Source organism: Paenibacillus macquariensis, from assembly GCF_900156375.1.
GTDB lineage: Bacteria > Bacillota > Bacilli > Paenibacillales > Paenibacillaceae > Paenibacillus_AQ > Paenibacillus_AQ macquariensis.
Window position 1 is genome coordinate 173,014 of record NZ_FTNK01000006.1, and the last position, 57,671, is coordinate 230,684.

Annotated in this window: 61 protein-coding genes (2 of these 61 only partly in view); all 61 read right to left on the reverse strand. The window is 40.3% G+C overall.

What is annotated here, in order from left to right:
* Window positions 1-1,071 carry the 5' portion of a polyribonucleotide nucleotidyltransferase gene (gene pnp, locus BW961_RS13215; protein ID WP_068580314.1) on the reverse strand. Its footprint begins 1,014 nt before the window's first position, so the window shows 1,071 of its 2,085 coding nt (coding positions 1-1,071); its start codon is at window positions 1,069-1,071; its stop codon lies off the left edge, out of view.
* A gap of 276 nt (window positions 1,072-1,347) precedes the next feature.
* On the reverse strand, window positions 1,348-1,617 hold the full coding sequence (rpsO, locus tag BW961_RS13220; protein ID WP_068534675.1) for a 30S ribosomal protein S15: 270 nt from the start codon (window positions 1,615-1,617) through the stop codon (window positions 1,348-1,350).
* A gap of 155 nt (window positions 1,618-1,772) precedes the next feature.
* Window positions 1,773-2,720 (reverse strand): bifunctional riboflavin kinase/FAD synthetase, encoded by a 948-nt coding sequence (locus BW961_RS13225; RefSeq protein ID WP_068580316.1) that lies wholly within the window; start codon window positions 2,718-2,720, stop codon window positions 1,773-1,775.
* Window positions 2,721-2,766: 46 nt separating this feature from the next.
* On the reverse strand, window positions 2,767-3,684 hold the full coding sequence (truB, locus tag BW961_RS13230) for a tRNA pseudouridine(55) synthase TruB (protein WP_068580318.1): 918 nt from the start codon (window positions 3,682-3,684) through the stop codon (window positions 2,767-2,769).
* Complete coding sequence (locus BW961_RS13235; RefSeq protein WP_068580319.1) at window positions 3,681-4,658, reverse strand: DHH family phosphoesterase; 978 nt, start codon at window positions 4,656-4,658, stop codon at window positions 3,681-3,683. The genes truB and BW961_RS13235 overlap by 4 nt, the downstream gene beginning before the upstream one ends.
* Window positions 4,659-4,689: 31 nt before the next feature.
* Window positions 4,690-5,037: a 30S ribosome-binding factor RbfA gene (rbfA, locus tag BW961_RS13240; RefSeq protein WP_068580322.1), complete on the reverse strand. Its 348-nt coding sequence runs from the start codon at window positions 5,035-5,037 to the stop codon at window positions 4,690-4,692.
* 14 nt (window positions 5,038-5,051) lie between these two features.
* Window positions 5,052-7,625, reverse strand: a complete 2,574-nt coding sequence (infB, locus tag BW961_RS13245) for a translation initiation factor IF-2 (protein WP_068580324.1) — start codon at window positions 7,623-7,625, stop codon at window positions 5,052-5,054.
* Window positions 7,618-7,941, reverse strand: a complete 324-nt coding sequence (locus BW961_RS13250) for a YlxQ family RNA-binding protein (RefSeq protein WP_068580577.1) — start codon at window positions 7,939-7,941, stop codon at window positions 7,618-7,620. The genes infB and BW961_RS13250 overlap by 8 nt, the downstream gene beginning before the upstream one ends.
* The gene (rnpM, locus tag BW961_RS13255; RefSeq protein ID WP_068580326.1) at window positions 7,934-8,242 is read right to left on the reverse strand and encodes an RNase P modulator RnpM; all 309 of its coding nucleotides are present in this window, start codon (window positions 8,240-8,242) and stop codon (window positions 7,934-7,936) included. The genes BW961_RS13250 and rnpM overlap by 8 nt, the downstream gene beginning before the upstream one ends.
* 28 nt (window positions 8,243-8,270) lie before the next feature.
* A complete protein-coding gene (nusA, locus tag BW961_RS13260) occupies window positions 8,271-9,368 on the reverse strand; it encodes a transcription termination factor NusA (protein WP_068580327.1) in 1,098 nt (365 codons plus the stop codon).
* A gap of 36 nt (window positions 9,369-9,404) precedes the next feature.
* Window positions 9,405-9,872 carry a ribosome maturation factor RimP gene (gene rimP / locus BW961_RS13265; RefSeq protein WP_068580329.1) on the reverse strand — a complete coding sequence of 156 codons (468 nt, stop codon included), beginning with the start codon at window positions 9,870-9,872 and terminating at the stop codon, window positions 9,405-9,407.
* 201 nt (window positions 9,873-10,073) lie between these two features.
* The gene (locus tag BW961_RS13270; protein ID WP_068580331.1) at window positions 10,074-14,387 is read right to left on the reverse strand and encodes a PolC-type DNA polymerase III; all 4,314 of its coding nucleotides are present in this window, start codon (window positions 14,385-14,387) and stop codon (window positions 10,074-10,076) included.
* 141 nt (window positions 14,388-14,528) lie between these two features.
* Window positions 14,529-15,977, reverse strand: a complete 1,449-nt coding sequence (gene proS, locus BW961_RS13275; protein ID WP_068580333.1) for a proline--tRNA ligase — start codon at window positions 15,975-15,977, stop codon at window positions 14,529-14,531.
* 294 nt (window positions 15,978-16,271) lie between these two features.
* The gene (rseP, locus tag BW961_RS13280; RefSeq protein ID WP_068580335.1) at window positions 16,272-17,543 is read right to left on the reverse strand and encodes an RIP metalloprotease RseP; all 1,272 of its coding nucleotides are present in this window, start codon (window positions 17,541-17,543) and stop codon (window positions 16,272-16,274) included.
* 133 nt (window positions 17,544-17,676) lie between these two features.
* Entirely contained in the window at window positions 17,677-18,816 is a 1,140-nt protein-coding gene (locus BW961_RS13285) for a 1-deoxy-D-xylulose-5-phosphate reductoisomerase (RefSeq protein WP_068580337.1), read from the reverse strand.
* A gap of 18 nt (window positions 18,817-18,834) precedes the next feature.
* Window positions 18,835-19,632 (reverse strand): phosphatidate cytidylyltransferase, encoded by a 798-nt coding sequence (locus tag BW961_RS13290; protein ID WP_068580339.1) that lies wholly within the window; start codon window positions 19,630-19,632, stop codon window positions 18,835-18,837.
* 22 nt (window positions 19,633-19,654) lie between these two features.
* Entirely contained in the window at window positions 19,655-20,422 is a 768-nt protein-coding gene (locus BW961_RS13295) for an undecaprenyl pyrophosphate synthase (protein ID WP_068580341.1), read from the reverse strand.
* 99 nt (window positions 20,423-20,521) lie between these two features.
* Entirely contained in the window at window positions 20,522-21,076 is a 555-nt protein-coding gene (frr, locus tag BW961_RS13300) for a ribosome recycling factor (protein ID WP_068534628.1), read from the reverse strand.
* Complete coding sequence (gene pyrH, locus BW961_RS13305; RefSeq protein ID WP_068534625.1) at window positions 21,076-21,804, reverse strand: UMP kinase; 729 nt, start codon at window positions 21,802-21,804, stop codon at window positions 21,076-21,078. Before pyrH ends, frr begins: the two co-directional genes overlap by 1 nt.
* Before the next feature lie 166 nt (window positions 21,805-21,970).
* Window positions 21,971-22,621 (reverse strand): translation elongation factor Ts, encoded by a 651-nt coding sequence (tsf, locus tag BW961_RS13310; protein ID WP_068580343.1) that lies wholly within the window; start codon window positions 22,619-22,621, stop codon window positions 21,971-21,973.
* Between the two features lie 228 nt (window positions 22,622-22,849).
* Window positions 22,850-23,548: a 30S ribosomal protein S2 gene (rpsB, locus tag BW961_RS13315; RefSeq protein ID WP_068534617.1), complete on the reverse strand. Its 699-nt coding sequence runs from the start codon at window positions 23,546-23,548 to the stop codon at window positions 22,850-22,852.
* A 236-nt stretch (window positions 23,549-23,784) separates the two neighbouring features.
* The gene (locus BW961_RS13320) at window positions 23,785-24,423 is read right to left on the reverse strand and encodes a hypothetical protein (protein ID WP_068580345.1); all 639 of its coding nucleotides are present in this window, start codon (window positions 24,421-24,423) and stop codon (window positions 23,785-23,787) included.
* Window positions 24,423-24,983 (reverse strand): hypothetical protein, encoded by a 561-nt coding sequence (locus tag BW961_RS13325; RefSeq protein WP_082867322.1) that lies wholly within the window; start codon window positions 24,981-24,983, stop codon window positions 24,423-24,425. The genes BW961_RS13320 and BW961_RS13325 overlap by 1 nt, the downstream gene beginning before the upstream one ends.
* Before the next feature lie 37 nt (window positions 24,984-25,020).
* On the reverse strand, window positions 25,021-25,341 hold the full coding sequence (locus tag BW961_RS13330) for a hypothetical protein (protein ID WP_244555956.1): 321 nt from the start codon (window positions 25,339-25,341) through the stop codon (window positions 25,021-25,023).
* Window positions 25,342-25,392: 51 nt separating this feature from the next.
* On the reverse strand, window positions 25,393-26,802 hold the full coding sequence (locus tag BW961_RS13335) for a flagellar assembly protein A (RefSeq protein ID WP_068580349.1): 1,410 nt from the start codon (window positions 26,800-26,802) through the stop codon (window positions 25,393-25,395).
* A gap of 53 nt (window positions 26,803-26,855) precedes the next feature.
* On the reverse strand, window positions 26,856-27,644 hold the full coding sequence (locus tag BW961_RS13340) for a FliA/WhiG family RNA polymerase sigma factor (protein ID WP_068580351.1): 789 nt from the start codon (window positions 27,642-27,644) through the stop codon (window positions 26,856-26,858).
* 15 nt (window positions 27,645-27,659) lie between these two features.
* Entirely contained in the window at window positions 27,660-27,908 is a 249-nt protein-coding gene (locus BW961_RS31210) for a hypothetical protein (RefSeq protein ID WP_244555949.1), read from the reverse strand.
* A 170-nt stretch (window positions 27,909-28,078) separates the two neighbouring features.
* Window positions 28,079-28,573: a chemotaxis protein CheD gene (locus BW961_RS13350; protein ID WP_068580354.1), complete on the reverse strand. Its 495-nt coding sequence runs from the start codon at window positions 28,571-28,573 to the stop codon at window positions 28,079-28,081.
* Complete coding sequence (locus tag BW961_RS13355) at window positions 28,566-29,192, reverse strand: chemotaxis protein CheC (RefSeq protein ID WP_068580356.1); 627 nt, start codon at window positions 29,190-29,192, stop codon at window positions 28,566-28,568. Before BW961_RS13355 ends, BW961_RS13350 begins: the two co-directional genes overlap by 8 nt.
* Window positions 29,193-29,195: 3 nt before the next feature.
* Window positions 29,196-29,657, reverse strand: coding sequence for a chemotaxis protein CheW (locus BW961_RS13360; RefSeq protein ID WP_068580358.1), 462 nt, complete (start codon window positions 29,655-29,657; stop codon window positions 29,196-29,198).
* A gap of 63 nt (window positions 29,658-29,720) precedes the next feature.
* Complete coding sequence (locus BW961_RS13365; RefSeq protein WP_068580360.1) at window positions 29,721-31,796, reverse strand: chemotaxis protein CheA; 2,076 nt, start codon at window positions 31,794-31,796, stop codon at window positions 29,721-29,723.
* 32 nt (window positions 31,797-31,828) lie between these two features.
* Window positions 31,829-33,139: a protein-glutamate methylesterase/protein-glutamine glutaminase gene (locus BW961_RS13370; protein ID WP_068580362.1), complete on the reverse strand. Its 1,311-nt coding sequence runs from the start codon at window positions 33,137-33,139 to the stop codon at window positions 31,829-31,831.
* A gap of 37 nt (window positions 33,140-33,176) precedes the next feature.
* Window positions 33,177-34,076 carry a MinD/ParA family protein gene (locus tag BW961_RS13375; protein WP_068580364.1) on the reverse strand — a complete coding sequence of 300 codons (900 nt, stop codon included), beginning with the start codon at window positions 34,074-34,076 and terminating at the stop codon, window positions 33,177-33,179.
* Window positions 34,073-35,458: a flagellar biosynthesis GTPase FlhF gene (flhF, locus tag BW961_RS13380; protein ID WP_068580366.1), complete on the reverse strand. Its 1,386-nt coding sequence runs from the start codon at window positions 35,456-35,458 to the stop codon at window positions 34,073-34,075. The genes BW961_RS13375 and flhF overlap by 4 nt, the downstream gene beginning before the upstream one ends.
* Window positions 35,455-37,488 (reverse strand): flagellar biosynthesis protein FlhA, encoded by a 2,034-nt coding sequence (gene flhA / locus BW961_RS13385; protein ID WP_068580369.1) that lies wholly within the window; start codon window positions 37,486-37,488, stop codon window positions 35,455-35,457. The genes flhF and flhA overlap by 4 nt, the downstream gene beginning before the upstream one ends.
* A 26-nt stretch (window positions 37,489-37,514) precedes the next feature.
* Window positions 37,515-38,597: a flagellar biosynthesis protein FlhB gene (flhB, locus tag BW961_RS13390; protein ID WP_244555950.1), complete on the reverse strand. Its 1,083-nt coding sequence runs from the start codon at window positions 38,595-38,597 to the stop codon at window positions 37,515-37,517.
* Window positions 38,598-38,617: 20 nt separating this feature from the next.
* The gene (gene fliR, locus BW961_RS13395) at window positions 38,618-39,406 is read right to left on the reverse strand and encodes a flagellar biosynthetic protein FliR (protein ID WP_068580373.1); all 789 of its coding nucleotides are present in this window, start codon (window positions 39,404-39,406) and stop codon (window positions 38,618-38,620) included.
* Window positions 39,407-39,417: 11 nt separating this feature from the next.
* The gene (gene fliQ, locus BW961_RS13400) at window positions 39,418-39,687 is read right to left on the reverse strand and encodes a flagellar biosynthesis protein FliQ (RefSeq protein ID WP_068580376.1); all 270 of its coding nucleotides are present in this window, start codon (window positions 39,685-39,687) and stop codon (window positions 39,418-39,420) included.
* 38 nt (window positions 39,688-39,725) lie between these two features.
* Window positions 39,726-40,481 (reverse strand): flagellar type III secretion system pore protein FliP, encoded by a 756-nt coding sequence (gene fliP / locus BW961_RS13405; protein WP_068580378.1) that lies wholly within the window; start codon window positions 40,479-40,481, stop codon window positions 39,726-39,728.
* Window positions 40,478-40,984, reverse strand: a complete 507-nt coding sequence (locus BW961_RS13410) for a flagellar biosynthetic protein FliO (protein WP_068580379.1) — start codon at window positions 40,982-40,984, stop codon at window positions 40,478-40,480. The genes fliP and BW961_RS13410 overlap by 4 nt, the downstream gene beginning before the upstream one ends.
* 9 nt (window positions 40,985-40,993) lie before the next feature.
* A complete protein-coding gene (locus BW961_RS13415) occupies window positions 40,994-41,359 on the reverse strand; it encodes a response regulator (RefSeq protein WP_068580381.1) in 366 nt (121 codons plus the stop codon).
* Window positions 41,360-41,385: 26 nt separating this feature from the next.
* Window positions 41,386-42,609: a flagellar motor switch phosphatase FliY gene (gene fliY / locus BW961_RS13420; RefSeq protein WP_068580383.1), complete on the reverse strand. Its 1,224-nt coding sequence runs from the start codon at window positions 42,607-42,609 to the stop codon at window positions 41,386-41,388.
* Complete coding sequence (fliM, locus tag BW961_RS13425) at window positions 42,599-43,597, reverse strand: flagellar motor switch protein FliM (RefSeq protein ID WP_068580385.1); 999 nt, start codon at window positions 43,595-43,597, stop codon at window positions 42,599-42,601. The genes fliY and fliM overlap by 11 nt, the downstream gene beginning before the upstream one ends.
* Window positions 43,598-43,639: 42 nt before the next feature.
* Window positions 43,640-44,101 carry a flagellar basal body-associated FliL family protein gene (locus BW961_RS13430; protein ID WP_068580387.1) on the reverse strand — a complete coding sequence of 154 codons (462 nt, stop codon included), beginning with the start codon at window positions 44,099-44,101 and terminating at the stop codon, window positions 43,640-43,642.
* Window positions 44,098-44,322 carry a flagellar FlbD family protein gene (locus BW961_RS13435; protein ID WP_068580388.1) on the reverse strand — a complete coding sequence of 75 codons (225 nt, stop codon included), beginning with the start codon at window positions 44,320-44,322 and terminating at the stop codon, window positions 44,098-44,100. The genes BW961_RS13430 and BW961_RS13435 overlap by 4 nt, the downstream gene beginning before the upstream one ends.
* 58 nt (window positions 44,323-44,380) lie before the next feature.
* The gene (gene flgG / locus BW961_RS13440; protein WP_068580389.1) at window positions 44,381-45,199 is read right to left on the reverse strand and encodes a flagellar basal body rod protein FlgG; all 819 of its coding nucleotides are present in this window, start codon (window positions 45,197-45,199) and stop codon (window positions 44,381-44,383) included.
* 80 nt (window positions 45,200-45,279) lie between these two features.
* On the reverse strand, window positions 45,280-45,669 hold the full coding sequence (locus BW961_RS13445; RefSeq protein ID WP_068580391.1) for a TIGR02530 family flagellar biosynthesis protein: 390 nt from the start codon (window positions 45,667-45,669) through the stop codon (window positions 45,280-45,282).
* A complete protein-coding gene (locus BW961_RS13450) occupies window positions 45,666-46,199 on the reverse strand; it encodes a flagellar hook capping FlgD N-terminal domain-containing protein (RefSeq protein WP_068580392.1) in 534 nt (177 codons plus the stop codon). The genes BW961_RS13445 and BW961_RS13450 overlap by 4 nt, the downstream gene beginning before the upstream one ends.
* A 17-nt stretch (window positions 46,200-46,216) precedes the next feature.
* Window positions 46,217-47,659: a flagellar hook-length control protein FliK gene (locus BW961_RS13455; RefSeq protein WP_068580394.1), complete on the reverse strand. Its 1,443-nt coding sequence runs from the start codon at window positions 47,657-47,659 to the stop codon at window positions 46,217-46,219.
* 47 nt (window positions 47,660-47,706) lie between these two features.
* Complete coding sequence (locus BW961_RS13460) at window positions 47,707-48,636, reverse strand: MotE family protein (RefSeq protein WP_068580397.1); 930 nt, start codon at window positions 48,634-48,636, stop codon at window positions 47,707-47,709.
* Window positions 48,637-48,689: 53 nt separating this feature from the next.
* Window positions 48,690-49,133 (reverse strand): flagellar export protein FliJ, encoded by a 444-nt coding sequence (fliJ, locus tag BW961_RS13465; RefSeq protein ID WP_068580399.1) that lies wholly within the window; start codon window positions 49,131-49,133, stop codon window positions 48,690-48,692.
* A gap of 10 nt (window positions 49,134-49,143) precedes the next feature.
* The gene (fliI, locus tag BW961_RS13470; protein WP_068580401.1) at window positions 49,144-50,463 is read right to left on the reverse strand and encodes a flagellar protein export ATPase FliI; all 1,320 of its coding nucleotides are present in this window, start codon (window positions 50,461-50,463) and stop codon (window positions 49,144-49,146) included.
* Complete coding sequence (locus BW961_RS13475; RefSeq protein WP_076576866.1) at window positions 50,450-51,301, reverse strand: FliH/SctL family protein; 852 nt, start codon at window positions 51,299-51,301, stop codon at window positions 50,450-50,452. Before BW961_RS13475 ends, fliI begins: the two co-directional genes overlap by 14 nt.
* Window positions 51,294-52,343: a flagellar motor switch protein FliG gene (gene fliG, locus BW961_RS13480; RefSeq protein WP_139331639.1), complete on the reverse strand. Its 1,050-nt coding sequence runs from the start codon at window positions 52,341-52,343 to the stop codon at window positions 51,294-51,296. Before fliG ends, BW961_RS13475 begins: the two co-directional genes overlap by 8 nt.
* A complete protein-coding gene (fliF, locus tag BW961_RS13485) occupies window positions 52,325-53,902 on the reverse strand; it encodes a flagellar basal-body MS-ring/collar protein FliF (RefSeq protein ID WP_068580406.1) in 1,578 nt (525 codons plus the stop codon). Before fliF ends, fliG begins: the two co-directional genes overlap by 19 nt.
* Window positions 53,903-53,936: 34 nt before the next feature.
* Window positions 53,937-54,248, reverse strand: coding sequence for a flagellar hook-basal body complex protein FliE (fliE, locus tag BW961_RS13490; RefSeq protein ID WP_068580408.1), 312 nt, complete (start codon window positions 54,246-54,248; stop codon window positions 53,937-53,939).
* Between the two features lie 44 nt (window positions 54,249-54,292).
* The gene (flgC, locus tag BW961_RS13495) at window positions 54,293-54,751 is read right to left on the reverse strand and encodes a flagellar basal body rod protein FlgC (RefSeq protein ID WP_068580410.1); all 459 of its coding nucleotides are present in this window, start codon (window positions 54,749-54,751) and stop codon (window positions 54,293-54,295) included.
* 6 nt (window positions 54,752-54,757) lie between these two features.
* Window positions 54,758-55,165, reverse strand: coding sequence for a flagellar basal body rod protein FlgB (gene flgB / locus BW961_RS13500; RefSeq protein WP_068580412.1), 408 nt, complete (start codon window positions 55,163-55,165; stop codon window positions 54,758-54,760).
* 426 nt (window positions 55,166-55,591) lie between these two features.
* Entirely contained in the window at window positions 55,592-56,995 is a 1,404-nt protein-coding gene (gene hslU / locus BW961_RS13505) for an ATP-dependent protease ATPase subunit HslU (RefSeq protein WP_068580414.1), read from the reverse strand.
* Between the two features lie 41 nt (window positions 56,996-57,036).
* Window positions 57,037-57,579: an ATP-dependent protease subunit HslV gene (gene hslV, locus BW961_RS13510; RefSeq protein ID WP_068580416.1), complete on the reverse strand. Its 543-nt coding sequence runs from the start codon at window positions 57,577-57,579 to the stop codon at window positions 57,037-57,039.
* 47 nt (window positions 57,580-57,626) lie between these two features.
* A protein-coding gene (gene trmFO / locus BW961_RS13515; RefSeq protein ID WP_068580417.1) for an FADH(2)-oxidizing methylenetetrahydrofolate--tRNA-(uracil(54)-C(5))-methyltransferase TrmFO crosses the window boundary here: on the reverse strand, window positions 57,627-57,671 show its final stretch. It continues 1,290 nt past the right edge of the window; only the last 45 of its 1,335 coding nucleotides appear in the window; its start codon lies beyond the right edge, outside the window; it ends in the stop codon at window positions 57,627-57,629.

Genomic DNA, 57,671 nt, shown 5'->3' on the forward strand with positions numbered 1-57,671 from the left:
AGCACCAAGTGTACACACACTAAGCGCTTGTGTTTGTCCACGTGTAAACAATCCTGTTCCATGCGTACGAGGTAAAATATTCGTATCACATTCGATTGCACGAATCTCTTCTAATTTCCGTCCATCTGGACGTACTTTATCATGTGTAATCAAACGTCTAACTTCTTCTTTAACAATATCATGCAGAATTTCTTTGACATCTTTCATAAGTTCCGGTGTCTCTATGTACTTTTGTTCAAAGTAAGTTACCGTTGCTTCATTAATGTTGTCAATGGCATCCTGACGTGCGTGTTTTTCGGAAATTTTAACAGCTTCTTTAAGTTGATCTGCTGCATATTCACGAACTTCAAGGTTAGCGTTATCGTTCACGGCATGTAACTTAACTGCCATTTTTGGTTTACCAGCCATAACTACCAATTCATTAATCGTAGCAACAATCTTCTTGATCTCATCATGACCAAACATGATTGCTTCAAGCATCACTTCTTCAGGCATTTCATTTGCTTCTGCTTCAACCATCATTATTGCATCTGAAGTACCTGCAACAACCAAGTATAGATCGCTTACTTCTTGATCTGCTACGTTAGGATTAATGATAAATTGTCCATCTTTACGACCCACTGCAACTCCACCAATTGGACCACTAAATGGAACATCAGAAATACTTAATGCTGCAGAAGTACCAATCATCGCTGCAATATCAGGTGCGCAATCTTGATCAACACTCATTACGATATTGGCAACTTGAACATCATTACGGAAACCTTCTGGGAACAATGGACGAATTGGACGGTCTGTTAGACGACTAGAAAGAATAGCCTTCTCACTCGGTCTTCCTTCACGTTTAATAAATCCACCTGGGATTTTACCTACCGCATATAGTCTTTCTTCATAGTTCACCGTAAGTGGGAAGAAATCTAAATCCTTCGGTTCATTAGAAGCTGTTACTGTACACAAAACGACCGTTTCTCCATAACGAACCATGACTGCTGCATTCGCTTGTTTCGCAAACCGTCCCGTTTCCAAGATTAATGTTCTTCCGCCTAATTGCATTTCAACACGATTTTCCATGAAATCCCTCCTTTTATTCTATCAGTATTTCCATATTATCGATATTTCATATAACAATACACAAGAAGAAACGGCCACACCTTTCTTCAGCAAAAGTTATGCTTCCGAGTGCTAGCGATACAACGTATCACTTTCAGGTATCCGTTTCTGTGATTAATACAAAGAAAATTATACTGCAATAAGCTTATATTTAAAAGCAACCCGGCTGCCCCGTAGTCACTCCTAAAAGGACATACGGTGAACAACCAGGCTGCATTTAGTAAGATTATTGGAATATTAACGGCGTAATCCTAGTTTCTCGATCAACGCGCTATAACGTCTAACATCCTTATTCTTAAGGTATTTCAACAATCTACGACGTTGACCAACCATTTTCAACAAACCACGACGAGAATGATGATCCTTCTTGTGTGCCTGGAAATGACTAATTAGGTTCGTAATGTTAACCGTAAGAATAGCGATTTGCACTTCTGGTGATCCAGTATCAGTATCATGAATTTTGTGCTCTTCAATCAATTGATTTTTACGTTCTTGAGTTAATGCCATTGCTATTCACCTCCTTCAATTTTTATCTCCATTAGCCTTGTCACCGTTGGTGAGATCGTGCGACCAAGCTAAGGACTATATCATTGTCTCCAATGACGTTATTCAGTATAGCACACCTGTTTGTAAAAAGTAAATGTTCTACCTCTTACTTCGACTTATTCCGAAGCATTTAATAACTCTTCGGCTAACTTCGCATCTACTTGAATCTGAGTAATCAGTTCCTGAATAGACGGAAATTTCCGTTCTTCACGTAAATAATGGACGAGTTCCACTGTCAAATGTTCACCATACAAACTTTCGTTAAAGTGAAACAGATGAGCTTCATAACTAGGTGCAATTATACCTTCATGAAAAGTTGGTTTTACTCCTATATTCATAACTCCCGGAATCCAACCATCATTGTAGAATACACGAATGGCATATACACCTTTGGCTGGAACCACATAACGATCATCCAATTTCAAGTTAGCGGTTGGAAATCCGATCGTACGACCTCGTTTCTCACCCTCAATAACTGTTCCACGCAATTGGTAACAGCGTCCTAACCATTCATTGGCTTGTTGTAAATCTCCAGTCTGAAGTGCTTTACGTATGTTTGAGCTACTCACCTTTTCACCTTCGAGTGGAAAAGGTGAAATAATCTCAATATCCATTATTCCCAAACCCATTTCACGAAGCGTCTCAACATCGCCTGCCCCCTGATATCCATAACGGAAGTCAAAACCAACAACAACCGTATCGATATTCAGTGGTAGAAGTACGCCTGTGAAAAAATCTTGTGGACTTACACGAGAAAAAACTTCATCAAACTGAGCAACATACATTGTATCTACGCCCATGCCAGCAAGCAACTCCTGCTTGTTCGCAAGCGGCGTTAAATATCCTTCATAGTCACCTTTCCCCATAACCTCTTTAGGATGTGGGTTGAAGGTCACTACAGCTGATGGAATTCCTTTACGTTTCGCCAAAGAGACGGCGGATGCGATCACACTTGTGTGCCCCTGATGGATTCCATCGAACTGCCCTATAGCAATGACTTGAGAGGATGCCTGCTCATGTAGCATTTCGGATGAAAGGGGGTAAGATAATATGACAGTCTTCACAACTTTCTCACCTGCAATTCCGTTAGATGACCTGCAAATCCGATTATTATTCCTGTAAAAAAACTTTCACTGGAGCAATAGCCCCTGTATCTTCTTGTCTTTGAAATATGCCTAAGAATCTTCCTTTAACATCATATAAACGGATGGGTCCATCCCCGTTCACTTCAGGTATCACTGATTTATATGAAAGTCTTTGGCCTTGGATCGCTGCTGACGTTTTCTCCTCAGAGACCGTATGTACGGGTAATTGAGGAATGGCTTGATCCACAGGAATCAAGTGTGAACCAAGCGTACCTTCATCCATGTACCGCTGAATATCATCAAAAGTTAAACAATGTTCTGCATCGATCCCTGCTGACTTCGAACGCGTAAGCTTAACCATGACCGATGGCAGTCCGAGTGCTCGTCCAATGTCTACACAAAGTGTTCGTATATATGTTCCTTTAGAGCATAACACGCGAAAAGAGAGCTCAGGATAAGGACCATCCCATGAAGTATCGGTCATTTCGATCTCATAGATAGTGACCTCACGACTCTTACGTTCAACTGTCTTACCTTCTCGTGCCAACTCATATAACCTTTTGCCATCCACTTTCACAGCAGAGTACATAGGAGGAACTTGAGATATAACACCTTGAAAAGAATTCAGAACCTGCATTACATCTTCCTTAGTAACGGAGACAGAATCAACTTGTTCAATAACTTGACCCGTTAAATCTTCTGTATCTGTAGCTATGCCAAGACGCAGCGTAGCGTAGTACTCTTTGGGAAGCTCTTGCATATATTCAACCACTCGGGTAGCACGGCCCAGACATAATGGCAGTACACCAGTGACTTCAGGATCTAATGTTCCTGTGTGCCCGATACGCTTCATTTTCAGAATACGTCGAACTTTTGCTACGACATCATGTGATGTAAAACCTGCTGGTTTATAAACAGCAAGTATACCCTCTAGATCGCTCATAATAATTGTCTCACCCGCTCAATGACTTGTGGAATAATCGTATCTAACGTTCCTTCTATCTTACAGCCTGCCGCTCTCACGTGACCTCCACCACCGAAGATTTGCGCAAATGCCGCAACGTCTACGTTTCCTGAGGAACGCAAGCTTACTTTTACAGCGTTGTCGCTAATGACCTTAAATAGAATTCCAACTTCAACCCCACGAATATTACGTGGATAGTTCACAATACCTTCTAAGTCTTCATTCGTAGCTCCACATTCCACCATATGTTCAGGCGTAACATGCACCCAACTAATCAGACCATCAGCAGACATTTCAAGTGTACTAAGTGCCTTAATCAGCACTTTCATTTGAGAAGGAGTCATTTCTTCTAATAAGTTCTCAGCCAATAACGGCCCGTTAACACCATAAGAAAGTAATTCAGAAGCAATACCCATGACTTTGGGAGAAGTATTCGAATAACGAAATCCACCTGTATCTGTAAGTATACCTGTATAAATGGCTGTAGCAGACTCTTGCGTCCACTCTACCGGAAAAAGTCCAATTAAATCATATAAAATTTCTGCTGTAGCAGCTGCATCTGTTTTTATGAGATTCACATGTCCATAACCATCATTGGTTGGATGATGATCCACATTTAGAATGAGGGCATCCTCAGCAAAATACTGATTCGTTAGGCCCACCCGACCAAAATCGGCACAATCCACACAGATGACATTCTGAAACTTACGTGTAGGAGGATTAATCTCCATATTAAGGATCGTATCTGCCAGCGTGAGAAACTGCATACGTTGTGGAATGGGGCCTTCATTCAAGAGTGTGAATTTCTTCCCTAAACGTGAGAGAAGCCAGCCCACAGCTACCGTGGAACTGACTGCATCTCCGTCTGGTTGAACATGCGACACTACAAGAAAATCATCATGCTTGAGCAAATATTGCTTTGCTTCTTCAATCGATTGTTCATAGGTCTGCATCGTTCGTCTCCTTTAAAAACATCATTCACGATCATTGATTTTTATCAATTTCGCTTAGCAATTTTTCAATGTGACTCCCGTATGCGATAGACTCATCTATCTTAAAGATAAGCTCCGGTGTATGCCGAAAACGAATCCTTTTTCCAAGCTCTGAACGAAGAAAACCGTTAGCTTTATCAAGTGCAATAAGCGTATTTTTCTTTTGTTCTTCGTCGCCAAGTACACTGAGATACACTTTTGCTTGCGCAAAATCATTCGGAACTTCGACCCCTGTTACAGTTACGAAGCCTATCCGAGGGTCCTTCAGTTCTCTTTGAATGAGAACACTCAGTTCCTTCTTGATCTGTTCTGAAACACGTCCTGTGCGAACTTTAGCCATGTGTAATCACCTCTCTACTTGCGTTCCACTGTTTCCATGATGAACGCTTCAATAACGTCGCCTTCTTTGACGTCATTATAGCTTGCCAAAGTAATCCCACATTCATAACCTTGAGCAACTTCTTTTGCATCATCTTTAAATCTCTTCAACGAATCAATCTTGCCTTCGTGAATAACAATGCTGTTACGAATTAAGCGAAGTTCCGCATTTCTCGTAATTTTCCCTGAAGTAACCATACATCCGGAAACGGTACCCACTTTGGTGATTGTGAATACACTACGTACTTCTGCGTGCCCAATAATAGTTTCTTTATAAATTGGGTCAAGCATACCCTTCATGGCTTGCTCAATCTCTTCAATAACATTGTAGATGACGCGATGCAGACGAATGTCTACTTTCTCTTGGGATGCAGTAAGAGCAGCTTGATTATCTGGACGAACGTTATATCCAATTACAATTGCACTAGAAGCAGCTGCAAGGATAATATCGGATTCCGTAATCGCACCCGCACCACTGTGAAGTATCTTAACGCGAACGCCTTCCACTTCAATTTTCTCAAGAGAGCTCTTAAGAGCTTCGACTGTTCCCTGAACATCACCTTTGATGATTACGTTAAGTCCTTTAATTTCACCATCTTTAATGTGCTGGAATAGATCATCCAACGTCACACGAACGTTACTACCCATATCAGACTGACGCTGAGTAATGGAACGCTTATCTGCGATGGAACGAGCTTTACGCTCATCTTCAAACACCATAAACGGATCTCCCGCTTGTGGAACTTCCGTCAACCCTGTAATTTCAACAGGTGTAGATGGTCCAGCTTCCTTTAAACGACGACCTTTATCATTCACCATCGCACGAATACGACCGAAGCAGTTACCCGCTACGAAAGCATCCCCTACGCGAAGGGTACCATGTTGTACTAATACGCGTGCCACTGGACCGCGTCCTTTGTCTAGCTCGGCTTCAAGGACTGTCGCACGTGCACGTTTATCAGGATTAGCTTTATATTCATTCATTTCTGCCACGAGCAGAATCATTTCAAGCAAATCTTCAAGACCAGTACGCTGCTTCGCAGATACGTTAACGAAGATAGTATCCCCGCCCCATTCTTCTGGAACTAGACCGTATTCAGTCAACTCCTGCTTCACTTTATCAGGATCAGCACCTGGTTTGTCAATTTTGTTAACTGCTACGATAATAGGCAGTTCAGCTGCTTTAGCATGGCTAATCGCTTCTACTGTCTGTGGCATAACACCGTCATCTGCAGCAACAACAATGATTGTAATATCAGTCACTTGAGCTCCACGTGCACGCATTGCAGTAAATGCTTCGTGACCTGGTGTATCAAGGAAGGTGATTTTCTTATTGTTAATCTCAACTTGATAAGCACCAATATGCTGAGTAATACCGCCTGCTTCTCCACTTGTTACATTCGAAGAACGGATAGCATCAAGCAATGTAGTCTTACCATGGTCAACGTGTCCCATAATTGTTACTACAGGAGGACGAGATTTCAAATCTGATTCTTCATCTACTTCTTCCATTGTTTCAAAGCGATCATCTTCCACTGCAATCTTCACTTCAACTTCTACACCGAACTCAGCGGCAAGAAGAAGAACAGTTTCAACATCCAGTTCCTGATTGATGGTTGCCATAACACCCATCGTGATCAACTTTTTAATAACTTCCGAAGCATCTTTGTGAAGCAATTTAGCAGATTCGCCAACTGTCGTTACACCACGAACAATAATTTTCTTCGGTGTGTTGTCAATTTTCTCGCGAGCTTGGTAATTAGCTTTACCTCTGCCGTTCTTACCACCACGATTATTTCTGTAGTTGCCACCCTTATTATCATCGAAACGTCTAGATCCATTGTTATTGGGTCTATTCTTGTTAGCGCCTCTGTTATCGCCTTGTGCAGCACCTTCCGTACGTGATGCATCACGAGTTGGAGCTCCTGCGCCACGGTTTGGTGTCTGTGGACGAGCAGCCGGGCTACTTGGACGAGTTGATGGAGTACTTGAACGTTGTCCTCCACCTTGCGAAGGGCTACTTGAACGGTTCGCAGTGCTTGATCCCTGTTGACCACTTGGTCTTTGTCCACCTTGGGATGAAGCAGGTCTTGGTGTTCCATTATTACTGTTTTGGGGTCTTGGAGTACCCGTGCTGCTTTGCGGCCTGGACGTTACTGTACCTGTACCATTATTATTCGGATTATTATTCATACCTACCTGCTTTTCCTGTTGTTTTTTGGTCTCACTTTGCACCGGAACGGTACTGTTCTCTTGATGAGAAACAGACGCTTCGTTCGGCTTTACCACAACGGCATCCTTCTTGACAGATGACGTTGCTGCCATTGCATGGTTATCTCCGCTGTCTCTTTTAGCGGCTGCATTGGACTTAATATTCTCGAAAAATTTCTCCACTTTAGTGACAGCGTCGTTCTCCATCACACTCATATGGTTATTAACGGGTAGATCCAAACGCTTCAAAATCGTAATAATTTCTTTACTACTCATGTTTAGCGATTTAGCATACTCATATACGCGAAACTTTTCCTTATTACTTTCTTGTTTAGTCAATATACTCCACCTCCGACATTGTCTCCATTGATTCAGAGATCATTTTCGCGAATCCTTGATCCGTAATTGCCAGCACAACACGATGTGGTTTCCCAATACTTGTGCCCAGACTTTCCCGGTCATATCCGATCACCAGAGGGATTTTGTACGTTCCGCATTTATCACGAAACTTTTTTTGTGTATTTGGTGATGCATCGCTAGCTAGAATAACCAACTTAGCTTCTGAAGAACGAATAGTTTTGAGCACGACTTCGTCACCTGTTACTATTTTTCCTGCACGCATCGCAAGTCCCAGACGAGAAAGCGTCTTATTCATCATTGGAATTCTCCTTCATCACTAGAAATTCATCTTCAGCAGCTACAAAATCATCTGCCAATTGTTCATAAATTTCTGGCTTCACGTGATGTTTCAAAGCACGATCCAATGACTTATTTTTTTGTGCCAATTTAAAACAGGACACCTTACCGCACAAATATGCTCCGCGGCCAGATTTCTTTCCTGATAGATCAATTAGCACCTCATCGTCTGGCGTCTTCACGATACGAATCAGTTGTTTCTTCGGCATCATTTCTTGGCATGCCACACATTTACGCAATGGTACTTTTCTAGATTTCATAGTGTACCCTCCGTCCTAATTTAGGAAATTAATCGACGGAGACAGAATCTTGAGGCATCTCATCAGAGAATGTTTTCGTTCTACCGAATTCCTGTTCCGCTTGAGTCTCACTTTTGATATCAATTTTCCATCCAGTCAACTTAGCTGCAAGCCTAGCATTCTGTCCTTTAATACCGATTGCAAGAGACAATTGATAGTCAGGCACAACAACCCGCGCCATCTTCTCATTCTCAAATACTTCGACTTCTAGAACTTTAGAAGGGCTAAGCGCATTAGCAACATATTCTTCAACTTTATCGGAATACCGTACAATATCAATTTTCTCTCCACGAAGTTCATTCACAATAGTCTGTACACGAACACCCTTAGGTCCAACGCAAGAACCTACTGGATCCACCTCATCGTTACGTGAAAAAACTGCAATTTTTGATCTGAAACCCGCTTCACGTGCAACGGAACGAATCTCAACAACACCGTCAAAAATTTCAGGAACTTCCAATTCAAAAAGACGTTTGAGTAAACCAGGATGAGTTCTTGATAACATAATTTGCGGACCTTTAGTCGTATTTTCTACTTTTGTGATATAGGCCTTAGTCCGCTCGCCATGTTTAAACTTCTCGTTTGGCATAAGCTCATTCAAAGGAAGCAATGCTTCAACTTTACCTAAGTCAATGTAGACATTACGGGGATCCTGACGTTGAACCGTTCCGGTTACAATATCTTCCTCTTTGTCAACATAAGCGTTATAGATCAATCCACGCTCTGCTTCACGAATACGTTGTGTAACAACTTGTTTCGCTGTTTGTGCAGCAATACGACCGAAATCACGTGGAGTAACTTCAATCTCTGCAATATCCTCCATTTGGAAATGAGGGTTTATTTCGCGTGCTGCGGGAAGTGAAATCTCCATCCGAGGATCTAACACTTCTTCAACAATTAGCTTACGGGCATAAACTTTAATGACCCCCGTGTTGCGGTTCATGTCTACTCTAACATTCTGGGCCGTATTAAAATTACGTTTGTAGCTTGAGATTAACGCCGCTTCAATCGCTTCAAATAATATTTCTTTACTGATCCCTTTTTCTCGTTCCAATTCATTCATTGCTTCAATAAAATCCATACTCATTGGAATTCAGTTCCCCCCTTTCTTCATCCTTGTTCCTTAAAAAATGATAGTTAATCTAGCGCTTGCTACCTTGGCATACGGAATACTGTACTGCTTCTGCTTCTTACCAACTACAATGACAAGTATATCGTCCTCAAACGAAAGAAGCCGGCCTTCAAATTCTTTGAGACCGTCCAGTGCTTCGTATACAGTAACAAACACATCTTTACCAACAGACTTAGTAATGTCGGCACTTTTCTTTAATGGTCGCTCCGCACCAGGAGACGATACTTCCAGGAAGTAAACATCAGTAATCGGATCATTAAGATCCAGCTGCTGGCTTATATATTCACTAATTACGCCGCAGTCATCAATATCAATACCGCCTTCTTTGTCGACATAAATACGTAGAAACAAATTACTTCCTTCTTTTACGTATTCCACATCAACTAGTTCGAAGTTATGCTCATCCATATAAGGTTGGACCATTTCTTCTACGATACTTTTTATCTTAGGTGTGCTCAAAGACTATAACCTCCAAGACTTTCATTATCCTATATACCAAAGAGTAAAGAGTGGGTTGCCCCACTCTTTACACAACGGTTTTATCTCCATGATTACTACAGAAAATTATAACATAGTCTGGCAACACTGACAAGTATCTGTCCTTGACTCCCTTTTGAACTAACAAGGGAAAGCCCTTGTCTACCAAGTGTTTAGCCCCTATTAAAACAAAGACAATTGGTTACTTTCAGGCAACCCACGGAAGCATCCCATCTGTGTGAGTACCTCAACAATGGTTTTACTTGCCTTAGATTTTTGTTGGAAATCTTCGATCGATAAGTACTCCCCATTCTCACGTGCTGCTGCAATATTGCGAGCAGCATTATCTCCAATCCCCTGCATCGCAGAGAATGGCGGAATAAGTGAATCTGCATCTATCGTAAACTTCGTCGCATCGGAACGGTAAAGATCAATCGTCTTAAAACTGAAGCCACGCGCTGTCATCTCCAAGGCCATTTCAAGAATAGCTAACATGCCCTTCTCCTTAGTCGTTGCTTGGAAACCTTTCTGTTCAATTTCCACAATCTGACGACCAATAGCTTCATACCCTTGGCAGCAAAGTTCAATATCAAAGTCCTCAGCTCGAACGGTAAAGTATGTCGCGTAATAAGCAATAGGATAATACAATTTGAAATAGGCCGTACGCACTGCAGAGATAACATATGCAGCAGCATGTGCCTTTGGAAACATGTATTGGATTTTGAGGCAAGAATCAATGTACCAAGCAGGTACTTTGCATTTCTTCATCTCATCAATCCATTCAGAGTTAAGACCTTTCCCTTTACGAACGCTCTCCGTAATCGTAAAAGCCAAACCTGCATCCATACCCGCTTTATAAATCAGATAGAGCATGATATCATCACGACAACCGATTACCGTCTTAATATTACATGTCCCATTCTTGATTAAATCTTGTGCATTCCCTAGCCATACGCCAGTTCCATGAGACAATCCCGAAATCTGTAATAAATCGGCAAAGGATGTCGGTAATGACTCAATTAACATTTGACGAACAAATTTAGTTCCCATTTCAGGTACACCGTAAGTAGCCACTGGGGTTCTTATCTGTTGCGGTGTAACCCCTAGTGCTTCTGTAGAGTTAAACAAACTCATTACTTTGGGATCATTCATAGGTATCGTTGTTGGATCAACACCCGTTAAATCTTGTAACATGCGCATCATCGTTGGGTCATCGTGACCTAGTATATCAAGTTTGAGTAAGTTATTCTCAAATGCATGATAATCAAAGTGAGTCGTCTTCCATTCAGCACCTTGATCATCTGCTGGATACTGAATCGGTGTGATATCTTCAACATCCATGTAATCCGGTACAACCACGATACCACCTGGATGCTGCCCCGTACCTCTTTTAACGCCTGTAAAACCAGCAGCAAGACGACTTACCTCAGCGCCTCGCCATTGCTTCTGATGTTCTTCTTCATACTTTTTCGTGTAACCAAAAGCTGTTTTCTCTGCAATGGTACCAATCGTACCTGCGCGGAACACACACTTCTCTCCAAAAATTTCTTTCGTATAGTTATGAGCAATCGGTTGGTATTCCCCTGAGAAGTTAAGGTCGATATCGGGTACTTTATCCCCTTTAAATCCTAGAAAGGTCTCAAACGGAATATCCTGCCCCTCACCAGTCAACCTGCCCCCACATTGTGGACAAGTTTTCTCCGGAAGGTCAAACCCACTCGGAATGCTACCATCAAGGAACCATTCATTATATTTACACTCAGTATTCTTACAAACGTAATGAGCTGGTAACGGGTTAACTTCAGATATTCCTAAAAAGGTTGCAACGACGGATGACCCAACAGATCCACGAGAACCAACCAAATAACCATCTCTATTGGATTTCTTTACTAGACGTTCAGATATTAAATAGTTGGCTGAGAATCCGTATTTGATAATCGGCTCTAATTCTTTCTCAAGTCGTTTTATCACAACATCAGGTAAATCTTCTCCATATAATCCCTTTGCTGTATCATAACAGGTGTTCCGAATCTCTTCATCAGCACCTTCTATAATAGGAGTATAGAGCTTTGCTGGAAAAAGAGGATAGTCTTCAAAACGATCGGCCAGTTCAATGGTATTCGTCACGACAACTTCATTCGCTTTTTCTTTTCCTAAGAAATCGAATTCCTCAAGCATTTCTTCTGTCGTACGAAAATGTGCATCTGGTTTCTGCATATCCTTCAAAGGACTAAAGCCTGTAATACCATTAATAGCAATATCGCGGAATAGTTTCTCCCGAGGCTCGAGATAATGTACATTCCCTGTTGCAATGACCGGCTTGCTTAATTTCTCACCTATTTCACAAATTCGCTTCACAGCCGTCTTTAATTCAAGTGGGCTAGCAACTAGACCCTTATCAACTAAATGCATATACATCGTCAAGGGCTGAATCTCTAGAATATCGTAGAACTGTGCAATATCCTCAGCCTCTTCCACGGACTTATTTAAGACCGCTTCGAAGAATTCACCTTTCTCACAACCTGAGATCACAAGCAATCCTTCACGCATTTCCTCAAGCTTGGATTTCGGTATGCAAGGCACTCGCTTAAAATATTCCGTATTAGATAAGGAAATTAACTTAAATAAGTTCTTTTTACCTATCAAATTCAAAGCATATATTCCACAATGAAATGGGCGGGTGTTAGATAAGTCTTTTCCTACATAGTCATTAAGACGGTCTAACATCGTTATGCCCTTCATTTTCAGTACATCACTAAGAAGACCACTTAATATACCTGCCAATGCGATCGTATCGTCAATCGCCCGGTGATGGCTCTCCAATAATACTTTATACTTGGCAGCCATCGTATTCAGCCTATGATTCTTCATACCTGGATAAAGTAAGCGGGACAATTCAAGAGTATCCAACACTGGGTTTTGCATTAATGGTAGTCCATATTCCTTCAGAGATGCTTGAATAAAACCAACATCAAATCTTGCATTATGAGCTACTAGAATGCCATCTTCAGCGAATTTAACGAACTCATGTAATACAGGTTCTAGATCTGGAGCATCTTTTACCATTTCATCTGTGATATTCGTTAACTGCTGAATGTGATATGGAATTTTCTCATGTGGGTTAACAAAAGTGGCATAGCGGTCGATTTCCTTACCATCTTTTATTTTCACCGCAGCAAGTTCTGTAATATTACTAGCTGTAACGGAAAGACCTGTAGTCTCGATATCAAATACAATATAAGTTGCACTGCTGAGATCGATCGGTTGTGGCTGTAAGACGACAGGAATAGAATCATTCACAACATTGGCTTCGACACCATAAAGCATCTTTAATCCATTCTTCTTCGCTGATTTGGCTGCTTCAGGGTAACTTTGAACACCACCATGGTCGGTAATGGCAATCGCCGTATGCCCCCATCTAGCTGCCGTCTTAATATATTTATCGATAGGTGTGATGGCATCCATCGTACTCATCGTAGTATGCAAGTGGAATTCTACCCGCTTCACAGGCGCGTTATCTTTACGCTCAGCAGGTGCTTGTACTTCATTTAAATCCGTTGGCATCATAACCAATTCAGGTATGGTCATGAAACGATCGTATTCTACCCGTCCCCGTACTTTTATCCATTTGCCATTTTCCAATTTGTTTAACACTTTGACATCATCTTTTGTTTTGGCAAACATCTTCAATTGCATGGAATCACCGAAATCAGTCACGTTAAACATAAACAAGGTCATACCATTTCGTAACTCTTTGCTATCCAGGCCAAATACAGCTCCCTGAATCGTAACCTTTTTCTCTTCATCCTGAATCTCTTGAATAGGTATAGGCTGTTCCTTGATATCATATCCCATATGAAGGCGAACATCTCCAGCATCCTCATCGAAATTACTCTCAGCCTCAATGCTACTCATCATATTTTGAACAACTTCGCGCTCTTCTAGAATCTTCTTTTGTTCAAATTCCTCAATGGCTTCTTTGCCACTATCTCCAACACCCAATTTAACATGAAGGGGAAGAGCAAAGTAGTGAGCGAAAAAGCGTGTAATAGCTTGATCAACTTGTTTCTTCTTAGCTAGTTCCATTGAAGTCGCGTCCGTCAATTTCAAGAGTAACTTCTCACCCTCAATTTCATAGGACGCTCTGGCCATCCATCCATTTACTGAAGGAATTTCCCTCTGTACCCACTCTTTAAACAAACTCCAATAAGCATTCACAATATCTTCAGCTAATACAGCCTCCGTATATTTAAAAACAAATGAAATCTTAGCTATATGTTGCATCTTCTCTTGAATTCTGAGACAAAATGAACGATACACTTCGCCAGGAACAACCGTATCCTTAACGATACTAATGGCCCATTCTTGGCTACTACGGCTAATCTCAACCTTATCAATATATCCATCCAAAAAATGAGGATCGATTAGAGCAGGTGGAACTGCGCCTTGTTTCATCAGAAGCTCAAACCTTACTCTTTTCTCTTCCACAGTGCTCATCCTATCTTCCCCCTTGACCACTAGCGTTAACTATTAAAAAGCGAAGAGCTTCTGTGTACAAAAATGCTCTCGATCTCTTACCCACCGACTCATTTCTGCCAGAAGCTCTTCCACTTAACTTTCTTAGAAATCTATCAACTCTTAGTACGCTCTAGCAAATACAACTGTATGTTTGGAAGCCTCTCCACATACGATACAAGTTTCTTTCGTTTCAGATGGTTCCAATGGGATATTACGACTCGTAGCTCCGGTCTCTTCCTTCACCTTACGCTCACATTCCACTGTACCGCACCATCCAGCTAATGTGAAGCCACGAGATTCTTCCATTCTCATCTTCATTTCTTCAAGGTTGTCCACCGAGTAGAAATGATCACTCATAAATTGCTTCGCTCGGTCTAACATTTCCTGATGAACTTGTTCAAGCATTACCTTCACTTCTTCGACCAGATTATCCTGTTGAACAATCTTCTTCTCACCAGTGATACGAGACACTAGCACACAGACACCATTCTCCATGTCACGAGGACCAATCTCCAATCGAACTGGGACACCGCGCATTTCATATTCATTGAACTTCCAGCCTGGAGATACATCACTACGGTCATCAACCTTAACTCGTACTCCTGCTTTTTTCAGTTCTACAAACAATTCGTCTGTACGTCCTACCACTGCTTCACGAGTCTTAGGCGGTCCAATAGGAACCATGATAACTTGAGTTGGAGCCACTTTCGGAGGTAGAGCAAGTCCACGATCATCACCATGAACCATGATTAACGATCCAATCAATCTAGTGGTTGTTCCCCATGAAGTCGTGTGTACATATTCTTGCGTATTCTCACGATTTAAATATTGTATTTCAAATGCTTCCGCAAACTTCGTTCCTAGATAATGAGACGTACCGGCTTGTACAGCCTTTCCATCTTTCATCATCGCTTCAATAGAGAACGTATCCACTGCCCCAGCAAACCGTTCCGAAGGCGTTTTCTGTCCAGTAATAACTGGGATCGCGAGATATTCCTCCAAGAAAGATCGATAAAGTTCTAACATTTTCATCGTTTCTTCACGCGCTTCTGCTTCAGTCTCATGAGCCGTATGACCTTCTTGCCATAAAAACTCAGTTGTTCTAATGAATGGCAATGTCCGCTTTTCCCAACGAACGACGTTTGCCCATTGATTGATCAATACTGGTAAGTCACGGTACGATTTAATCCATTTAGAGTACATATGACCAAACATGGTTTCAGATGTTGGACGAATAGCTAAACGTTCTTCTAGCTTCTCACCCGCAGCTTCAGTTACCCATGGCAGCTCAGGATTAAATCCTTCGATATGATCCTTTTCCTTTTGGAAAAAACTTTCTGGAATTAAGAGCGGGAAATAAGCATTACGATGTCCTGTTTCCTTAAAGCGACGATCCATTTCCGCCTGAATGTGTTCCCAAATTTCATATCCATCGGGACGGAATACGATACAACCCCGAACCGGTGAATAATCCATTAACTCAGCTTTTTTAATTACATCTATATACCAACGGGAGAAGTCTTCTCCTTGTGGTGTAATCTCCGTCACGAACTGCTTATCTTTTGACATAAGGATGAATTTCCTCCTAAAAGTTTTTCTGAGATACTTCATGCTATACTTCGGAAAAACTTGCTTCGAAAGCATAGACTAAAGTTTTTGAGCGTAACTTCTCTCGAATCTTCGAGAAAAAATTTACTCATGCATAACTTAGCGCAGGGGACGGAATTGTCCTGAAGAAGCGTTAGCGCTCGCCTTTGCCTTTGGATTTCTACCGCTATCAGCGGTATATAATCAGGAAATCCAAGGGTAACAGCGATCGTAAGGGCAATCCGTTACCGTAGCTGTATATGCTGGGATTCTACATTATCCATTAATCAATCTTAATATATCATTATAGGTAACAGCGATCATAAGTAAGAACAACAGCGCAAACCCAACAAAATGAACCATTCCTTCGCGATTCGGATCAATTGGTTTACCACGTATCCATTCGACTCCAAGGAATACGAGTCGGCTACCATCAAGCGCCGGTATTGGGAACAGGTTGAAAATCCCCAAGTAAAGACTTAATATAGCAGCCCAATATGTCAATTGCTCAATACCTTGCTTAGCAATCTGACCCGTTACCTCAAAGGTACGCACAGGTCCTCCAAGATCATCCATCGAGAACTGATTAATTAATTGACTGAACCCCTTAAAGATCATTTCAGTGGTACTTACCATCGTCTTACCAGAGTTTACAATGGTCTCACCAAAAGTAGCTTTACGAGAAGGAAGTTCCGGCGTAATACCGACTTTACCACCTTCTTGTCCTTCCATCTTTTGTGGCGTAAGAGTAACTTTAAAAGTTTCATCACCGCGGCGAATCGTCCATTCCATAGGTTTCCCTTGTGATTCTGCTGTTAATGAAATCATTTTCTGATAATCAGCGCCAATCATCGTACCGTTGATGGAATCAACAATATCCCCTTTTTTCAAATTAGCCTCAGAAGCTGGCATACCTTCTGATACATTACCAATTTGGACATACGTTGGGTTTTCCAAAGGAATGCCGGCCATCTGGATATGTATCGCGAACAATACAAATGCAAGAATAAAGTTCATCACAGGTCCAGCAAAGATAGACAATGCTCGTTGACCTACGGTCTTGCTACCAAATTGACGATTTTTAGGAGCAATCTGTGTCTCTTTGCCCTTGCTAACCATCATCGCTTGTGGATGAACACGATATTGTTGAACATCCTCATCCACATTTAGTCTTAGTGATAGAGCTACATCCAGGTCAATGGATTCCACTTCACCACGAATCACATTCTTCCGGTTATCTAGCTGATCCAAATAGATCTTCTTCACTTCGTCGTTCACGATGCGAACAGCAATCGTCTGTCCTACCTGAATTTCCACAATCTCTGGATCTTCACCAGCCATACGTGCATATCCACCAAAAGGAAGTAAGCGAAGTGTAAACTGTGTTTCATGACGTTTATAAGAGAACAGTTTCGGACCGAAACCGATAGCAAATTCTCGAACCAATATGCCAGCACGTTTGGCGAAATAGTAATGACCCCATTCATGTACCGTCACAATTACAAAAAACATTAATACTGTCAGAAAAACGACTTGAACCATTTCCAAGTAACTCATCCCCCTCTATAGTCTAAGATCGAAGTATGTCCTTATAGATTATCATTATTCTCCGACCCAACACAAGAGAATCACTTTTGAAGCAATTTTTTTCAAAAAGAGAGAATGGTACATTCTATTAAAGTTACAATCTTAGTGCCAACTCACGCGAACGTCGATCGCACTCTTCAATAGAACCTAAATCAGGAATGGAAATATTATCATGCTGTTCAAGTACTTTTTCAATAATCTCTTCAATATGAAGAAATGATATTTCCTTTTGTAAAAAACGTGCAACAGCAATCTCATTCGCAGCGTTAAAGGCTGTTGTTGCTGTACCACCCATTCTGCCACACTCAAATGCAAGTCGTAACAAAGGGAACCTCACATAATCCATCTCTTTAAAATGAAGACTACCTACTTCAGCAAGAGACAAACGACGCGTAGGCGATATCCATCGTTCTGGATAAGTTAAAGCATATTGAATAGGAACTCTCATATCTGGATTTCCTAGTTGGGCAATAATGCTGCTATCACAGAATTCCACAAATGAATGAATGATACTCTCAGGGTGAAGAAGTACATTTATTTGATCATAAGGTAAGTTGAAAAGCCAATGTGCCTCAATTACTTCGAGTCCCTTATTAACCATTGTCGCAGAATCTATTGTAATCTTCGACCCCATGGACCAGTTAGGATGTTTTAACGCATCTTCAACTGTAACATCCTTTAGTTCTTCACGTGATAAACCACGAAATGAACCTCCCGACGCTGTTATCGTAATCCCAGCAACATCTGATCTACGTTCACCATTCATACATTGGAAAATGGCAGAGTGTTCGCTATCGATTGGGAATAACTTCACTCCCTTTTCATGCGCAAGTGAAGTCACTAAGTGACCAGCAGTTACCAAGGTTTCCTTGTTAGCCAGTCCAATATGCTTACCTGCTTCAATTGCTGCTAATGTAGACTGCAACCCTACGCTACCCATCACTGCAGTAACGACCATTTCAGCCTCTGTACCTGCTGCAACTTCTACTAATCCTGCATCTCCGTAATATACTTGTGTAGTAGAAGGAATATGAGGCTTAATTTGTTCCGCTAATTCTTTCGTAGCAATGGAAACTTTCTTCGGTTTAAACTCATGTACCTGACGGATCAGCAATTCTGCGTTTGTCCCAGCTGCAAGGCCTTCGACTTGAAATTGATCTCTATGTGTGGACACAACGTCCAATGTCTGAGTCCCAATAGATCCCGTAGAACCTAAAATACTGATTTTTTTCATAATGCACCTTCTCTCGTGTTAGTAAGGCAATAGCATCACGATATGTACAAACGGGAAAACAATAATCCAACTATCACAACGATCTAATATCCCGCCATGACCTGGTAATAACTTACCTGAATCTTTAATATTATACACTCGTTTGTATGCGGATTGAATCAGATCGCCAAGTTGCCCTACGACAGCACATGCAAGCCCAATGAGGCAAGCTCTTCCCAATCCGAGCAAATCACCCGAAGAAAGAGCAAATATGACAGCAGTAACGATAGCAATCACAACTCCACCAAAGGCTCCCTCAACAGTCTTGTTGGGGCTGATGGCTGGCCAGAGCTTATGACGCCCCCATTGTTTACCAACAAAATAGGCGCCTGCATCACTCGCCCAGATCGATGAAAGCAACAGAAAAGTCCAGAATAACCCGTTACCGTCAGGAGCATGACGAGACTCTGCGATGTAGTAAAATCCAACTCCAATATACAATATACCCAATAATAGCAATGATACCTGTTTAATACTGATCCGATTTTTGGTTAATACCGTCATCATCATCAACAAAAAGAGGAGAAGCCATATCATTTCCCCATTTGGAGTATACGCTATATTCAAAATTTTCCAAGGAAACATAATCATGAACACACAAATAAATCCAAGTGCGGCTATCCCGCTGAAAGGGCGCACTTTAATCATTTTCACAAATTCATAATAACCTATCAGAGACATGGCAAGTACAAGTAGATGAAATGACATGCCACCAATCACACAAAATCCTAGAAAAATAGCTCCAGCAATAATCCCGGTAATAAGTCGTTGTTTCAACGATTTTCATCCTCTACTTGAGTTATGACAGTCCACCGTATCGTCTTGTTCTACGCTGATATTCAGCGACAGCATCATGCAAATGATCCTTATTAAACTCAGGCCAGTAAACATCGGTGAACCATAATTCACTATATGCCAACTGCCATAGCATAAAGTTGCTAATTCTCATCTCACCGCTTGTACGGATCAACAGGTCTGGATCAGGAATGCCATGAGTTTTTAAATACTTTTCAAGCAATTCAGCATTGATATCCTCTGCTTTTAATCTACCTGCTTCAATCTCATGTCCAAGCAATGTCATCCCATCCGTTATTTCTTTACGGCCACCATAGTTCAGCGCAAAATTGAGTACAAGCCCATCATTACCCGCCGTACGTTTCACAGCATTTTCCATCGCTTTCAACGTATGATTAGGTAGTTTTTCTTTATCACCCATCATACGGATCTGTACGTTTCGTTCTATTAGTTCATCCAACTCAATTGCGAGAAATTCTTGGGGAAGTCGCATAAGGAAATCAACTTCATCTTTAGGACGTTTCCAGTTCTCAGTTGAGAAAGCGTACATCGTTAAATATTTAATACCAAGCTCATCTGCAGCAATTGTTGCACGCTTAACAGCCTTCATTCCGTTATGATGCCCTACAATTCGAGGTAACCCGAGGCGTTTCGCCCAACGTCCGTTTCCATCCATGATAATTGCAACGTGTTCAGGAATATTATCCGTAGTAATGTCCAACGGCTTCGGACTGTCTTTATGCATCCACCATGATCGAATTCGTTTGATCATTCCATTTCCTCCAAGCCACTTTCTGCAAGTTGAAACTGATACTTTCTTATATTTTAAAAAGAGACAAACCCCACCATAATAGGAGGGGCCATAAGTCTCTTATACGTCCATGATCTCTTTTTCTTTCACCAAGAGAACCTTGTCGACTTCGGCGCTATATTTATCCGTCATCTTTTGAATATCTTCTTGATGTTTGTGGGATTCATCTTCAGTAATATCTGTTTTTTCCAACTTCTTAATGTCGTCATTCGCATCACGGCGAATATTACGGATAGCAATTTTTGCTTCTTCACCGAACTTTTTAGTTGTTTTAACCAATTCAACTCTACGTTCTTCAGTAAGAGCAGGGATTGTCAAACGAATCATAGTCCCATCATTGGAAGGTGTAATTCCAATGTCCGACTTAGAAATCGCTCTTTCAATTTCTTGTAACGAAGATTTGTCCCAAGGTTGAATCATCAACGTACGAGAATCCGGCGTGTTAATGTTAGCTAATTGACTAAGTGGTGTCGGTGCTCCGTAATACTCGACTTGAATTCGATCAAGAAGAGCAGGTGCTGCACGACCCGCACGTAGTGAGGCAAGATCACGTTTCAATGCAAGAATCGCCTTTTCCATACGTTCTTCAGCACTTTTTCTAATCGCTTGTGGCATTAGTCTACACTCCCTTTAACAATCGTTCCAATTTTCTCACCTAATACAACACGTTTAATGTTTCCTAGCTCCGTGATTGCAAATACGATGAGTGGGATATTATTATCCATACACAAGGATGATGCAGTAGAGTCCATCACACCTAAATTTTTATTAAGAACTTCCATGTAAGTCAACTGTTCATATTTCTCAGCTGTTTCGTCTTTAAATGGATCTGCAGAATACACACCATCCACTTTGTTCTTCGCCATCAAGATCACTTCAGCTTCAATCTCTGCAGCTCGCAAAGCAGCTGTTGTGTCAGTGGAGAAGTACGGATTACCTGTTCCAGCAGCAAAGATAACGACGCGACCTTTTTCAAGATGGCGTATAGCTCTACGACGGATATAAGGTTCAGCGATCTGTTGCATCGCAATAGATGTCTGAACTCTTGTAGGAACATCAATTTGTTCTAATGCATCCTGTAATGCGAGCGAGTTCATTACTGTTGCCAGCATTCCCATATAATCGGCTGTCGCACGATCAAACCCATTAGCGCTACCTGCGATTCCACGCCAAATGTTACCGCCACCACATACGATAGCTACTTCAACACCAAGTTCCACAACTTCTTTAACTTGTACTGCGATCGATGCGATAGTATCAGCATCAATACCATATCCAGTCTGTCCGGAGAGAGATTCACCGCTGACTTTTAAGACCACTCTTTTAAATACTGGCTGTTCCAATGTAATACCTCCACTTTGCGAAGGCGCCAATAAGTCCGCGCCAGTTTTTGTACATATCCAAGATACAAGAAGCCCAAATACTTCTTATATGTTAAAAAAGAAGGAACACATTGTGTTCCACTCTTCTTTATGTCTATTATTATAACACTTTTTTTGTGTATGATTATTAATGTTTAACTTGTGCCATTACTTCATCTACGAAGTTATCTTCTTTTTTCTCTAAGCCTTCACCAAGTTCAAAACGAACAAAGCGACGAATAGAAATGTTTTCACCAATTTTGCTGATTTTCTCATTCAACATCATTGAAATCGTTTTGTCAGGATCTTTAATGAAGGATTGCTCCATCAAGCAGATTTCCTCATAGAACTTACTGATACGACCTTCAACCATTTTTGCAATGATTTTCTCAGGTTTACCTTCATTTAATGCTTGTGATTTCAAAACTTCCATTTCTCTGTCAACTTCTTCTTGTGGCACTTCTTCACGACGAACATAAAGTGGATTAGCCGCTGCAATTTGCATCGCAATATCACGAGCAAAAGACTTGAATTCTTCAGTTTTACCAACGAAGTCAGTTTCACTGTTAATTTCTACAAGCACACCAATTTTTCCGCCAGCGTGGATGTATGATTCAACAGTACCTTCTGTAGCAGCACGTCCTGCTTTATTAGCAGCAGCTGACAAACCTTTTTCACGAAGAAAATCGATTGCTTTTTCTACATCACCATTTGTTTCATCAAGCGCTTTCTTACAATCCAACATTCCTGCTCCAGTTCTTTCACGAAGCTCTTTCACTGCACTAGCGTTAACTGCCATTTAATATTCCCTCCAAAAATGATATAGTATTTCCATTTAATTCATTGATTCAAGTAGAAATGATTGTCTCAGCGGAGCCGATATCTAACTTACGTGATAAACATTACGAAAGTATGGGTGACACCTATACTTTCGTAATATTTTAAAAAAAGGGCAGTGAGAGGTTATCCACCTGCCAACCACCCTTTTCATTTTAATTCATTTATTTATGAATTACCCAATGCTATATTAGGCTGTTGGTTCTTCAACTTGTTGAGCTTCAACAATGGCATCAGCCATTTTACCAGTCAATAGTTTAACAGCACGAATTGCATCGTCATTACCAGGAATAACATAGTCAATTTCGTCTGGATCACAGTTAGTATCAACAATACCTACGATTGGAATACCCAATTTGCGAGCTTCTGCTACCGCGATACGTTCTTTGCGAGGATCAATGATGAACAAGGCACTTGGTAGGCCCTTCATGTTCTTGATTCCGCCTAGGAATTTCTCAAGACGATCTTTCTCTTTGCGAAGAAGGATAACTTCTTTTTTAGGTAGTACAGCGAATGTACCGTCTTCTTCCCATTTTTCAAGCTCTTTCAAGCGGAAAATACGTTTTTGAATTGTTTCGAAGTTAGTTAGAGTTCCGCCCAACCAACGTTGATTGATGTAGAACATTCCACAACGTTCAGCTTCTTCTTTCACGGAATCTTGTGCTTGTTTCTTTGTTCCTACGAATAGGATAGTTCCGTTTTCTTCAGAAACACTTTTCACGAAGTTATAAGCTTCTTCTACCTTTTTAACTGTTTTTTGCAAGTCAATAATGTAGATACCGTTTCTTTCAGTAAAAATATAACGATCCATCTTTGGATTCCAGCGGCGAGTTTGGTGACCGAAATGTACGCCTGCTTCCAAAAGTTGCTTCATGGATATTACTCCCATTTTAAGCGCCTCCTAATATTGGTTTTTTTGTGTCCTCCGCCAACCGTCATCTCCCTTTAAGACTTTCTACAAAAGAAAGCACCCTTATAGGGATCACTTGGCGTGTGTTTTTAACACCGACAATTAATATACCATAAGTTATATGTCGTTGCAACCATTTTTCATCATGAATATGGTTTGTTTTACTGAGTAAAGAAGATATGAAATGTAAACAATAAAAAAACCGTCTGCTACAATTAGCGAGACGATTGTATTCGGATTTTGGATATAATTGATTCAATGCTTTCACCTTTAATAAATGTGTAGCTCCCGTCGCGAATCTTTCTATTTATCTTTTGTTCTACAGCTTGTTTAATAAATTGATCACTACTTCCGATCACACCTATTTTTTCTAAATCGTCTGCAATTGTTGTCAAGTTACTTCCCTTTTTTATCTTATATTCTACTGCCTGAGTAACTTTTTCCTTTGTAGGAGTCACTGGGGTCTTTGGAGGTGACGTACTTTGTGCTTGAGGTGGCTGAACCTTAGAAGGAGTGCTCTCATTCTTTTTCTCCGGTTGTTCTGGTGATGATGGTTGAACAGGTTCTATAGCCGGTTTAGCCTTCGTAGGTGATTGTGTCGACTTGGTTTCAGGCACTACACTCAGTTCTTTCTTTTGTTGTTGCCATTCTTCCTTCGTCAATAATTGCTCCGACGATTCAGTCACCTTCAAATCCATCGCTTTGGCTTTCTCTTCTATTTGTTCCCTAGTCAGATCAGTAGACTGACCTGTAGTTGTAGAGACTTGTCCCTCACCCATGATCATCAATTGAAGAAGGATTGCTCCTATAATGAGTCCGATGCCTAACCCGCTCATAAATGAACGATTCTTCATTACCGTAACTCCTCCTGTTTCGCTAGTTGAAGAATCAGTTGAACTTCACCACGTTGAAGCCCGACTAATTTGCCAATAATATCAATCGATTTACCTTGATTGTGTAGTTCGAACAGTTCTGAATAACGATGTTTGATAGAGTTCACCGCTTCAGGTACGTCATCAGATTGCTCATTTCCAAGCAAATCAGTCGTATTCACTCCAAGACTTGGCATCTCCGCTAACGCTGTTACTTGAAGAAGCTTTTCCTTCTCAACATCCGTTATACGAGCTCCTTGTTGTACTGAGTGTTGTTCTACCTCAAGTAGCCTTTGCCGCATTTCTTTCAGTTGTTCTTCCATTGCCATATGCTTAGCCGAAGTATCTTTTTTTATTTGTCCGACCAGTTCAACCAATGTATCATTTTCCTCTTCTATATCGGCCATATACTGCTCTAAAGTAGATTCCACTTCTTTGACCACTTGTTCCGAGGATATCTTATCTGATTGTCTCCTGGGAAGCTTCACAGCATATACCAAAGCCGCGAGCCCCAACATGACGATTACAATCCATGGTTTCAAAAGTCTCTAATCTCCTTTGATCTGTCCATCAGAACATTTAAAGAGACAGATCGATATGATGTCCCTTGTATGGGTGCTCAGCCGGGTGTTGCTCTGATGGATGATCTTGTTGTTTATTGGATGGTGACTGTGTCTGCCCGTCACTATCAGAGGAATGTTGTTGCTTCGCCTCTTCACGAATCGAGGACTTTGCAGTATCAGTAACACCCGAGCTACGATGCCGCATCTCACGACTTTCCTTAATTTGTTGATTCATTAATAAACTTTGTTCTTGAGCGGATCTATGATGAAGCTCGTTTTGTATTTTCCCTACTTCTTGGGTTCTCGGCACAGCGATTTGTAATTCAACCGATTTCATACTCACGATATCCACCTCACTCTGGAGAAATTCAACATCCTAAATATTCCGTTATATGTAAGGAACCATCGAGATATCACCTTCGGAATAATAAAAGGAAACACGTTCTGCTGTATCTTTGACAAACCGGGTGTATCTCCCAATAACAATCTTCGAACCACCATAAATCGTATTGACGACTTCAACTTTAGATTTATTTGTATCTTCAAGCATTTTTTCTATTTCCAAGATCCGTTCTTTAATTTCATACTGCTCTTTAGCATGGGATTTAAGAGTTGTGTTCAATTTAACACGCATGCTCAATTTGTCAGGTGACAATTGTCCTACTGAAGCTAATTGATTCAATATATTTAAAGCTTGCTCCGTTTTCACTACATTATCGTTTTGAAACCTTAATTGATTCCTAAGATCAGTTAATTCATTTCGTAGTTCAGGTACTACACCTACCTCAATGGTAGTGATCGTTGACATCGTATTACCCACAGTCCGAGCAACAACTTTTTCACCCGCCTGAATACTTCCACCTACGATGAGACCCTTTACATCTTTACATATCACATTTTTAGCCGCTCTTATATTAGAATGCATAATGCTCTGAGATACAATCACATCTCCACCAGCAATTACATTTCCATCTTGAATGAAAGAAGTTTTTATATTTACTCCTGCTTTGACATGTCCTTTGTTGTAGCCGATAATACCACTTGTAATTTCAACAGATCCATCTGCATCAATCTCTGCACCTTCTACCCCGCCGATCACGCGAACATCTCCAGCAGCTCTAATTCTAAACCCCGTGAGTACATTACCCCGGATAATAACATTGCCCACAAAATCAATATTTCCAACGCTATAATCCACGTCACCATTCACTTCGTAAATTGGAAACACGTTGATCTTGTTTTTATCAGCGATAGTTATCATTCCATCAAGAGCAGCATATAAGGCTGTTTTGTCAGCATTAACAACAACATTTTTACCTACTTTGAAATTAGCTTCTTTACCCGTCCTAAATGGAATCACTTCGTTAGTAACTGACATCCCTGATTTACCAGGTGTAGGCGCTATTCGTTTAGCAATAATTTGACCTTTTAGTACATTGTTGAGATTATTTATTTCCTTGTGATCAACATTTCCATTCTCTGATTCCAATGGACTATGACCTTTACCCTCAACTATTTTCATAACCATTTCAATGCGACCATCTATACCTTGAACAGGAGAAAATCCGAAAGCAATCGGAGTCTTCGCTGAATAGAATTTTTTAGGATTATTTGAAATTTGTTGGATTGTAAACCGATCTATACCATACTTAACTTCGTTAGCATGAATGAATCGTTCGAGTTCTTCCTGCGTGCACCTGAATTCTTCATCTTGTTTCAAGAACTGGAGGTAAGCTTCAGTTTTGTCATCAGAAATACTCACTATTAAATAGGATTCAAGCAAATAGTGGTCCGTCAAACTTATTCCCCCTTTATACATCTCATCACATATCCGCTGGTTACAAACACACTTTAGTCATTTTCCATCAATAACCCTTTATTTTTCTGCAATGTCCCTCTTAATCTAAGGATAGCTTTGGAATGCAGCTGTGAAATACGAGAGGGTGAAAGAGACATCACTTCTGCTATTTCACTCAGTGAAAGATCTTCATAATATAGAAGTGATACAACAGTTCGTTCTTTATCTGTAAGTTTTTCTATGCCTTTTATTAGAGATTCCTTCATATAAAATTCATTGATTTTATAATCAGGATTCTGAGCCTTCTCATCAATCATCATGCTCAATCGTGTTTCTGATTCTTCCTCACGAATCGGATCTTCTAAAGAACACAATGTCATAACCGCTACTTCCTGAAGCATATTATGGTACTCTTTTTCAGTTACCTCTAAATATTCGCTCATCTCTGAATCATTTACTGAACGAAGATATCTTTGCTCCAAGTGCTGAAATGCTTCTTCAATTTTCTTCGCTTTTTCACGCACAGAACGTGGCACCCAATCGCCCTGACGTAACGAATCAAGAATTGCCCCACGCACGCGCCATGAACCGTAGGTTTCAAATTGAAACCCGCGTTTGTAATCGAATTTATCAATCGCATCGATAAGGCCCATAACACCGTTACTGGCCAAATCATCTTTGGAAACATTCTTAGGAAGACCTATTGCCAATCGACTAGAAACGTAGTCTACAATATGCAAGTAATTCTCAATAAGCTTCTTCTTAGCTTCTATGTCGTCATGTTCCTTCCATGACATCCACAAATCCATATGATTCAGTTTAGAAACTTTCTGCTCAATCAAGTCCTTTCACCCTCCTTATTTTTCTGTCAGGTGACGAACGGCCTTAGCCAATTGCTCAGGATCTTGCGCGGAAACTAACTTCGGTAGATTCAGCGGTGTAAATCCGGTGTCGCTTTCAACAGATGATTCAGGCCTTGGTGTTAACAGATCATTCAATTCTTCGCTGTCATTAGGTAACGTTAAGTCAAATCGTGTTCCTCGTTGATCAGTACTCTGTTCGACTTCAATCTGTCTTTGAAGCTCATTATCTGCATGTGATGTCATAAGGCCTAATACCCCTCTAAAAACAAAAGCAAGAAGAAACCAGATAACAAAAGCAATCAATGACCTTATTAAACTCGTCATGTAAAGATTGTTTAGGGATGACGTTATGAACGTGAGTATAAATCCAAAACCAGCAATCAATAAATTAAATCGCATATTTCTCATTTTCTCTACAATTCCTTTGCGCCCATTTGTACACTACGGATGTATAATATGCCAGTACTGCAGTCAAGTTCAATGGTTCGTCCATAGTTTCCACCTGTATCTTCACCAATAAGTGGAATGCCTAGCTCTTGTAATTTCGTTCTACATGATTCCGTATTTCTAGGTCCAATTCTCATGGTGTCATTTTGTCCACCAAAGGCAAACATCTGTGAACCACCCGCCATTTTGGCTACAATGTTACTCTTAGAGGAACCCATTTTCTGAAGTCTCTCTAAAAGCGCTGGTAGAGCCGTATCTGCATATTTAGCGACATTAATTTCGCCATCTCGTGCAATTTCAGAAGAGGGTAACATCACATGTGCCATCCCCGCCAAGTGAAGAATTGGATCATACATTGTAAGCCCGATGCAAGAACCTAATCCAGAAGTTCGAATCAGTCCAAATTGTTTAATGACATTCAGGTCAGCCATAGCTACTTTTACAACATTTTGCTCAATCATTCTCGAAAGGCACTCCTAAAGATTCGAATATTATAGCAAACGATTCCGGATCAGGTATCAGGAAGAATTGACCTTCAACTTCATGATTCCCTTCTAAAAATGTGGTGTCAATGAGCAGTGCATCGTCTCCCATTTCTCCGTACTGTAGAAGCCCATAGCTTAATATAGCCCCAGCCATATCAATAGCTAACGAAGGCACTGTTGGAGACATTGTTAACTTCGTCAAATCTGCAAGTGCTGACAGATAAGATCCCGATAGTATGTTTCCAATCTCATTGAGTGCAGATATCTCCATATCATTAAAAGATTCATCATTAGCAACCTTAATTCCAGCTAGACGTCTCAAGAGACTCTTAGCAGATTTAGGGCTTAAGATAAAAAACAAATTACCAGGTGCATCTCCTTCAACCCTTAAAAATATGGCTACTACGACTTGCTCTGATCCCCCAACTTTGTCAGAAACCTCTTCAAACCGAAGAATTTGGACTTTAGGAACTGCCATATCGATTGGCTTGTTTAGAAGTCGGGATAGTGCTGTTGCAGCATTTCCTGCTCCAATATTACCTACTTCCTTAAGAACGTCCATTTTAAATTCTTTAAAATGCTTAAAGACTCGCATCCTTTATTCCTCAATACTTTCCAATTGAATAATTTCATTCTTATTCAGCACTTCAGAAAGATTGAGCATAATCAGCAAGCGTTCTTCGTCGATCTTGGCAACTCCTTGAAGATATTTAGCTTTAATCCCCCCAACAACCTCTGGTGGATTCTCGATTTTATCCGTATTCAGGTCAATAACATCGTTAGCAGAATCCACAATAAATCCAACTTCCATTTCATTTACGGCAACGATAATAATACGTGTGCTTTCTGTGTAATCTACCAAAGGTAGGCTAAATCGCCCACGCAAATCAATGATAGGAATGACAACTCCACGTAAATTAATAACGCCTTTTACAAAAGTGAACGTTTTGGGAACACGTGTGATGGGAACCATCCGTTCAATAGTCTGAACTTTATCCACTTCGATACCGTACTCTTCGTCTCCTAATTTAAACACGATGACCTTAATATCTTCTCCCATTGCAATAACCTCCTAATGATTTTTCGCTACCTATATTAATCTCGTATATAATTTACTATAAGACTATTTGATGAATTCGTTCGGATCTAAAATCAAGGCAACCTGGCCGTCTCCGAGTATAGTTGCACCAGAAACACCTTTAATCTGAGGCAGGTATTTCCCTAAACTCTTCAGCACGATTTCACTTTGCCCTATGAAATCCTCTATCGCTAGAGCAGCCATCTTATCCCCTTTTCGAATCACGATAATCTCTGATTCTTCTTCCTGACTCTCGTCGAAATCAGGAACGCTAAATATACGACTAAGTGAAATTAACGGGATTTGTACACCACGAAACTCTACCATTTTATAACCGTGAACTGTGCGAATCTGATTTTGTTTGATAATACCAGTCTCTACAATAGAAGTTAGCGGAATAGCATATTTCTCTGATCCTAATTGCACTAACATGGCAGAAATAATGGATAACGTTAATGGTAATTGAACTGAGAAATTCGTCCCTTTGCCAGGGGTAGAAATAATGGTTACATGTCCACCCAGAGCAGTAATCTTCGCTCTCACGACATCCAACCCAACGCCACGACCAGAAACATCTGAAATGACTTCGGCTGTGCTGAACCCAGCTGCAAAAAGAAGTTGGTAAACTTCTTCATCTGTCATAGCTGCTCCTTGCGCTTCAGTTACAATACCCTTTTTAATGGCTGACTTAAGGACATTCTGACGGTAAATTCCTCGGCCATCTTCTTCGATTTCAATAAACACATGATTTCCACTATGAAAAGCACGTAAGTTCACTGTTCCTGTTTCTGGTTTCCCGGCAGCCAATCGATCTGTAACAGATTCAATCCCATGGTCAACAGCATTCCGAATTAAATGTACAAGAGGATCCCCGATTTCATCAATAACGGTTCGATCTAGCTCTGTCTCAGAACCTGTAATAACTAAATCAATCTTCTTGTCTAAAGATTTCGCTAAGTCACGTATCATCCGCGGGAAGCGATTAAATACCGTGTCTACTGGAACCATTCGAAGCTTCAGTACGATATTTTGAAGATCAGAACTTACACGACTCATATGCTCTACAGTTTCTGTTAACTCATGATTTCGAGCCTCACTAGCCAACTGTTCTAAACGGACGCGATCAATCAGAAACTCACTAAACAGATTCATTAGGACGTCGAGTCGCTCAATATCGACACGAATCGTACGTGTTGGTGTACCACCGGTTGTTTTGACTACATCCTTTGAAGTCTGACTCGTAGGCTGAGTTGGTGCTTGAGGTACCACCACTTTCGACTCTGTTGTTTTTTCCAATTCTGCTGTTGCCGCAACTTCTTTGACAGAACTACTCAATTCGCCCATCAATTTCAGAGATTCATGATCTAATTCCACGATACTAACCTTATCTATCTCGGATAAGTTTAATATCATCCGCTTCATTTCATCCACACTTTTTTGTGTTATGTAATATAATGAAAAACTCCGATCAAACTTCTCCTGCTCAATATCTTCTACGGACGGATGAGTCTTAATGACCTCACCAGATCTTTCCAACAAATCAAATACCATATAGGCACGTACAGCTTTTAGATGGCAATCCTCACGAATAAAGACTTCCAGATACAACGCTCGATGTCCTTCCACAATGGACTGATCCAAGATCGAAAATTGAAACTCATCTAACTGAATAGAATGATTCATTTCGTCATTCACTTGGTCGACTTTTGTGCTGGTAGTCACACCTTGAGGAGATGGGATCTCACCAAGTACGATTGCCTGTAATGAAGTTACAATCGATGACACATCGGCTTTACCGGTACCACCGTTTATAATATCTTCAACCATAGATTCTAGGGCATCCAAGCTTTTAAATAATGTATCAAATATAAAATCTTGCATGGTTAGCTTTTCATTACGTACCAAATCTAAAACATTCTCCATTTGATGCGTTAATGACGCAAGGTCTTCATACCCCATCGTTGCAGCCATACCTTTAAGCGTATGAGCTGATCTAAATATTACTTGTACAATACTTAAATCATCTGGATTGGACTCCAGTTCAAGCATTTTTTCGTTTAGCGATTGCAGATGATCATTCGACTCGTCAATAAACATAGATAAATATTGATTCATGTCCATTGAGATACACCCCCTTATGAGATCACTTTCTATTATTTCATCATTCGAACTAGCATATTAGGAATATCTAATAGAGGTAAAACATGCCTCACACAATTCAATTCCACAGCTGAACGAGGCATACCATATACAACACATGTTTCTTCACTTTCAGCATAGGTGTCGGTTACACCTGAATCATACAAAGTCTTCATTCCTTTGGCACCATCACTTCCCATACCTGTCAGTAGAACGACATGACGAGTTAGCGTATTAAATGGGAGCAATGAATCAAACATGGTATCAACGGAAGGCCGATGCCCATTACGTGTCCCTTCCTCAGTTAAAGAAATTTCATAATGGCCAGCAGACGCCCGTACGATCTTCATATGGAATCCGCCAGGAGCAATATAGGCATATCCTCTACGCAAGACCATACCTTGCTCACCTTCTACTACTTCAAGCGAACTGAAAGAATTAAGCCTTTGCGCAAGTGATTTAGTAAATTTAGGCGGCATATGCTGCACGATGACTACTGGAGCTGGTAAGCCCCCTGGAATCCGCTCCAAGAGTTCCTTCAAAGCTCTAGGTCCACCGGTTGAGCAACCAATCGCAACAAGATGTTGGAATGAACTGGATTCACCTTCTATTTCGCTTAAAACTTTACTAGAGGGATTGCTCATTACTAATGGCGTCACCTCTTTGGTTGTTTTAGTATGTTTAGTCGGATTGAGATCCTTCTCCAAAGGTGGTTTATTATTTGATACTAACGGCCTACTATTATCCATAGGTATTTGTTCTATCTTCTTGGAAAGAGCTTCACGTTTCTTGTTCCCTTTCATCGTATTCATGATATCTGCTAGAGGTCTATTAGATTCACGAATAGGGTTTGAGAGAATACTTATTTGTTTCCTCATTTCTTCAGATCTAACTAGTTCTTTAGCTTGCCAAGCGGCTCTTCTTTCTTTGGCTTGCATCGCGACCTTCATTTTCTCAAGAAGGAGTTCGCCAACTTGAATGATATCATTAGAGACACTTGCAGAAGGTTTTCTGATGAAGTCAAATGCCCCTGACTCCAGTGCAATGATTGTTTCTCTCATGCCTTCCTCATTAATTCCAGATAACATAATCACCGGTATGGGATTATCCATCATAATCTCTTTCAAGGCTTCTAAACCATTCATTTCAGGCATCTCAACATCCATAGTGACAATGTCAGGCTTTAGTTCGGATACTTTCATTAAAGCTTCCCAGCCATTAACTGCCGTTCCAACCACTTGGAAAGAAGAATCCCTTTCAATAAGATCAGAAATGATCTTTCGCATAAAAGGAGAGTCATCCACAACAACAACCTTATAATGCATTATGTTACATACCTCCCTGTGTCTTTTTACAGAAGAATCATTTTGTACGATGTAGCCACTTATGCATAAATCCTTTGATTCCTGTCAAAGTTTCTCGTTCTGAAGCGGAAGGAACAATCGCATAACGCTTTGCAAGACGTTGAACATCTTTTGAAGCCACACTATTAGGAAAAGCTATTGAGAAAGGAACTTGTCTCTTTACAGCTTGAACCACATGAGAATCATCACTTATATAACCAAGCATAGGGATATCAATATCAAGGAATTTTCGAGCTACTAGTTTGATTTTATTAGCTGTAAACAATGCTTCTTTTTCATCATCCACTCGATTTACAATCAATTGAAACCCTACATCTTGATCCATACCATGTATTATTTTGATCAATGCATAAGCATCTGTAATCGCCGTTGGTTCAGGTGTAGTTACCACAAGACATTCATCAGCGGAGGTAATGAACTGTATATTCTCTTTGGATAATCCTGCTCCAGTATCAAAAATAATATAGTCCACCTGACTCGCTAAGAGTTCAATTTGTGAAGTGAAGTATTGGATATCATGTTCAGACAGTGATATGAGATCAGTAATTCCTGACCCTCCTGAAATGTAAGACAACCCATTAGGACCTTTGCCGACTATCTCATGAATACTTTTCTCTCGTCGAAGTAAGTGATGTAGGTTATATCTCGAACTCGTCCCCATCAGAACATCGATATTAGCCATACCAATATCAGCATCAAAGATCAATACTTTCTTCCCTAACGACTGTAGGGAAAGAGCAAAGTTCAAGGTGAAATTTGATTTCCCTACACCCCCTTTACCGCTAGTAACAGTAATGAATTTGGCTAAGCCTGAAACTTGGCTTTCCTGAGTATCCAACGATCGAGCTCTCTCATTGATCGAGACCATTTTCCTCAAAGATTGAGCTTGATCATTCATGACTCATCTTTCCTTTCTCCCAAAAGGAGGTCACATAACATCTTTTGATTCGGCATCATCAAGTCGTCTGGGACATTTTGTCCATTCGTCATATAAGAAAGATGAAGTGGAAAGTTATTAAGTAAATTAAATATGGGTCCATAACTTCCTGTCTCATCTTGCTTCGTAAAGATCACCTTATCAAGACCATACTTGCTGAAGTGTTCCGTGATTTTCACCATATCTTGTGACTTAGACGTCAAGCTCAATACCAAGTACGTTTCACTATCTCCAGCGTGTGAAAGCAAACTTTGAAGCTCCGATACTAACAATTCATTTCGATAATTCCTACCAGCCGTATCCATGAGTATTAGATCACAATAGTCAAGACGTTGCATGGCCCGTTGCATATCACCCGGTGATTGGACTACCTCTAACGGTACATTTAAGATAGACGCATAAGTCCTGAGTTGTTCAACGGCAGATATACGATACGTGTCAGATGTGATAAATCCAACCTTTCGCTGATATCGGAACAACTGCTCTGCTGCAAGTTTGGCAATGGTTGTTGTCTTGCCAACACCCGTAGGACCAGCGACATAAACAATTTTGGTAGTGCTGTTAATTCCACCACCAAGCCGATTTTCAAGAAAAGAAAATGCTTTATCGTAAATAAATTGGTGGAGTTGCTCATCCGTTAAGGAACGCTCGCTATCCTCCCATTTCTCACAAGCTGCTTCGATCCATTCTGCTCTTAAATGTATGTCCACTTCCTGCTGTATTAGTTGCTCCTGAATTTTTTGAAGTGATTCCGGTAATTCTTCTTTCATCATCGAATGCTTGGCCATTTTAGCCATCCACAATTTCATTTCTTTTATTTCCTTTAGCAGTGGATCATCCGATACTTTCTGATCTATCATCTTGATGGAGGCTTCATGGGTAGGTCTCTCTGGTTCTAGTTGTCGTCTCTCTTCAACTTGTTGTTCTTCTTTTATCATTTCTGACGTTGCTGCAACACTTATTGATGATAGTTCAAGATCGCGAGCAACATCATTCATCCCAGCTTTAAGAACATCATTCGTTCTTTTGTAAGCTGCCGGAACCGCCTTGTTTGGTACGCTCAATGTCGAGAGACCAGCGTTTGGAACGCCCTTAATAGAATTCACAGCACTCAATTCATTCTTGGCGGAAGCTTGTTTATTAGGACGCGCTGGGCTTGTAATTGCTTGAGCTTCTTTCTCTACAGCAGCGACTACTTCAATCCTCTTCTTCGTGAACATACCAAGGAAACCACCTATTTTTATTTCCTTTGTACTAAGAATGACAGCATCTCTACCTAGTTCACCCCGGATTCGTTGCATGGCATCCGGCATATGTTCGACTATGTACCGCTTCACTCTCATAAATTCACCACTCCAACGCTTTGAATTTCTACATTTGGTTCCAATTCACTATACGAGAGAACGGGTATATCTTGCATGGTACGTTCAATGACCTGTCGTAAATACATACGAATCGTTGGTGATGTTAAGAAAATAGGTTGTTGTCCCGATTGTAGCAACCTATTAATTTGTTCATTTAACTTCTGATATATCGTCTGTGTAGACATGGGATCCAAAGCAAGATAACTTCCTTGATCAGACTGCTGCACGCTTTCCGAAATTTTCTTTTCTAACGTTGGACCAACGGTTATGACCTTAAGGGTCTCTCCTTCTTGCGAATACTGCTGAGTAATTTGTCTTGATAAAGATTGGCGTACATATTCAGTTAGAACATCTGGATCCTTAGAATAAGTTCCACAATCTGCCAATGTCTCAAAAATCGTTACTAAATCACGCACAGAAATTTTCTCGCGTAATAATTTTGAAAGCACTTTTTGAACATCCCCCACAGATAACACGGATGGAATCAGTTCATCGACAAGAACAGGATAATTTTCTCTTAAATTGTCGATAAGTGTCTTTGTTTCTTGTCGACCAAGTAACTCGTGAGCATGCTTCTTAATCAATTCTGTCAGATGTGTCGCTACCACGGAAGGAGGATCCACTACGGTGTACCCAGATAATTCAGCACGTTCCTTAGTACTCTCATCAATCCACAGAGCTGGAAGACCAAATGCAGGCTCTAACGTCTCAATACCTGATATGGAATCGTCATCATAACCTGGACTCATAGCCAAATAGTGATTAAGTAATAATTCACCACCGCCGACGTTATTCCCTTTAATTTTTATGACATATTCATTCGGTTTTAGTTGAATATTGTCGCGAATTCGGATAACAGGGACCACAAGTCCAAGTTCAAGTGCACATTGTCGACGGATCATGATAATTCGATCTAGTAAATCTCCACCTTGTTGTGTATCTGCCAGGGGTATAAGTCCGTACCCGAATTCAAATTCAATTGGGTCAACTTGTAGTAAATTAATAACACTTTCTGGACTTCTAACCTCTTCAATTTGCTGTTCTTCTTCCAATTGTTCGTCAGCTAATTGTCTCTTATCCAAATTCTGTTGCATCTTTCTTGCAGAGAATATTAATAGAACAGCTAGTGGTAACGTCGTAATAATATGAATCGGTGTAAAGAAACCGAGCATTGCAATAGTCCCACCAACAATGTAAATCAATTTAGGATAAGCAAACAATTGCTTAGTTAAATCATCTGCAAGATTCCCTTCAGATGAAGCGCGTGTCACAATCAGACCAGCAGCAGTAGAAATCAATAGAGCTGGAATCTGACTAACTAATCCATCCCCAATAGTCAGAATCGAATATGTCGAAATCGCTTCACCGAATGACATACCGTGGATGGTCATTCCAATAATAAATCCGCCAACCAAGTTAATGATCAAGATAATAATACTTGCGATCGCGTCACCTTTAACGAATTTACTGGCACCATCCATGGCACCATAGAAGTCCGCTTCACGTTCTACTTTGCTACGTCTATCTCTTGCTTGTTTCTCGTTGATTAATCCAGCATTTAAATCTGCATCAATACTCATTTGCTTACCAGGCATTGCGTCTAGTGTAAAACGTGCTCCTACTTCAGCGACACGTTCAGACCCTTTGGTAATTACAATAAATTGCACAACAACTAGGATTAAGAATACGATAAATCCTATTGCAATTTGACCACCTGCGATCCAACTACCAAATGTCGCAACGACTGTACCTGCTTCTCCCGTAGAAAGAATCAACTTCGTTGTTGATACATTCAATGCAAGACGAAATAACGTCGTAATAAGAAGTAGTGATGGGAAAATGGAAAACTCAAGTGCTTCCTTGGTATTCATAGATACCAATAAAATCATGAGTGCAATTGAAATGTTAATCACGAGCAAAATATCTAAAAGCCACGCCGGGATTGGAAGAATCATCATAAGAACAATACCGATGATTCCTGTCAGGACGGTGATTTCTTTGATTTTCACGGTTCTCTATGCCTCCAATCCCACATTTATGATTTTTTACCTTTTAGTTTATATACATAGGCCAGTACTTCAGCCACCGCCTGAAACAAATCTGCAGGAATCGAATCTCCGATTTCCGCTCTTTGAAAGAGTGCGCGAGCCAGAGGCTTATTTTCCATTGTAGTGACGCCATGTTCCTTCGCAATTGCTTTAATCCTTAAAGCCATATAATCCTGACCTTTAGCAATAATCTTTGGAGCCTCCATGGTAGATCCATCATATTTCAAAGCGATCGCAAAGTGGGTTGGGTTCGTGATAATAACATCTGCCTTCGGGACTTCTTGCATCATGCGTTGCATAGCCATCCTTCGTTGACGTTCCCTAATCTTCCCTTTAATTAACGGATCACCTTCCATTTTTTTGTACTCATCTTTTATATCTTGCTTCGACATTCGTATTCCTTTTTCATATTCATACTTTTGGTAAATATAATCCAAAATAGCTAGTACAAATAACGCAATTGCAATTTTAAGCCCTAAATTCATCGTCAGATCTGCTACAAACTTTAAGATATTATCTAAATTTATTTCAGACAGTGATGCAATTTCTACCTTTTTACCCCATAAAGTACTGTAAACGAGATACCCGATAATTGTTAGCTTGACTAAAGATTTAGCAAATTCAACTAATGATCTCATCGAGAATATATTTTTGAACCCTTTGATGGGATTAAGCTTGTTGAATTCCATTTTTAGACCTGTGAGCAAGAAACCCACCTGCATGAAATTCGCAATAAGTGCCATGACGACCACCGTTATAAACAAGGGGGCCATCATCATCAATACCTGAATACCATATTCTTTAAATATCATCATGACATTGTTGATTGTTATCTCAGTCAACAACCGGTTCATAAATATATCGCTGTACAAATTAACAAGTCGTTCCTTAAAGAATCCACTAAATATAAGAAGACAGAGAAACGCAGAAAGAAGCGTGACAGAGCCTGAAATCTCCATACTCTTTGCAACTTGTCCCTTTTTTCGTGTATCTTGGCGTTTTTTAGGAGTGGCCCTCTCTGTTTTCTCTTGAGAAAATAGCTGTAAGTCCAAAGGATATCTAAAGGACACGATCAAATCCTCCATCCTGCTCAATTTGGCTGTTTCCCAATGACCCCTAGCAGGTTGTGCATCGATTCGAACAAAATTTCAAAAAGGTTGCCGAATACATATGAAAAACTGGGGATGAGCAATAACAACATCGCCAAACCTAAGAAAATTTTCAGTGGAACTCCAATAACAAAGATGTTAAATTGAGGTGCAGTTCTCGCTAAAAAGCCAAGCCCAACATCAGTTAAAAACATCGCTACTACCAACGGAGCTGACATTTGAAAAGCTAACACAAAGGATTGACTAAACGTTTTAATTAAAAATTCAGTAATACTACCACCGTACAGCTTCATGTAGAAATCATTTCCTAATGGAATCCATTTATAACTATCAAAAATAGCTTCTATTAAATGTAAATGACCGTTCATACTTAGAAAGAGCAGCATTGCAATCATGTATTTGAAATTACCTAGCATCGGTACAGAAGCACCAGTCATAGGATCCAATACATTGGCAATCCCGAATCCAATTTGTATATCTATGAATGAACCTGCTGTCTGAATCGCTGTGATCAACATGTACCCAACAAACCCCAGCAGTAATCCCACCATGATTTCACTTATTATGAGTAGAATATAAGTCATATCTTGTGGAATGGACTGATTAATACCATAGGTTAGGTAAATGAGCAGACTGATAAAAAATGATAATCCTACCTTAAACTGCGCAGGCACACCCTTAGATGAAAAGACTGGAGCTACGACAAAAAAAGATGTAATTCGACAAAAAATTAGCAAAAAGATCGGGAAACCTTGCAGTATTAATTCCATTGACATTCAACCTAACCGATATATTTATACAAATTGTCTAATATATTAAAGGTAAAGTCTACGAGTGTCGTTAAAATCCAAGGACCAAACAACAATAACGATAACAATACAGCAATTATTTTTGGAACAAACGCGAGTGTTTGCTCCTGTATCTGGGTGGTTGCTTGAAATATACTAATAATCAAACCAACCACGAGTCCCAGAAGCAACATTGGTGCACTTACTTTAAGTGCGGTGTAAATCGCTTGTCCAGCCAGTCCAATAATAAAATCCGAATTCATGACTGATCTCCCTCACCACATATACGTCTTACTATGTGCTATGTGTTAAAACTAAGCAGTAACGATTTAACAATTAAATACCAACCATCAACGAGTACAAAAAGTAAAATCTTAAACGGCAGTGATATCATTACGGGAGGTAACATCATCATCCCCATGGCCATCAACACACTGGCAACCACAATATCTATAACTAGAAAGGGTATAAAAATCATAAATCCCATTTGAAATGCCGTCTTAAGCTCACTTATTGCAAAGGAAGGTACCATCACCGTAAGCGGAATATCATTATATGTAGCAGGCTTCTCCATTTTCGTATAGTTCATGAACAATAACAGGTCTTTCTCTCGTGTATGTGAAAACATGAACTTTTTGATGGGCTCGGAAGCTTTAGTTAAGGCTTCTGTTTGTGTAATGTCTCCTTTTAAATACGGTTGAAGGGCGACATCATTCATGGATGATAGCGTTGGTGACATCACAAACAATGTTAAGAACAATGCAAGTCCGACTAACACCTGATTCGGGGGCATTTGTTGTGTCCCTAGTGAAGTTCTGACGAAACCAAGTACAATCACAATCCGGGTAAAACTCGTCATTAACACCAATAAAGCCGGAGCAATACTGATCACAGTGATGAGGAGAAGTATTGACAAGGAGCTAGTAGCTGGTTTCCCAGCCCCAGAATCCCCGATCTGAATATCAATATTAGGAATAGGGTCCGCAAAAGCCGCCGTGATGGAGAATAAGCTGACTATTCCTAATAATAAACATACTAATATGAGCTTTTTTTTCATGGATCACTCAACCGATCATTATTATTATCTTCTCGGAGCAGTTCTTCCATTTTGTCTTTTCGGCTAGACATCCGACGAATCTTGGAGTCAAACACTTCATGAAATGAAGATCCATTTTCTATTTCAATCTCTTGCGAAGGTTGCTCTCTTCGCAATTTACTAACAAGTTTACTTAAGAATGGAGGCAGCATATTACCTTTCATCGCTGCCTCTTCCTCTAGTGCTGCCAATATAGAGATTACCTCATCCGGATCGGAAATTTTATCAACAAGGTTAATATTTTCACCTACGCCGATCAAATACACACTATTTCCTACTTCAATCACTTGTAATGTTTTGTTTGGCCCGAGTCCAACACCACCAAGTATTCGTATGGTTGGATTACTGAACCAAGATTTGTTTTTAGTGCCCAAGAAACGAATCAACAAAATTATGAGTGCAATGATAACTGCTAAAACAATAATTACATAAACAATATTCAACCCGTAATTCACATCATTCATAAAACGGTCCTAAATGCCCAGTGTTTTATTGATTGCTTCAACAACACGATCCGATTGAAACGGCTTAACGATGAAGTCTTTCGCACCCGCCTGAATAGCATCGATAACCATAGCTTGCTGACCCATTGCAGAACACATGATAACTTTTGCACTTGGATCAATTTTTTTGATCTCTTTCAATGCAGTAATACCATCCATTTCAGGCATCGTAATATCCATTGTGATCAAGTCTGGACGAACTTCCTTAAATTTCTCTATGGCTTGAGCACCATCCTGTGCTTCTCCAACTACTTCAAAACCATTTTTTGTTAAAATATCTCGGATCATCATTCTCATAAAAGCTGCATCATCCACGATAAGAATTCGATTTGCCATTGGTAAAAACCCTCCTCTAATTATGCTTATTGTAATTTCTGTATACGGTCCCACTGGCTAATGATATCTATCACACGCACACCAAAATTCTCATCGATAACAACAACTTCACCTTTTGCAATCAGTTTGTTATTCACTAAAATATCAACTGGTTCGCCAGCGAGCTTGTCTAGTTCAACGATCGAACCTTGAGACAATTCAAGAATATCCTTTATTTGCTTATGGGTCCTTCCTAATTCTACGGTGATTTTAAGGGGAATGTCCATTAATAATTCTAAATTGTTTTGATCAATCTGATTATATGGAGCAGACTGCAGGTTAGCAAACTGTACAGGCTGTACATTTAGATTACGATTTGGTGCCCCATAATGCTGTGGGGGAGCCGCATATTGCATTTGTTGATTTATGTCGTACCCCGGCATAATGGGTTGCTGCCCATAGCCATTTGGCTGTGCCTGTATCTGTCCTTGATTACTAGGGCTAGGCTGAGTAGGCGTAGGAGCTGCATAATTCACTGGAGGCTGTACTTGCTCTACTGCTGCCGCTACTTCTAAGGGTGCAGGCTCTTCTGTTCCACTAATTAATATCCGCACCATCTCTTTTGCGAAGCTTACCGTTAGAAGTTGCATGATGGTCGAGTCAATTAGATCTCCAATGGTTAATCGAAATGAAATTTTGATTAATGTCTCTTCCGAAGGAATACTTGACATTCCTTCACCGCTTTCAATATCTAAAATATTGATACCTGGAGGTGAAATGTTTACAAAACGATTAAACAGCGTTGACATGGATGTTGCTGAGGACCCCATCATTTGGTTCATAGCTTCTTGAACAGCACTGATATGAATCTCATTCAACTCTTCCGTGGAAGGATTACCCTCACCACCAAGCATCAAATCTGCGATAACTTGTGCATCTCTATTCTTGATGACTAGGGAATTAATACCTTCAAACCCTTCAACATACGTTACATGGACAGCTACGTGTGGTTTAGGGAACTCATTTTCGAATTGAGATCGGGTGATAATTGAAACTCTTGGTGTGGTAATCTCCACTTTTTTGCCAAGCAATGTCGAAAGTGCTGTGGCTGCACTACCAAATGTAATGTTACCAATTTCACCCAAAGCATCTTGTTCAAGCGGTATCAGATAGTCATCAACCGTTTCTATGGTTTCCACAGGACTATCTGAATCAGATTGTCTAAGAAGAGCATCAATTTCCTCTTGGGACAAATAATCTTTACTCGTCATGATCTTCAACTCCTTCACTGACAATTTCATCAATTTGTATTGCAATGCGATCCTTCAATGTCCCAGGACTTCCAATAAACTTCAATTTATCTCCTACTTTAATGGATAGCCCCGAGTTGACCGGCTTATTTAAACTGATGACATCTCCCACGGACAATCCCAAAAATTCAGAAATAGATAATTTTGAATTACCCAGTTCAGCTACAATCTTTAATTTCGCATGTCTAACATGTTGTTTTAAAGATTCTACTTCAACAGGTTCACTTATTTTCTTCTGCGACACGAACCATTGGTGTGCCGACAATTTGGACATAATAGGCTCTAGAACAACGTGAGGGATACATAGATTGATCATCCCAGTTGTATCACCAATTTTGGTACTTAATGATATCAACGCAATAGTCTCATTGGGTGATACAATCTGCATGAACTGTGGATTAGTCTCCATGGCTTCCATACGCGGAGTGATATCTAATACCGTCTTCCACGCTTCTTGCAAACTTTCAAATGCCCTACCAAAAATTCGCTCCATAATCGTCGTTTCTATCTCAGTGAGTGAATTGATCTTGGAAGGCGCATTCCCCATACCACCGAGCAATCGATCTAACATAGCGTAAGCTACATTCGGATGAACTTCCATGACCATTCTACCTTTAAGTGGCTCTGCTTCAAAAATATTAAGAATCGTCATCTTAGGTATAGAACGAATAAATTCATCATACGGAAGCTGTTCCACCTGAACGACGCTAATTTGCACAAAAGTTCTTAACTGTGCTGAAAAATAAGTTGTAAGATATCTCGCAAAATTCTCATGGATCCGTGTTAAGCTGCGTATATGATCTTTAGAGAAACGTACAGCTCTCTTAAAGTCATAAGAACGGATTTTTTTCTGTGTGTCTTCTTTTTTGAGCTCTTCAGCGTCCATTTCTCCAGAAGATAGTGCAGCGAGCAGGGCGTCAATCTCGTTTTGTGATAATACATCTACCAATCATCTCACCCCCTTACAGGATTATGTCCAATGCTTCAATTATTAGGTTGATGCTAACAAGTAATCAGTGATCTCGATTTGAGTCAATTTCCCCTCGGTTAAGGTTTTATTAATCAAATTGATCAATTTTGCGCTTAATTGATCTTTACCATTCGCACCTTTTAAATCCTCAGCTTTTGTATCAGCAAGTGTTTTGAGGATAATTGGCTTGATTTTGATATCTTTGATCTTGTCAAACTCTTCCTTAGACTTCTTGGTATCCAATTGAAACGCAAAATTCATCAATACGATATAATCGGGATCCGAGAGGTTTGTTTTAATTCCAGTAATTTCTGAAGTCAATTCTACGATTTCATCCGCTGACAAATGTCTTGTCTCAACGGAATTAACAGCATTAGCGACATCATCCTTTGGAAACTGATTTGCCATCAATAAGAAGACGGCTAGTACGATCAAAGTGATGGCTAACAAAATTGTAATCAGCCATGGCATCATCTTTTTCATGGGGTTTCCTCCGTTTGTTGTACTTTAATAGTTGCATTATTCAGGCCAATCTCTTGACTATATTGTTTCACAAGTGAGATAACCTCGGCAGCCTTTTCAAGTACTATTAATCTTTTTCCTGTGATTAACGTTATGTAGGTATCAGGTGTTTCTTCGACCATTTCAATCAATAGAGCATTCAACCACATTTTTGAACCATTAATTCTAGTTACCGAGATCATAATAACCCTCCTATGAAAATTTGGGAGAGGAGATTATCCCTCCCCTCCCGCTAAATCATTAACGTTTCAGATTAACCACTTCTTGGAGGATTTCATCAGATGTTGTTATGATACGAGAATTAGCTTGGAAACCACGTTGTGCAACAATCATCTCAGTAAACTCACTTGTAAGATCTACGTTAGACATTTCCAATTGTCCAGCAATGATAGCTCCAGTGCCAAACTCAGTACTATTTGCTGTTCCTGGTTCAAACTCACCGTCAGGACTCGCATTTAACGTTACACGGTACAAGTTACCACCAATCTTCTCAAGCCCTTCAGGATTGGTCACCTTAGCTACGCCAAGCTGAACTCCTGGTACTGTCGTTCCATCAGCCATTTTTTGAACAATTGTACCGTCCTGCGCGATTGTAAAAGCCGTAACCTCTGCGTCAATATTGATTGGTCCACCGTCGGAATCTAATACAAACAGTCCATCTGATGTTACTAGATTACGTGCGGCATCAATATGGAAGTCACCGGCACGTGTTAGAAAAGGAACGTCCTGATCCTCATTCATCTTCACCAAAAAGAATCCATCTCCATCAATCCGTAAATCCGTTGGATTGTTGGTTGTCATAGCACTTCCTGCCAAATGCAATGTGTCAATGGACCCAATCGACACCCCTAGACCGATCTGTTTAGCATTCACACCACCTTGAGTAGTATCATTTGGGGGTGTTACACCTGAAACCGTTTGGCTCATAATATCTTTGAACATCACTCGACCAGACTTAAATCCAATCGTATTCACATTGGCAATGTTATTACCAATAACATCCAACTTTGTTTGAAAGCCTTTCATACCCGAAACCCCTGAATACATAGATCTTAACATTCTATTATTCCTCCTTATTAAGTAGCATGGACCATATCAATCGATCAACAGTCCTCTGGCTTCCGGTTCGGGCCAGCCAGTTATGAAATAATGACAGCACTATCAATTTTCGTGAAGACGTTATCCTTCATGGATCCACCGTCCATCGCCGTTACAACCGTACGGTTCGGTATATTCACAATCAAGGCCATATCATTCAATAATATAAGTGATTCTTTACTTCCTTTTGCTGCTGCCTGATCAACAGCATCGGATATTCGTGCCAACTGTTCTCTGGGGATCTCAATCCCTCGTTGCTCTAAACGTTTTGCAGCATGATTGCTGAACTTGAGCAAATTTTTCTGCAACAGTTGATCAAAGGAGGCCTTATCCGTTTCAATCTGGGGTTTACGGGCATTACTTCTGTTGGAAGAAGCTACTGGATTTACTTTGGCTGGATATAATTGCCCAATCGTCATCCGTTCACTCATGGGGTTGTCCCGCTTTCTTCTACATCCGTCTCCTTATCAGGTTCCACGTTATTATCCACATCTGGCTGCACATTAGGATCCTTAATAACTACTTTTGGTTCTGCTATTTCGAGTATTAGATTAACCGGAATAGCTTCTTTTCCTACTGTTGCATACTGAACCCCATCACGGATAACAATTGAAGTCACCGTTCCTGTTTTCACTTCCGAGTTACTACCAGAAGTTTCTGTGCTTACCCAACTTATATCTTTACCAATAAGTCCAGATACACTGCCAAGTGATTGGTTCAATGTTGTCAATTGACCAGATATATTCATCAATTGCTCAACGGATGTAAACTGAGCCATCTGTGCGATGAATTCCTTATCTTCCAGCGGTTGCATTGGATCTTGATTCTTAAGCTGGGCCATCATGATCTTTAGGAACTGATCCTTACCCATCGCTGAAGTATCCTTTTTACTTGCTGTCTGTACATTACTTGTAGAATAATTAGGCCAAATATTTTTTGTTGAAATGTTATCTGAAGCCACATTTTCACCTCCGCTCTTTAAGCTTTCGCTACAAATGTACTACCGTTATCTGTATTGATTTGCGCCGATAACCTGTCATTCCATTCCTCAGTCAGCTCAGCTACCACTAATGAATCATCAGATTGACCATCGCGTTCTTTAGATCTACGATTGGATTGTTGTTGACCAGCACTAGGCTGACGGCCATCTTGGTACATATGAGATTGTAGTGATTGATTCTGAGTCACTTCCAACTTCTCGACTTGCAGTCCTTGAGACTGAAGTGCTGTTCGTAGTTGAGACATTTGCTGTTCAAGCAAATCTTTTGCACCCGCATGCTCTGTCATAAACGTAGCTACCAATTGTCCATTCAACATCGTAATCTTAATATCCACTTGCCCCAAATGTTCTGGATAAAGAGATATTCTTGCTTCAGTCATGCCATTTTGCTTCACAATATCCAGCTTGTTAACTACAAAACTAGTCATTTCTTTGGCAAATTGTTCAACAGGAATAGCCGCTGCCGCTGCTTTTAGAGGATTCTTTATTCCTTCTCTCATAACGAGCTCACCAGCTGTAAACGTCCCTTCACTCGTGCTTAGAGCATCAACTTCCTTCACTGTCGAATCCTCATCCACAGATGCTAATGCTGCAGGTACTATGTTACTTTGAGTTAACAAGGTCCCTTGTACTGTCTTGACGGATTGATCAGTTTGCACGGTTGAAGACGACGGAACTACATTCTGATTACTCAAGACTGCTGCTCTACTTTGAACAGAAATGCCCTGATTATCTGTTAATCTACTCACGGTAACATTCTGGTTGGAAGAAGCGTGGTCAGTTGTTGTATTACCTTGAGCAGTACCCAGAGACTTCTGTTGGTCCACAACTCCTGCTGCTTGCAATAGACCCTCAAAAGAAGCTAACAATTGAACAGCTTGTGCAGAGGTATTCGTAGTAATATCTTTATTCTGCAGTAAAGCTACTAATTGACTTAGCCCATCTTGCAATGCAAATCTAATCGTTCCAGGATCGTCTGCGAGCTTGGATATGGTAGAAGCCTCTTCCAGATCAATAGGTTGAGATCCCAATTCGTTTGGGTTTAACAACGTATTTACTTGTTGTAGCCAGCCTTGAAGAATCGCCATAAGAGCTGGATCTTCCGTTATTGCCTCATCAAGTTTAGTCATATCATCATTAAGCCCTTGCAGTAGTTGGACAAGCGGATCTGCTACTGTCGATGTATTCTCTTTTAGTGAAGTATTCTGGAGTAATCCTTCCAACAATGTAGCTGCATCTGAAAGAGAAATAAGTGACTTTTCCGTCTCTCCTCCTCCCAAGAGTTGCGAGAACGATTGATCTACCACTGGAGCATTTCCATCACTAGTATTAACGGAAGCTTCTGTGGATACCTTCCCAGTTGTTGAGCCCGTACTCACATTTGAAGTGCTACTTGCCATATTTTTAAAAATAAGCGTCATCGTATTTTTCACCTCCTTCCATATCATTCGTGGAAAATGAACCCTACCTATTTACTCATAAGTTTATTGAGTATTTTGGCTGTCGTCACTGAATCAATAGATGACATCTTACCAAGTATGGATGAACGTGTCTTATCGTCCACAGAGTTTAATATCGTTAACGTCTTCTCCGGACTAATTTTATATGTCTGGAAGAGTAGATCTGCAGCACTTTGTGGCGTCATGGTTGCAAAGGTCTGACTCAACTGACTCTTATTCAGTTTGTCTGATGTTTGAGTTGTTGCCGTATCATTCTTCTTCACTCGCGATTGAAGTGCAGAAATTTGTAAATCCTGAGCTGGTTTAGCATCTTTCATCATCATCGTCACTTCTGCCGCAACTTTCGGATCCATTTTCTCAAAGATAGCGATTCTCTTATCACTCTTCATAGATTCGAACATGAGTACCATTTCTTCCAAGGTCAAGTTTTGTATGATGGGTGCAGCTTTACTTGGACTTAAGTTTCCGTACATCTTAGCTAGTTCATCAATTTGCTTTTGATAGTTATCTACCTTTTGCTCTGGATTTTCAGCTAGGATACTTTCGTTTTGCAACGTTTCTATTTGACTCTGTAAATCTTTTAATTGCGTATCTTGTTGCGTTTTACCTTCAGTTGCTTGCTTTAATTCCGTTTGTTGAGCACTCAGCTTATCTTTAAGTTCTTTAATCGTAGATTCTGCACTTTTTATCTCTTCTTTATTCTCTTGTAGCTTCGTTTTTTCCGGATCTAGATTTGGAGCAGGTACCCAATTCTGAACAACCGGAATTTTATTAGCTATTTCAAGAGCAGCATTACGAATATTCATATTAAATAGAATTAGTAATACGCCAAGGAGAACTATTGTGAAAATTATAGGGATCATTAACACTAAAAATCGCTCAAAGCCCCCTGCTGATTCCTTCTCAACTTCTTCAAAATCATTATAATTACGAGCCACTGTTATTCCTCCCTAAGGGGCAAGACATTTGTTACATCCTCCATAGCTTGAATCTAGCGAACATTCATAGCAAAACGTACTGTTGCTATTTCATCAAGTTCGTTTTGTTCACGGAGGTTTGTTTCATGTTGAAACTTGTCTTTTGCTTTTTCTCGCGATTTAACCCATACTTTTTCATCGACCATTTTATCAGTCAAATGACTCTGACTCTTTCGAACGACCACGTTTGCTTTACGAACATCTAAAAGTTTATTGATAATACACTGGTCAAGATGTTCAACATACGTTTGAATTTCCCGAATTTTTGCTACTGAAGCTGCATTCTCTACTTCTAAATGAAGTTGATCCGTCATGTTCATTCTAATATTCTCATATTCATGTAATGACTTTTCTTCTTCTTGAAGTTTTACGATTGCACTAGATAACAACCATTCTGCTTGGGCCTTTTCGTTCCCCTTCAGATTCACAATATTCTGAAATGCATAATGAAATCTCATGCTTTAGTGGTCATCTCCTCGAAAATTCAGAAATCAAACGTTCTTTCACTTCTTCCAATGTTACTTTCTCATTCACTTTTTGCCTGCTAAAATCCCATATTTGTTGAATAAAATCAATAGATTCATCGATACTATCATTAGATCCTCGTTGATATGCACCAATGTTAATTAAGTCCTCGGAATCCGTATACACTGCTAGTAATCGTTTTAAATTCTCAGCAGCCCCCGTGTGTTCATCCGTAGATATATCCTTCATAACTCGACTAATGCTTGCTAGTATATCAATGGCTGGAAAATGTCCCTTATTGGCAATATTTCTGTTCAACACGATATGACCATCAAGAATACCACGCACTGCATCTGCAATAGGCTCATTCATGTCATCACCATCCACCAATACGGTATAGAAGGCCGTTATAGATCCTGTAGGACCCGTCCCTGCTCTTTCTAATAGCTTAGGTAGATTAGCGAACACCGACGGAGTATAACCCCTCATAGCAGGTGGCTCACCAATCGCTAGACCGACCTCACGTTGTGCCATCGCATAACGAGTGACAGAATCCATCATCAACATGACATTCATGCCTCGATCCCGGAAGTACTCTGCAATTGTTGTTGCTATGAGTGCACCCTTGATACGAATTAATGCAGGTTGATCAGATGTGGCCACGATGACCACTGAGCGTTTCAATCCTTCAGGTCCTAGATCACGTTCAATGAAATCTAAAACTTCACGACCACGTTCTCCAATCAAAGCTATGACGTTAACATCAGCAGAAGTATTACGAGCAATCATTCCCATTAGAGTACTTTTACCAACACCTGATCCCGCAAAAATACCAACCCGTTGTCCCTTACCTATGGAAAGCAATCCATCAATCGCTCTCACACCGATACTTATCGGCTCAAGTACTCTAGGTCTATTCAGTGGATTAGCAGGAGGTCTAAATGTTGAACTATATGCCATTCTTGTTGGGATCAGCGATCCATCCAAGGGTTGACCTAATCCATCCAACACCTTTCCTAATAATTCTGATCCAACTTGTACACTTAAAGGTTTCCCTGTTCCTACCACATCGCAGCCAGGCCCAATGGACTGTAGATCCCCTAGAGGCATCAGAAGCACTTTATTATCCCGAAAGCCTACGACTTCAGCCTGTAGAGGTTTTGAACTTTTGCTAGGATAGATATAGCACACGTCACCAATGTTAGCATCTGGGCCTTCCGACTCAACCATCAATCCAATGACCTGTGTCACTTTCCCATTGACTCTCACAGGGTCCAATTGTTCTAGATGATCCATGTACCGCTGACTATCAAGCACCTTCATCCTGATTTCTCCGATCCTCATTATCTAGTGCAATCCGAATCAACTCTTTCTTGATCTCAGCGAGCTGTGTATCGATTCGTGCATCTACACTCCCAAATGAAGAGCGAATAACACAACCATGATCCTTCACTGTAGCATCAGGGAGTATTTTGAGTTCTGCTTGGGAGTCAATAGCAAGACTAAGTTCTTCCCTAGCTGCTTGTACAAAACCAAACTGAGTCGGAGCTACACATAGAATGATAATCCCTTGTTCTCTTTTGCGAGATAGATTCTTTCTGATCAAATCAATCATATACTCACTCTCGATGGTTAATTGTTTGTCTATGACTTTTTCAGAAATCGCAGTACTTAATTCCACTAAAAATGGCTCTGCTTCTTGAATAATTTGATCTTTCACAAGATAGGCCTGATCTAATATTTTTTGAGCTTCAGCCATCATTTCTTCTATCCTAATCTGGAGTTCTTCTTCCGCCTTGATGCGCCCCTCATTATAACCTTGCTCATAACCTTCTGACTTAAGCGCTTCAATCAAATGTTCATCTTGTTCTCGACGCTCTTTCCACCAATGGTCGATGTTCTCCGTTGCATCTGACAACATTTGTTCAGCTGCTAATGATGACTCACGGACTTGTCGTTCCGCAAATTCCTGCGCATCCTGTAGCATTTCGGCTTTTAACCGTTGTGTTTCTTCATCAACTTTGATAACAGCTTCTTGAATCTCAGGCGTTACTTCCTCTAATGAAGGTTCTTCTTCTAAGAAGTTGTACTGTTTAGCCAAATCCAATTCCTTCAGCGCTTCCACAGACACGTACTGGGAATGCTTAATCAAATTAGACAATGATGTCATCCCCTCCACCGCGTGCAATTATGATCTCACCGGCTTCTTCCAATCTGCGAATGGTTCCTACGATACGAGTCTGCGCTTCTTCAACATCACGCAGTCGTACAGGACCCATGTATTCCATTTCTTCTTTGAATGTTTCTGCCATCCGTTTCGATACATTTCGGAATATAACGTCACGTACTTCTTCACTAGCCACTTTAAGCGCAAGTTGAAGATCTGCGTTCTCAATATCTCTAATAATACGTTGAATGGATCTGTTATCCACATTCACAATATCCTCGAATACAAACATACGTTTCTTGATATCTTCTGCCAATTCTGGATCCTGGATTTCTAATGAATCAAGAATGGTACGTTCTGTTCCTCGGTCAACCCCATTCAATATTTGAACGATAGACTCAATACCACCCGCATTCGTGTAATCCTGTGTAACCGTTGAAGAGAGCTTCTGTTCCAATACTCTCTCTACTTGATAAAGGACTTCAGGTGAGGTACTATCCATAACCGCAATTCTTCGAGCAACATCTGCTTGCTTCTCTTGCGGTAAGGAAGAAAGGATAGCTGCCGATTGCTCGAATTGCAAATAAGAAAGTACCAAAGCGATGGTCTGAGAATTTTCATTTTGGATAAAGTTCAAAATTTGGTTTGGATCGGCTTTACGTGCAAAATCGAACGGGCGCACCTGAAGCGTAGCTGTTAAGCGATTAATAATTTCAAGCGCTTTATTCTCGCCAAGTGCCTTCTCCAATATTTCCTTGGCATAGTTAATACCGCCTTGTGAAATATATTCTTGCGCAAGACAAATCTGATGAAATTCAGCCATAATGGTGTCTTTGTCTATACTATCCACTTTATGAACATTGGCAATTTCGAGCGTGAGTTGTTCAATCTCTTCATCACGTAAATGTTTGAATATTTGTGCCGAGACTTCAGGCCCCAAGGTGATGAGTAAGATCGCCGCTTTCTGACGACCACTCAACCCTCCAGTACTAGTTAACTTTGCCAATACACTCACCTCTATTCGTCCGCCAGCCATGTACGTAGCAAGTTGACGAATTCGTCTGGTTTCTTCTTCGCCAGAGTTTCGAGCTGTTTACGCACTTGACTTTCATTGGTCATACTTTCTAAATTAATCGAAGGGAACTCTGTTGGAATTTGGAAAGGAACATCCTCTTCCAACTCTTCTTTTTGTTTACGACGTCGGTAAATTAGATATCCACCTAGTCCTAATAATGCTAATGCAGCTAATCCTATCCCCCATAAAACACCTTTGGAGAGCTTCAAACCAGACGATGGAACTTCCGTTCCACCAAAAGTTTGAGAATAAACTGAAACCTTTTTAGTTAAATCTGCGTCTGTATATGTAATACCAGAATCTGCAACAGATGCTCTTACGATATTCCTTAAAATATTCTCTATCGCATCTTTTGTTGCTGGATCTAAACTTTGTTGTCCTGTAGGTGGTTCAACTGCAACATTAATGGTTAAATCTTTAACAGAATAAGGACTAGATATAATATCTCTCGTAATACGATTAACATCATAGTTCACAGTTTCAGACAATTCTTCGGAAGTGCTATCACCTGATGTTGAAGTACTTGGATATCCTGGCACCTCTTCTGCACCCGTACCAGCAACACCACTATCAGGGCTACTCTTTCCTGAGTAGTTCTTAGAAATCTTTTGTACGCTGATTTCTATTCCCTTCATGTCTTCTTCATTTACTGGTTTAACCAATTTTTCGTTACTTTGGACTTTATCGAAGTTTAGCTTTGAAGCTACAAGAACTTCCACTTTATTCGCACCCATAAATTTAGATAAGAATTGTTTAACATTTTGACGAACATCGTTCTCAAATCTCTTTTGTAGTGCAAAGTTAGCCTCGATGGCTGTCTCCATGACACCTTGACCACCCTTTGCCGTAGATGCAAGTTCAACTTCATCATTCGAAATTGTAATATTCTCTATCGGTAAATTCGGAATGGCTGTCTTCATAAGATTGTAATAACCGTCAATAGCCTCTTGATTCGGAGTATATCCGGCTTTAAATTTCAATACAGCGGATGCAGAAGCTTTATCTCTATCATCACCACTTGCAAAGACACTTTCCTCTGGTAAATTGATAAGCACTTTAGCATCTCTAATACCATTCATACTCTTCAAGAGCTGTTCTACTTCTCCATTTAACGCATTATTATACTTAACATTAAACTCGCTATCGGTCATACCAATCGCTGATGAGCTCTGTTCAAAAATTTTGTACCCTATTGAACCATTCTCAATAATACCCTGCGAACCAACATCTACCTTCGCACGAGCTGCCTGCGTACTAGGTACAGAAATACTTTTGCCATCCGAACTCATCTTATATGGAATCTTACTTCCATCCAGAAAGGTCATAATCCCTGCTGCATCATTTGAGCTCAAATCTGTAAATGCGACTTCATATTCCGTCTTTGAGAACATCATAGTAACAATAATAAATGCAATAATGATTAACGATATCGTAGAAATAAATATTATCTTTTGAGTTTTACCAAATTTATTCCAATATAGGACCGCTTTATCCTTATACTGGGAAATTCTTTCATTCACAATGTCACCCCACCCGAAGCTTAGCTAGCTACAACTATATTTGTGTTCGCATTATCTCTTGGTATGCCTCAATCACTTTGTTTCGAACTTGTGTTGTAAGCTGTAAACTTAACAAAGCCTGTTCGGAAGCAATCATAACCTGATCTACATTCACTTGTCCGAGTAACAATTTATCACTCATCGTGTTTGCATTCTTTTCTTGGTCTGCGACTTTTTGAATTGCGTTCTCCAAGTAGGATCCGAAATTACTAAGCGAATCAGAAGGAGTCGTCGTAACTGGCTCTGTATTGGTTTGTAACTGAAGTGGCTTCATTGCCTGGGTACTGAACATCGTGTTCTGGATCATTAGTTCCCCTCCTCTATCTCTATATTTCTTCTAAATACTCAACATTATTTACCGATTTCCAAAGCCTTCATAGTCATTGATTTAGAAGCGTTAAGAGCTGTTATGTTAGCTTCGTAAGAACGTGATGCCGCAATCATATCAACCATTTCTTTTGCAATATCTACATTCGGCATAGATACATACCCTTCAGCATTGGCATCTGGATGTGCGGGATTGTAGACTAGCTTTAGTGGCGAACTATCTTCTTTAATGGCCTTCACCCTAACGCCATTCCCGATACCTTTTGCTGACTCGTTATTCAATTGTGATTGGAGCATGCTAGAAAAGCTTGACTCATTTGGTGTGAGCACAACCATTTTCCGTCGATATGGTACAACTTCCCCATTGACTACACTTGCTCTTGTTGTTTCTGCATTGGCAATATTAGATGATATCACATCCATCCTAAACCTTTGCGCTGTTAAGGCAGAAGCACTAATACCGAAACTATTACTCAGTGTCATTTAGGTCTATCTCCCTTCCACAGCTGTACGCATCATTTTAATTTTCTCATTCATCAGTGAAATATATGAATTATACCGGAGTTGATTATCTGCTAATAATGACATTTCCTGTTCAATATCAACATTGTTTAAATTATTATTCATAGCTGTCGAATCATCCTGAGAAATGACAGGCGTGGGAACTGATGAGATGGGCCCAATTGAAAAATGTCGTGAGTCAGTCCTAATCCCTTTGAGAACCGGCATGTCTCCACTCATTTCTTGTTGAAGCAAGCTTTCAAAGGATACTTCAGAACGTTTAAAATAAGGTGTTTCATTATTGGCTATATTATTTGAAATCACTTGCTGTCTCGTATTAGCCGCGTCCAAGGCTCCTTGCAACCTTTGAAACGTTGCTCCATTCAACAATTCCAAGCCTTATCCCCTCTTTCGAACTTTCATATATGTACTTAAATTCTACAACTATAAAAATTAATTCAACAACAACACATAAAACCCTCTTTTTTCGACAAAATTTATAAAAAAACAAGAAAAAACTCGTACTTTAGTGAAAAATAGCGTATTTGTTGTATAGCTTAAGTTTCGTAGAGATCACGTTTTATTACAATAAGAAAAAAGCCCTATTTTTTTTAGAAATAGGGCTTCTTTTCCTTAGTGCTTACTATATTTTTTTCATTTCGTTTCAAAATAGGTCAGTGTAAGGGTGTAAGGGTTAAAAACCAAGTTATTTCCGACTAATTCGTGTCGAAATTTGTAATATTTTCTCACATTCTAAATGCATAATGGCGAAAAATAGATACTTTTTACCCATTTTCGTTACCATTATTCGTCAATTTACGATTATAAGATATATTGACTTAAATCTCGATCTTGTGCAATATCCCCAAGTTTTTCACGGACATATTCAGCGGTGATCGTCAAGCTCTCTAGTGTAAGTTCAGGAGCTTCAAATGATAAATCCTCCAGAAGCTTCTCTAGAATCGTATGCAACCTTCTAGCCCCGATATTCTCCGTATTCTGGTTCACTGACGCTGCCATCTCTGCTATCACTCGAATCGCAGATGGATCAAATTGAAGGTCGATATCTTCTGTCTTAAGCAAATTGACATATTGTTTCGTCAAAGCGTTCTCAGGCTCCGTTAGAATAGATATAAAATCTTCTAATGATAGGCTATTCAGTTCCACACGAATTGGAAAACGTCCTTGCAATTCAGGGATCAGATCGGACGGTTTAGCAATATGAAAAGCTCCCGCCGCAATAAAGAGAACAAAATCCGTCTTTACAGGACCATATTTGGTCATGATGGTTGACCCTTCAACGATTGGAAGGATATCACGCTGAACTCCTTCTCGTGACACATCAGGTCCTGATCCCTTTCCTGGACTAGCTACCTTATCTATCTCGTCAATGAAAATGATACCCGATTGCTCTGCACGACGAACGGATTCCGTAATCACTTCATCCATATCTATAAGCTTGGCTGCCTCTTCTTGGATGAGAACTACTCGAGCTTCTTTAATAGGAAGCTTCCGTTTCTTCGTTTTACGGGGCATAAGGTTCCCCAACATTTCTTGCATGTTCATGCCCATTTGTTCATTGCCTTGACCAGAAAATAGATCCATCATAGATGAACTGCTATCCTCAACATCAATTTCTATCACATCATTCTCAAGATTACCTGCCAATAAATTGAACTTCACTTTCCTTCTACGTTCAACCACACTGCTATTCTCTTTCTCTTCCGGCGGAGTCTGTTCGTTATTATTGTTACTACCACCAAAAAGCATATCGAAAGGATTACGTTGATTCTTAGAACTTGAACTAGAAGGAACAATAATTTCAATAATACGCTCATTAGCCATCTCGATCGCTTGTTCATGGACTTTCTCGGTGCGCTCTGACTTCACCATGCGTATCGAAGTCTCGACTAAATCTCTCACCATCGATTCCACGTCACGCCCAACGTATCCAACCTCTGTAAACTTAGTTGCTTCCACCTTAACGAATGGAGCGTTGACCAGTTTAGCGAGTCTCCTTGCGATTTCTGTCTTACCAACCCCGGTAGGACCAATCATGAGGATGTTTTTTGGTACGATTTCGTCTCGCAGATGCTCTGGAAGTTTATTACGTCTATAACGATTACGAAGTGCTACCGCTACAGATTTTTTTGCTTGTTTTTGTCCAACTATATATTTATCCAACTCGGCTACTATCTGTCGAGGCGTCAAAGATTGATTATTCATCATGGTTTCCTCCACCCTCTTGGGTATTCTCAATCATAATCTTACAATTCTTCCACCAGAATATTTCCATTGGTATATACACATATCTCCGAAGCAATTTGAAGTGCTTCTCTTGCAATTTCCTTAGCCTCAAGCTCTGGAGCATGTCTTTTAAGAGCTCTTCCAGCTGCTAAGGCAAAATTACCGCCGGAACCAATTGCAATCACATCATCATCAGGCTCAATAATCTCTCCGCCACCCGATATAAGTAACATGCCATCTTTATTCATAACAATCATAAGAGCTTCCAATTTGCGAAGAATACGGTCTTGACGCCAATCTTTCGCCAATTCCACAGCTGCTCGTTGCAGATTTCCATGATGTTCTTCAAGTTTACCCTCAAATTTCTCAAACAATGTAATCGCATCAGCCACCGAACCAGCAAATCCAGCAATGACCTGTCCACGATAAAGACGACGTACCTTCTTAGCAGTAGTCTTCATAATAACGCTCTCACCAAAGGTAACTTGACCATCTCCAGCTATGGCAGATTTACCATCATGTCGAACTGCACAGATCGTTGTCGCATGAAATGTTAGATCCATTTCTATGGCCTCCTAAACTTTTAATTGAACGATTGACAACATAAACTTTACTCTGTACCGTTCACGAGTCCATTCTGTTCTTTGAAGGAACG

Bases quoted from the DNA above. Each gene is read 5' to 3' on its own strand.
- rpsO (WP_068534675.1), bottom strand. From the start codon at position 1,617: ATGGCATTAACTCAAGAACGTAAAAATCAATTGATTGAAGAGCACAAA.
- truB (WP_068580318.1), bottom strand. From the start codon at position 3,684: ATGAGCGATCTAGAGGGTATACTTGCTGTTTATAAACCAGCAGGTTTT.
- BW961_RS13235 (WP_068580319.1), bottom strand. From the start codon at position 4,658: ATGCAGACCTATGAACAATCGATTGAAGAAGCAAAGCAATATTTGCTC.
- rbfA (WP_068580322.1), bottom strand. From the start codon at position 5,037: ATGGCTAAAGTTCGCACAGGACGTGTTTCAGAACAGATCAAGAAGGAA.
- BW961_RS13250 (WP_068580577.1), bottom strand. From the start codon at position 7,941: ATGAATAAGACGCTTTCTCGTCTGGGACTTGCGATGCGTGCAGGAAAA.
- rnpM (WP_068580326.1), bottom strand. From the start codon at position 8,242: ATGAAATCTAGAAAAGTACCATTGCGTAAATGTGTGGCATGCCAAGAA.
- nusA (WP_068580327.1), bottom strand. From the start codon at position 9,368: ATGAGTATGGATTTTATTGAAGCAATGAATGAATTGGAACGAGAAAAA.
- BW961_RS13270 (WP_068580331.1), bottom strand. From the start codon at position 14,387: ATGAGCACTGTGGAAGAGAAAAGAGTAAGGTTTGAGCTTCTGATGAAA.
- proS (WP_068580333.1), bottom strand. From the start codon at position 15,977: ATGTCAAAAGATAAGCAGTTCGTGACGGAGATTACACCACAAGGAGAA.
- BW961_RS13285 (WP_068580337.1), bottom strand. From the start codon at position 18,816: ATGAAAAAAATCAGTATTTTAGGTTCTACGGGATCTATTGGGACTCAG.
- BW961_RS13295 (WP_068580341.1), bottom strand. From the start codon at position 20,422: ATGATCAAACGAATTCGATCATGGTGGATGCATAAAGACAGTCCGAAG.
- frr (WP_068534628.1), bottom strand. From the start codon at position 21,076: ATGCCACAAGCGATTAGAAAAAGTGCTGAAGAACGTATGGAAAAGGCG.
- tsf (WP_068580343.1), bottom strand. From the start codon at position 22,621: ATGGCAGTTAACGCTAGTGCAGTGAAAGAGCTTCGTGAAAGAACTGGA.
- rpsB (WP_068534617.1), bottom strand. From the start codon at position 23,548: ATGGGAGTAATATCCATGAAGCAACTTTTGGAAGCAGGCGTACATTTC.
- BW961_RS13320 (WP_068580345.1), bottom strand. From the start codon at position 24,423: ATGAAGAATCGTTCATTTATGAGCGGGTTAGGCATCGGACTCATTATA.
- BW961_RS13330 (WP_244555956.1), bottom strand. From the start codon at position 25,341: ATGAAATCGGTTGAATTACAAATCGCTGTGCCGAGAACCCAAGAAGTA.
- BW961_RS31210 (WP_244555949.1), bottom strand. From the start codon at position 27,908: ATGACATCACATGCAGATAATGAGCTTCAAAGACAGATTGAAGTCGAA.
- BW961_RS13350 (WP_068580354.1), bottom strand. From the start codon at position 28,573: ATGATTGAGCAAAATGTTGTAAAAGTAGCTATGGCTGACCTGAATGTC.
- BW961_RS13355 (WP_068580356.1), bottom strand. From the start codon at position 29,192: ATGCGAGTCTTTAAGCATTTTAAAGAATTTAAAATGGACGTTCTTAAG.
- BW961_RS13360 (WP_068580358.1), bottom strand. From the start codon at position 29,657: ATGGGAGAAGATATTAAGGTCATCGTGTTTAAATTAGGAGACGAAGAG.
- BW961_RS13365 (WP_068580360.1), bottom strand. From the start codon at position 31,796: ATGGACATGAATCAATATTTATCTATGTTTATTGACGAGTCGAATGAT.
- BW961_RS13370 (WP_068580362.1), bottom strand. From the start codon at position 33,139: ATGCATTATAAGGTTGTTGTTGTGGATGACTCTCCTTTTATGCGAAAG.
- BW961_RS13375 (WP_068580364.1), bottom strand. From the start codon at position 34,076: ATGAATGATCAAGCTCAATCTTTGAGGAAAATGGTCTCGATCAATGAG.
- flhF (WP_068580366.1), bottom strand. From the start codon at position 35,458: ATGAGAGTGAAGCGGTACATAGTCGAACATATGCCGGATGCCATGCAA.
- fliR (WP_068580373.1), bottom strand. From the start codon at position 39,406: ATGGAATTAATACTGCAAGGTTTCCCGATCTTTTTGCTAATTTTTTGT.
- fliQ (WP_068580376.1), bottom strand. From the start codon at position 39,687: ATGAATTCGGATTTTATTATTGGACTGGCTGGACAAGCGATTTACACC.
- fliP (WP_068580378.1), bottom strand. From the start codon at position 40,481: ATGAAAAAAAAGCTCATATTAGTATGTTTATTATTAGGAATAGTCAGC.
- BW961_RS13410 (WP_068580379.1), bottom strand. From the start codon at position 40,984: ATGAATGATGTGAATTACGGGTTGAATATTGTTTATGTAATTATTGTT.
- BW961_RS13415 (WP_068580381.1), bottom strand. From the start codon at position 41,359: ATGGCAAATCGAATTCTTATCGTGGATGATGCAGCTTTTATGAGAATG.
- fliY (WP_068580383.1), bottom strand. From the start codon at position 42,609: ATGACGAGTAAAGATTATTTGTCCCAAGAGGAAATTGATGCTCTTCTT.
- BW961_RS13430 (WP_068580387.1), bottom strand. From the start codon at position 44,101: ATGAAAAAGATGATGCCATGGCTGATTACAATTTTGTTAGCCATCACT.
- BW961_RS13435 (WP_068580388.1), bottom strand. From the start codon at position 44,322: ATGATCTCGGTAACTAGAATTAATGGTTCAAAAATGTGGTTGAATGCT.
- flgG (WP_068580389.1), bottom strand. From the start codon at position 45,199: ATGTTAAGATCTATGTATTCAGGGGTTTCGGGTATGAAAGGCTTTCAA.
- BW961_RS13445 (WP_068580391.1), bottom strand. From the start codon at position 45,669: ATGAGTGAACGGATGACGATTGGGCAATTATATCCAGCCAAAGTAAAT.
- BW961_RS13455 (WP_068580394.1), bottom strand. From the start codon at position 47,659: ATGACGCTTATTTTTAAAAATATGGCAAGTAGCACTTCAAATGTGAGT.
- fliJ (WP_068580399.1), bottom strand. From the start codon at position 49,133: ATGAGATTTCATTATGCATTTCAGAATATTGTGAATCTGAAGGGGAAC.
- fliI (WP_068580401.1), bottom strand. From the start codon at position 50,463: ATGAAGGTGCTTGATAGTCAGCGGTACATGGATCATCTAGAACAATTG.
- fliG (WP_139331639.1), bottom strand. From the start codon at position 52,343: ATGGCTGGCGGACGAATAGAGGTGAGTGTATTGGCAAAGTTAACTAGT.
- fliE (WP_068580408.1), bottom strand. From the start codon at position 54,248: ATGATCCAGAACACGATGTTCAGTACCCAGGCAATGAAGCCACTTCAG.
- flgC (WP_068580410.1), bottom strand. From the start codon at position 54,751: ATGACACTGAGTAATAGTTTCGGTATTAGTGCTTCTGCCTTAACAGCG.
- hslU (WP_068580414.1), bottom strand. From the start codon at position 56,995: ATGAATAATCAATCTTTGACGCCTCGACAGATAGTAGCCGAGTTGGAT.
- hslV (WP_068580416.1), bottom strand. From the start codon at position 57,579: ATGGATCTAACATTTCATGCGACAACGATCTGTGCAGTTCGACATGAT.